The following is a 57,671-nucleotide window of genomic DNA, read 5'->3' on the forward strand; positions in this document are numbered from 1 at the left end:
GGTGATTCATTATCTGAGGTGATTATTAAGGCACTGCTTTTCGGCGGTGCCTTCTCTTTTTGTCGCATCATTTTATTCCTTAAGCTTCATCGCTCTCCCCTCTCCTTTTGGCATCCCCCGATCGCAGTATTTGCCAGACGACAGATGAAAAAAAAGTGCGCCTCATAGGAGACGCACTTCAGGGCTAATGGAGATTACTGTTTTATTACTTACGCGTTCTTCGTACCCCGCTGGTTGATTGGGGTATTACTCTCAGACCATTCAGTTTCCTGATAAGTATGCTCAGAAGCCATAACATGTTCAGGCATCAGTGATTGCCAGTTAGCAGCACCGTCTGGCAGTTGCACATCCTTACGGACTGGCTGGCCTTCATAATCCGTCCCGTTATTCTTATTGCCGTCACGCGGTGGATCATTTGGCGTGATGTTATTACTGTTAGACCCCGGGCTCAGTACAACAGGATCTGGCGTGGTGACAGTCCATTTCTTACCATTATACTCGCTTGGATCGGCCTTTTTAACGTCTGGCGTACTTTCAGTTGCCGGCGTTTTGGTCGATGTATCACGTGCTTTAGTGGAGCCGCTTTTTGGCAGACCCTCGAACTGCGATCCGTTTTTACCCGGACCCGATTTCGGTGGTTCAATCCAGGTCGTGTTGCCGGTTGCAGACCCTGGCGTCAGGACAACACGCTCAGGCGTTTTAACTTCCCACTTCTTGCCATTGTATTCGCTTGGACGTGGTTTTGGCGTATCAGTGTCATCTGGTTTCACCGTATCATCTGGTTTCACCGTGTCATCTGGTTTCACCGTGTCGTCTGATTTCACCGTGTCGTCTGGTTTCACCGTGTCGTCTGGTTTCACCGTGTCGTCTGGTTTCACCGTGTCATCTGGTTTCACCGTGTCGTCTGGTTTCACCGTGTCGTCTGGTTTCACCGTATCGTCTGGTTTCACCGTGTCATCTGGTTTCACCGTGTCGTCTGGTTTCACCGTGTCATCTGGCGTTTTCACCGGAGTAAGATCTTCAACATCCGGTGTCGGTTCCGGTTTCGGCTGTGGCGTCGGCTCCGGTGTTGGTTCCGGTTTCGGCTGCGGTGTTGGTTCCGGCGTTGGTTCCGGTTTCGGCTGTGGTGTTGGTGTTGGTGTCACATCATCCGGTTTCGGCGTCGGACGTGGAGTAACGCCATCAGTGGTATCAGCTGGCTTCGGCTTCACCGTAGTAGGCGTATCCACATCATAGCTACCCGTCTTACTCGGACTCCAGCTGATGGTGGCAGCAATATCACTGCCCCATTCTTTCTCGTCTTTGACAACGTCAGAGATTTTCGTACCGTCAGTGTTGAGGTTGCCATTAATCTGGCCAGCCTTCGTATCACCCACATCGATCGTTGAATGCTGATTTTCCTGATAGTGGATCTCATCCGTGGTTTGCGCGTATATATTAGCACTGGTCCCCGTCTTCGTTACACCGCCGCCGCCGCCGCCATACGCACCATCCTGTTCAGTGGTATCAACAAGGTCCTGCGCATTGATATTGCCTGCAACATGAACGGTACCAGTATGGTCATCAGAGATCAGCTGACCGCCAGTCATATTCATATCACCACCGGTTTCCACGTTCAGCGGACCTGAAGTATGGATACCTGACTGTTTATTCGTCGTCGCGCTGTCAAGGAAATCAGATCCTCCGCCAGCATTCACAGATGCTGTAGGAATAGGGATGGTTCCCGTCTGTGTTGTGAACGCAGCCCCGATAGAAGCACCTGCATGCCAGCTTGAAGCATCATTGTCGACGGTGTCCTGAACGGAAACAATGTTCATATTCCCTGCGGCTTTCACATCTGCAGTTTTTGCCGTGATATCCGCTCCGATCAAATTAACGTCTTTGCCACTGATAATGGAAATATTGTCTGCCGCAATCGTTGTGTTGGTGTAACTCTTAGAACTGTTGTTCGTATGATTATTACCGCCGCTGGCATCCAGTGAGACCCCGGCACCTGCAGAATCGCGGTCAACCCCTGCACCGGCAGTGATGCCAATGCTGAAGTTCATGCCATCCTCTTTATAAGAGGTGGTTTGTTCAGCAGCGCGCATGTTGACATCGCCACCCGCATCAATCGCCACATCTTTGGCTTTCATATCAACCCCATTGAGCGTGGTATCGCCTTTGGTTTTGATATTGACTTTACCGGCATCAATGTGGGTAATATTTTCACTGGTCGAACTTGCTGAACCAGATGATTTATTGTAATCAATGCCGTATGTGGTATTGAGTGAAGCATAATCATTGAAGATTAAGTTGGTTACATCACCCGCCACCTGAGCACTTGTGGTTAAGGCATCAAAACCCACGTCCGGGTCGTTGACTGCATTGGCGATCATATTGGCATTTTTATCCGCGACATCCAGGAAGACACTGGACGTCGTTGATGTTATCCCCACAGAAAGCGCTTCATGACTGAACGTTTCCTCATGAGTATCAACATATTTGGTGGTCTTAAGTTCATCCGCCGTAATGTTTAACTCATCAGCGACTTTAAAATCGCCCCCCCCAATATCAACAGTTTTCGCCTCTAGGTTCAGGTCGTCGGCAAAATTGAAAGAAGCATTCTGGTTTGTTTTGGTATCAGATGTCGCCTCATCTGTAGATGAACGGAAGCCCACGAAGACTTCTGTTGCCGGAGCGACCGCAGATTTACCTGGGTTTTTCGCCCCACCATTATCTGAACCATAATCAAATTCATACTCGCCCTGTGACGTACTGCCACTGCCGCCATCACGCGCGCTATATTCACCTGATGCGGAATAACCCACTGCATTAGCATTCCCGGTGAGCGTAAACTCACGAGCTTCAACCACAGATTCTGTATGTTCATAATCCTGTGTGGCCTGTATATCGACATCGCCCGCCGCAGTGATGTTGCCGGATGTACCGGAATATTCACCGCCTTTCATCACAACATCTTTAGCAGAGTCGATATTTAATTTACCGCCGGCAGCCACTTTGCTTTCAATAGCGGTGGCGGTGGTGGTTTCAGTTTCAGTATGGGTAAAGTTAAGTGCGTTCTTTTTATCTAAATCATTCGTGTATTCGGCCGATATTTCGTGCATCTCATTGAAGGTAATATCGCCTTCAGTGGACGTCATATTAATATCGTTACCGGCTTCAAAGGTAGCTGCATTAGATGTAATATCTTTGGCTTTCATATCAATGTCGCCGCCCGCAGAGATGGCGTCATCATAAGTATGAACCTGCTGCTTACCTTCTTCATCACGACCCACGCTGGCGGTAATTTCAATGCTGCCATTTTCAGCAGACATATTAATATCATCGCCCGCTTTAATATAAGCGCCATCGTTGTTAATAGACCCGTCAGTTGTGGTCAGATCAACATTATTACCGGCAGAAATACCACCATTAGCCCCGTTACTCGTATTATTAATGTCCCCTTCTGAAGTAATGTTGACATCATTCCCTGCAGAAATAACGGCATTATTATTATTCACCTGGGTTGCATCAATATTGACGTCACCTTCAGCATGAATAACTGCAGAACCGGAGGATTCTTTTGCACCGGTAGACATTGCGTCAAGGGTCGCGTTGGACAGATAGACAAAGGGTACTAATACTTGTTCACCATCAATGGTTTGGTTTACAAACCAAACAATATCTTTATCCAGCTTACCGCGCTGTTCTTCAGTCAGTGGTTCACCCACGACCAGACCGAGATCTTCCGTATGTGTATTGGATGGTGGAGTTTCTGCAACATCCTGATTAAGGGTTTGCCCAGGAAGGTTATCAGACGCCTCATATCCTACCGGGATATCGGTGCTCCTCATAGAGTATGAGTTTTCCGGAGTGACTTCTGTATCAACCACATCCTGATTAAGCGTTTGACCTGACAGAATATCAGACGCCTCATTTTCTACCTGGACACCGTTGTTGACCACATAGTTGGCGTTATCCATTAACATCTGAACCATGTCAACACCATCGACACCATCACGCACCGCGAAATAGGAGCCAACAGAATCATTAACCTGGCGACGGATCAGTTCCGAGATGTAATAGTTATCACCAATAACATATACCGGCTCATCAGGTACATAACCGACCTGTTCAAAGAAATAGTCCGAACCATAGTATTGGCTCTGGTCAATCATTTCAAAGCGCGTTTCGAAGACAGGCGTAACAGTATTTGATGGACCATCCTTGAGTGAAGGTTCACTGGTATTACGCTGGTTCCATTCAGGCGAATAAGGGAACATCGCAGGCATTTTACTCATCGCATCAATGGTGCTCATTGGCGAAATACCGGCGCGATATTCTTCAATATCTTTAAGGTTAATCAGAACCTCGGTGCTGCCACCAATCGGGGCAATCTCCTGATCCCCCACTTTTTCAACATTTACAGAATCCGACGTACCCGTTTCAATCGCAAAATCACCAATACCGTTATTCAGTTCACCACCGTTATGGGTGAAAGTCCCCAGCGTGACAATGCTGCCCGTGTCATTAGGCAGGAAGTAAAAACCTTTTGCCTTCAGTGCTTCATCATCAGATTGACTGATATTTTCCCAGTCACTTCTTAACGTATTCAGATCTTTGGTAATCCAGCTCTCACCAAACATCATGATCATCAAGGAATTCAGTTGCGGAGATGCAGTTGATTTTTCACCGCCACCAGCAGCCTTACGCACTGATTTCAAGAAATCATCTTTCTCGAGTTCTGCAGTACGGATGAACATCTTGGACATCACGTCATCAGTGAGAGTATACCCATTAATGGATGTCGGATTACCATCGCCAAACAACCAGTCCATGAAGGAATAAACAGTATCGAATGTTGCTTTATCCCCACCACTGGCAACAGTTTTCCAGTAATACTCAATCTCAATCGGTTTTTCTAAAGGCGTGGTAACATATTCATACAATGATGCTTGTGTATATCGAGGTTTGTTGGTCAGATTACCCGTAATGGTCATATCACCGACCGACTGGATCATACCTCCTTCATTGAGCACTTCTAAAGGATTCTCAGCCGTATTTTCAAAAATACCGCGCTGATTGATGTCGATCTTACCGCCCGATGAAATCTCCGCTTTGGTTGTTACCGTAAGATCGGAAGATAATACCGGCAGATAAGTTTCTACTCTCCAGGAAACATAGGTCGCAACTTTAGAGTAATCCTCAATAAAGCCTTCCCCCTCCTGCAGGGCACCTGTTTGCCAGCCACCACCGCTGTATTCGCTGAGGTTGCTCAGGCTTTGGGCATCCAGCGCCATATCACCTTCTGAGCGAATGATACCCGCATCATTGATGATATCGTGGGCGATAATACTCATATTGCCCACGCTCAGGACATTACCGTATTTTTGATTGTGGAACGTGCCTTCCCGTGCATCAATATTGACATCACCGAACGCCCAGATAAGGCTGCTCATGCCAGCAACAGGGTTGCCTTCACTATCCGTACCCGGCTCATTATAAGCATTGGTAATATTCTTACCTTTCAGCGTAATATCCTGATTACTGACAATCGCAAAATAGTTAGTAATATCTTTTCCGGCGTCCAGAATAATATCACCCATACTTTCGAGCGAACCACGAACCACAATGTTCCCGTCAGAATGAATAGATAATTCCTGCGTGGTCAGAAGATCCCCCGCCGCCTCATCGAACACATAATCCTTCGCCATATCAAGAGATAATCTATCATTACCTCTGACAGTACCATCCTGATTCACAAAATCATTTTTAATTCTAAGATCAGCGGTGCTGAAGCCTTCAATGTTACCAGAGGTATTATTCAGATCATTAACGTCTACAAGAACATTTGTCGCATTAATTTCGCTGTTATTCACCAAAGTATTTGCATGAATATCAATATTTCCGTCAGAAACCAGATTGGCATTAAATACAGTCGGGTTATCGTATTCATCAATGCCAGAGGACGATAAGTTTTCAAGTATATTCGTGATATTGAGAACAATATCACCATAACTTTGAATATTACCGGCCAGGTTCGTGAGATTAGCGGCATTGATAGTCAACGCATCTTCTGACTGGATGAGCGCCGCGTTATTGATCAGCGTACCAATGGAATTGAGCACTAATTCCAGACCCGCAGATAGGGTTGCGCTCTCGGTATTGGATAAGCTGGTGATATTCGCCATCGTCAGATTATCAAGCGCAGCAATCAGGGAAGATTCACCTGAGTTCAGCAACGTAAGCACATTCTCAATGGACAGATTGCTATTGGACTGGATAGTCCCCGCATTCTCCAGACTTTCTGCATTCGAGATATTCAGCGCAGTTTCACTGATTATCTGACCCGAAGCATCATTATGAATATTTTTTACAGTATCAATATTCATCACATCTTGTGAAATGAGAGAAGAACCCTCTGTATTTTCCAAAGAAGTGACAGAATTGATCAACAATGCCGCAGAGGCCTGAATGGTTGACACCGCAGTATTGAGTAAATTTTCAACATGGTTGATGTCCAGAATGCCACCGGAACTTATCAGACCATTCACGTTACTCACATCAGAGACGTTGCTTATGGTGATATCGCCATCAGACTGAAGAGACGATTTATTGTTATTCAGGGTATTAACATCCGTGATCTGAAGGTTACTGCTACCTTCAATAACGGAGTCCTGGGTGTTGTTGATATTTTGAACATGGCTTAATAATACAGAGTCAGCCTTAATCAGAGAATCATCATTAAAGATATTATTGATATTGGAAAGCTCAATGGCATTATTGGCAATGAACGTCCCGTTTGCTGTGTTACTGATAGTATCAATATCACTTACGCGAATATTACCGCCCTGTACCCAACCCGCCTCATTGAATACAGAAAGTTCATGATCAGCCAGGTTACTGTGAATTAACAGGTCCTGCTCGGCAATGATTTCTGCCGCTTCACCACTATTTTTCAATTCTTTCGTTAACGTAAGATCAGCCACTGTACCTGCAGTGACTTGGCCGCTGTTATGCATTGAATCAGAATTGATATGCAGGGAACCACTGGTATCTATACTGCCATCATTGACAAAAATGGCACTTTTATCGGCCTGATTTTTTTGATTGATGGTGATATTTTTCGCAGCCATGCTGCCGCTGTTATTGGCTGTCGTACCATTAACATTAAGCTGCATATCGCCGTCAGTTGAACTCATCTTACCGCTGTTGATGAATGAGTCAGTTGTCGCATCAATGGTATTCTGCGCATACAACCCACCGGTATTTTCTAATGAGCCGGTATTAATCAACTGACTGTCAGTAAAGATAATCCCTTTGTTTTTAAATGCGCGGGTATTGATGGTCAGTTTACCCGATGCGTTGATCATACCGTTGTTTTCGACCAGCTCATCAATGTTTAATACCAATGCGCCTTTCTGAGCAACGATGCCCCCGTTATTATTTTTGGCAGATTTGGCATTGATGACAACATCACCACTATTACTCACAACCTGGGCATTGGAGGCAACGCTGGCCTCGATGACCTGGCCATCGCGGCGCACCACATAGTCGCCATTTTCCAGAGAAACCACCGCCCCTGGTATAGTCTGGCCGGACTGATCAACCGCATACAGCGAGCCGACGATCTGGTATTCATTCGCAACGTTGATCTGGATTGATGGCACATTGACAGAGGCAGTCTGACCATTTTTTGCCATTAATGTGGCGGCATTTTGCAGCATTGAACTGGCATCAATAATGATCCGGCCCTGCTGCGAGATAGCATCAGCACCGATATCCACATGGCCCAGCGCATTGATCATCAGATCCCATTGGCTGTCGATGCCACCTTGCCCCGCTGAGTTTTTCTGAATGCTGACATTATTACCGGCAAGCGCGACGCTACCCTGATCGCTTTTCAACCCCGATAACCGCAGATCACCGTTCGCCGAAATTTCGATGCTTTGATTGCCAATGATACTGCCCTCGTGACGCACACCTGCGCCACTTTCGGTACTGATCAGTTGGATACGGCCACCATACATTGAGCCTAATGCACTACCATCAATAGAGACTTCGGGGCGGTCGCTGGCATTGGCATCACGAACGGTATGCGTACGGGACTGAATGTCATAGTCATTCAGACCTGTTACCATTTTAATATCAGCCTGACCGGCAATTTCACCTTCCAGTACGGCTGAACGGCTGATGATATCAAAGTAACCCAACCCTTCGGTTGAAATCCCTTGCCCCTCAATATTGATCGTCCCTTTCTCGACGCTCAGTTGGATGCGGCCATCAGCCTGCGGATTAATTTTACCCGTCGTTAAGGTCAGGTTATTGGCATTAACCGTTGATACACCATTAACGGAAATACCATTTTGGTTAGCAATAATGACATCAGCTTTTTTACCAAAAACCTCCATCGCACCATTAATCTGCGTTCCCTTCGTCCCGGTAACTTCAGAAATAATGGCATTTGCCTCATTATTCAACTGATCATTCTTAATAACAAAGCCGCCAATCTTACTGGTGCCATCGGTTGTACTATTGTTAAAAATGACCCCTTCCTGATTAACGTTAAATTCAGTAAATTTATTATGAGAAATACCGCTTGCATTGGGATCAACAATGTTAATAACGGGTGTGCCATTGGCACTTTGGTTCATCGTGGGTGCACTATGGTCACGACTATCAGGAATAATTGCCCCTGCATCGGCAAAGCTTGAAAAAATGCCAGCCATTGCCAGGTATAATGGCTTCAATTTTATCACTCTTTTTGAGTGACCTTTTTTACTATGATTATTCATAACATCCTCTGTTTTCATAGGTAATTACTGGTGTTGTTCATTAAAACGAAACTGACGCATTATAATAAATTGCTTCTTCTGACATGCCGGTATGTCTTAATGAGGTTGGTTCTGTTAACGGGCGGCTATAAGTCAATGCACTATTGAAATGAGTGGCATTAAATTTCAAACCTATTGCCGCGCCGGTCATGTATTCTGCATGGCACAAAGAGACATCTTGGGAACAATTATCTTTTACCACGGCCAAATCATAACCAATGAACGGTGAAACCTGATTGATGCCGTATTTAAATACACTGATTGGGAATTTGAAAGTATTGGAAATGTAGGCAGCGCTGTTTACAGACATATAACTATCTTTATAGCCCCGAACGGTATATTCATCGCCTACGCTCATATTTTCATCGCTGACCAGAATATCATCTGTATACTGGAAACCAGAACCCAGTTCATACTCAACGCCAACACGCCCGGCCTGATACAGATTCTTTGACCAACTGAGCAAACCGTTGTATTTCACGGCATCGATGTCGAACCCCGTTAAATCAGGGTCGTTTTTCCAGGCAGCACCAAACCATGGCACACCAAAGGTCGTACTCAGATCAGCGTAAAGTGATCCATCAAACATCGTGCCGACCCGGGTTAACCCCAGTGTCACATTCGAGAAACGCTTACTGCTCACATCAATTTGTGAGCCTTCGATGCGGTTGTTACTGTCATTAGTTTCTACTTTGGCATAAGCACTGGTTTTACCCTGTGCATTACGGAAAAGCATCCGGCTGACTTTCAGCGACAAACGATCGGATGAACCGTCGGAACCGTAACCACCGAAATCTCCCCCAATGGTTTTGTCATAACTTGAATGATAATACTGTGTATCAAATGCCCAATATCCCAACGGGATACTGTAGTTCAGAGACCAGGACTTCTGATTATCATTATTATTATTCAGATCATTGAATGAGGTATAATAGTTAAGTACATCATTAAAACCGACCAGATTATTCGCACTGAGGCTGGCAAAATATTGACTCCAGCCATCTCTTTCTGTGCCTGAGTTATTGGTCCCCAGGCTACCTGAAAACATCTGAACATCGCTGTTCTGTAAATCCAGGGTGGAATAGCCATTTTTATCTGACGGGACAATAATGAGTTTGCTGCCCCCGGAGACGCGCAGGAGGTTATCCAGCCCCTGGTCTACGTCAGACATATTCAGCACGTCATTTTTGGCAAATGGGATTGCACTGAACAGACGGGTCGATTGGCGAAAATTTGGGTTTTTCCCCTCAACGCTAAAACCATCAATTTTGCCCCACAACACTTTAAGTGTCAGAACGCCGCTTTTCAGGCTACTTTCCTGAATAGTCACGGTGGTGGTTGTGTAGCCTTTACCCACATAAAAATTAGTCAGATCTTTAACGAGCGAAATAATCTCATATTGGCCCATTTTCTTATGATTATAGGCATCAATAATTTTCTGACGCTGTGGGGAGTCAGCAAACTCCTCATCACCCGACACCGTAATTTCATTAATATCAAATTTATACCCTGGCCCGGCTTTCGCAAAGCTATCAGGCAACTGTTCGCTATTCTTCTCAGCATTGATAATTTCTGCTTCGCGGCTTTTTTCCTGCTCAATATTCATTTGCGTCTGGCGACGTTCTAACTGGTCAAGATCACGATTTGAGTTCATTGGCGTCAATACAGCGGCCTGCCCAGAAAGTGAAACCACAAGTAAGCCAGCGCCCAACGCGCTGTATTTCCTATACATTAGATTCTCCCTAAATAGTATTTATATGTGTAATTCATTAATTCATTAAAATATCAAAAACCACGAAAGTATCTATTTTACCGGCGGTCATTTTAGTTTCATCAAGCGGATATATTTGTGCTTTATATCCAAATGTTTTATCACCCGATATAATGGTTGATGCACCTTTCTTTCCTGTCGCATCGACAGAAGCACCTGCGGTATCAATAGCGGATCCTGAATTATTCAGCAATCTCACACCGACCTGCTGAGCACAGCTTTCGTCATCGCAATTAGCAATATATCCGTTCGGTGCACCCACGGGTCTTTCACCCCGAAATTGAAATTGCACTGAGGTTTGATCAGGGCAACTTAATATCAGCGTAAAGGGGACTTCTGCGCCCCGCCTGACCTTCCGGCTCTGAAAATCAGCCAGGGAATAGGTGCCTAAATCAACGTTTTGAGTGGTTGTTAAAATGGCACATGAGCGTGGCACCACATCAATAGGTGCCCCTAAATTAATAGTGACAATATCAACCGGTGTACCCGGGCTGGTATCAGCAACTAAACTCACATGCCCGATAAGGCCAGCAGGGATCGTCCCGCTTTTGATGACACCAGTCTGAACAAACTCCAAAACGATTTTATCAGCAGGTTCAGTACATATGCCTATGCACTCAAAGGCATCGGGGAAATAGGCATTTCTGGAAGCCGGCCAACTTAACCGGATCCCAAGACCGACAATGTTCGTATTATAAACATTGTCCGATGCCTGCAGCGTTGACTCTGGCCGGGTAAAAGCTGAACGCCAGGTATTGCGAATCAACGCTCCGCAGGTATAGGTGATGGCTGAAGTATTCACTTCGGCCCTTCCTAATACGGTTCCCACTGTGCCTTTACTGGCGGGCCTGAGCGTCGGTATTATAACGGAAACATTAAGGGCTTTACCCTGTGTGATGGTACAGTCATTAGCGGCAAATGCCACAGACACAGGCATCAGCCAGGATATTAAACCCAGCATAACGACTGATATTATCAACCTCATCATGCCCCTCCTTAATTTATCAATAAATATGAGTTATCGTTATTCACACACTTTATTGAGTGTGGCGATACCAACTGTTTTTTCTGCAGATTCCTTTTCGTCTGGAATATATTTCATACGACAAGAATGAGCGTTTTTCTTTTCAGACCAGGAAACGGTTAACCATTGTTCAGCATTATTTTCAGGCTGAGCCACCATCGCCCTTCCGCCCTGGCCAACAATCCCGAGGACGATTTCATCACTGTCTTTAATCATCGCTCCATAAGGGACAACAACACCTTTATTATCTTTAATAAGTAAGAATTTATTGATGTTATTTTTTGTTTTAAAGCTCAGTTTTACTGAGGCGCCGGCAGTCGGAACTAAACTTGCCTTAGTATCGTCAACTTCGACTTCCATATCCGCACCCTTAGTATCAAGATAAATATCGTTATATTGATAAGGATTGAGTGAGGAAATAATGGCATACCCATTCTCTGAAACCTGAGAGATCATATCAGGGTAAACATGTGAGCCTGTTGCTCCTTTCGCTTCGACAATACCGAAGGTATCGCTCAATGCAGAACTGTAATTAACGCCTCCTTCATGCAATACGATCCCGCCACTGGCATTCATCGTGGTCATGAATGAAGTTTCGGTTTGGCTATACCCGATATTCCCCTGCATGGCACTGCCGCTGTAACCTAAATTTATCCCTGCATTTGTCTGGTGATCCTGTACATAGTTTATCCAGCCACCATACGACATCTGGTTATATTCCCCGGCAGTACCGTTCAGCGCGGTTCTGATGCTGGAGTCTTGGTCGTTGTAGCTGACAGACGCATTAAGTTTCGGCACCTTCGAGTGCAGCGTACCAAATGGCACTGACATACTGAGATATATCGCATCATCGGTATCGCCATCTTCATCAATAGTTTTGCTGAAGTTAATGTTATAACTCATTGCATGCCATGAATTGGAATAACCAAACTGATAGCTGCTGGTGTTATTTTTTTCTGTTTGTGAATCCCAGGCACGGCCATAGTATCCGGAAAGATAAACATTCCCCCAGCCATCGATAAGGTTCTGGCTAATATTTATTTCAACCTTATCCCGGTAGTTAATAGGTAAATATTTACCATCATCGTCCTCTAATGCCTGAGCGGTCAGCAGAGCATCACTGAGAGAATAATAATCCTTACTTGAATAACGGTAACCCGCAAGGCTGAGGTTCGTTCCGGTGTCATTGAAAAATTTAGCCAGACTCAGTTTCAAACTCATATTGCAGAAACGATCACAGGAATCCTCATCTTCCACCTCGAACGAGGTGAAGGACCGGGTAATATCGGCCCCCAAAGCCCCTATGGGTGTATTGACAGCAGCACCGGCCATCAGCGCGGAATATTCGTTATCCTCTGTGGTCTGAAAACCTGTGTAAGCGGTGACCTGGTTAGTCAACCCATACTGGTAAGTTCCCTCCAGAACCAGGGGTTTATCGCGTAATGAGTCATTACGTATTTCACCGACAGTGGTTGAAAATCTCGATTGCCCCGGACGTAATAACATCGGTACGCTGGAGTAAGGCGTAATAAAGGTACGTACCTGACCTGTTGCCTCGGTGATTGTAACTTCCAGATCACCGCCATAGCCCGTAGCATAAAGATCCGTGATTTCGAATTCACCGGGTGGAACTGTCAGTTCCTTAAGGACATTACCATTTTGTCTGATGGTTATTTTTGCATTGGTATCCGCAACACCACGGATCACCGGCGCATAGCCGCGCAGTGAATCAGGCAGCATGCGTTCATCAGTGGCTAAACTGACACCACGCAGCGAAACGGTATTAAACAGTTCGCCGGTCGTGTTGATATCACCGGCTTTCATTTCGGCTTTAAGCGGTGCGATTGCACGCTGTGTATACGCTGAAATATGATCCCACTGGGTGGAAGTGCTGTCTTTAGTGACGCTGTCGAACGTATAGAAACGCCATGCTCCCAACTTTAATGAAGAGAGGGCATTTCCGTAATAGTAATCATCGGAGGTATGATCCTGATTACGCACATTCGTTGCGCTGAGAGAATAGTTTACCGCTAAAGAAGGTACACCATTATCCCAAAGCGCAGGGTTAACATACCCTTCAGGATTATTGAGTAAGCTTACCTGGGGTATAGAAAACTCTAATGTTTCTTCATCAGAGTCATACTTAAATGTTGCGGAAGGAATGAGCTTACTTAATAGTATACACTTATCCACATCCCATCCGGCATGAAGCTTAGAAGTATCAATATCGAACTGATAAATAAACTCTTTTGTTAAACAAGGTTGAATTTCGCTACCTACAGAGACATATTTAATTTTTTTTACGCCAATAGATTTGCCATTGACTTTAACATCTACGTGATAGTCGCCTGGTTTCGTTAATTCTTCATTATCAAACGCCGAGAGATCCATGCCTGCAAGATTACCGACCATAAACCCATTGTTAAACCGTACGGTTTTTTTCTCTTTTACAGTACTCTTAGATTCAATATTGCTTCCAAGCGTCATTCCAGTAACAGGCACTGTTTCGCAAAATGCATTACTTACCATGAAACTGGAAAATCCCACTATAAAAGCGGAAAAATTTCTTGATGCTTGATTTAAGCGAATCACAAAAATATCCCTTAATTTATTGCAATAACGTTACGTCATTACAATTTCAATTCCTTATTGACAAACGCACCCAGGTCTGTGATGAAAGTATATTTAAGGACCGGTGCCGTAGAATTTTTAATATTTTTAAATTCAAACAGTTTACTACTGAAAGGTTCGATAACATCGCCCTGAAGAATAGTATCTTCCTGACCCGCAATCTTTAGCGAGGCAAAAGAAATATAATATGGCGAGTTATTGCTTCCCGTAACTTTATAACCTGTTGCTGTTTTCTGTGTGGTCCAGGCAACATTCTCTGAAGCAGTTAAAAGTTCGCCTTTTAAGCCCGCCGGGCGGTAAAAGAATTTAAGGCGTGTTCTTACCGCAATATTCATCAGATTCTTATCAGCTGCATTCTCACTTTCAGGGGGTATATCGAGAATGTTTATCCAAAGCATCGTCTCGCGATCCTGAGGGTATTTACTGGCTGTTTCGTCTGTCGGAAAGATACGTAAGACCTTCCCTTTGCCTTTATTAACTCTGGCAATCGGTGGGTTGATGATAAAAGGTAAATTCTCTTTATCTTCAACGCTTGATTCCCGGCGACTATCAATCCAGACCTGAATAAGCGCAGGAGCATCCCCGACATTATTAATACGGACTGATTGCTCTTTTTCTTTGGCGTTAAAAATAACCCGCGTTCCCATGACCTGAATAGAGGCAAAGGCTGGCGTCAGGAATGAGAAAAACAGAGGCAACAGAATTGCCAATTTTAGCTTCATCTTTAATACTCCGATAATTAACCAGGGTACAAGTACCCTGGTTATTATTCTTAGTTATAAATAATGGAGTAAACAACGTCAGTATTCACTGTACCTGCAGTAGTTGCACCACCGGTAGCAATATATTGTGCCCAATAATCAAAACGGGCAGCATTATTTGAAATTGCTTTACCGGTAGTCGGATCAGTCACTGGTACACGTAAATCGATGGCTTGTTTGTTTTCGTCAGACAAGACAACCTGTACTTTCGTTGCCGAACCTGAAGCAGTAGAGTTCATCAGGTTACCGGTCGCACTGTCAATTTTGGTACTTGCCGCACGTTCCCAGGAAACGTTAGCAAATTTACCATTCGGACAGTCAGTACCACTTAAGCTGATATAAAATGGCGTGTCACCGGCTTTCTTACCGGTAGCATCCAATGCTGTCGTGCTGACAGGTTTAAGGTTGACTGTAAAAGTACCAGATGGCGTCAGGCCTTCATCAGTCCCACCATTGACAATACAGGTTGCACTACTAATGGTACCGGTAAAAGTAATGGTACCGTCTTCAGCACTGGCCGCCATGCTGCTGGCAAATAAGCAAACAGGCAATAATAAAAGTTTGGATTTCTTTAACATAAATAACTTTTCCTTGTTATTGAGACAAATATAATCAACCGCTCTAGAAGATGCATATTGTACATAAATGAACGATAGTTGAAATATATACTAATTTTTAACAAATCACTTCCATATGCGATTAATTATATTTTATTATGTTTTTTTGATTTATTATTTACAACCCAAATGAATTTATGCCGCTATTGTATATTCACTTTTAAATTCAGCATGAAAAACACCGGGTTATACTTTTAGAACTCCACTTCGTGTTAAGCATTTCGTTTAATTGCCCTGTCTTTTTTTTAAATTAAGATATGGATGATTATAAATTAAAATAACTTAAGATCTAAATTGTAAAAAACACCTAGAATAATTTACATTTGGAGGAAAGATAAAATCTAATAGAATCAAAGGAGAATAAACATTTAGTAAAAACTATCCTAAGGTAAATGTTAATAAATCGCGTTTCAAAAAGTTCCCTCAATTTTGAACTTTTTTCCCCTTATTTCATCTTTCACATCACTGCAACCAGAACTTCACCCAACTGTCACTTAACTTCTCCAACATGATGCCAACACCGAACTGAGGTTTGCATCATGTCTCCTTTATTTCGTTTCCGAAAAATTCTCCGGCGAATGCACATTACCGCAGCGCTCTCCTTTGCCTGTTTCTCCCGTGCGAGGTATTCATTGTGATGAACTTATCTAGACATCCGACCAGTCACACGACTGTCTATCAACAAATTGCCGCTGAGCTGGAACAGGAACTGCGTAACGGTTACCGCTGTGGCGATTATTTGCCACCGGAACAACAGCTTGCCGAACGTTTTCAGGTAAATCGTCATACGCTGCGCCGTGCGGTGGATGAGCTGGTGGATCGCGGCTGGCTGCAACGCCGCCAGGGAATTGGCACGCTGGTCCTGATGCGCCCTTATGATTATCCGCTGCATTCACAGGCACGGTTCAGTCAGAACCTGTTGGATCAAGGCAATCACCCGACCAGCGAACGACTGCTGGCGGTGCTGCGTCCGGCGACCGACCACGTTGCGGCGGCACTGTCCCGTCAGGAAGGCGATACGGTGATCCATCTGCGTACGTTACGCCGCGTTAACGGCGTGCCGGTCTGCGTGATTGACCACTATTTACCGGACCTGGACTGGTGGCCTGCGCTGCAAAATTTCCACAGCGGCTCGCTGCATGATTTTATTCGCCAGGAAATTAAGCAAAAACTCACCCGCCGTACCACCCGCATTAATGCCCGCCGCGCACTGGCTAAAGAGAGCAAATTACTTGAAATCGTACCCCAGGCACCGCTGCTGTGTGTCCGCACCCTGAATATCTGTGAAAGCAACGCGTCCGTGGCGGAATACTCCGTCAGCCTGACACGTGCCGACATGATTGAACTGACAATGGAGCACTGAATGGATCACTTGCAAACCCGCCAGCGCTGGATGTCAGTGCTGGCTCACAGCCGGCCTGATGAGTTGCTCGCACACTGGCAACCGCTGAATTTATCGCCGCAATTTGAGCGACTCCGTGCAGCTGAAACCGGCCTGACTCAGCTTCAGGGCCGGATGGGGGGTACCGGTAAACGTTTCGTGACGGGCGACATGACCATTACCCGCGCGGTTATCCGCACCGATAACGGCATCTATGGCTACAGCTATGTTGCCGGTCGCAATAAAGCCCACGCCGAACTGTGCGCCATCATTGATGCATTACTGCAAATACAGGGCATGGACGAACTGCTGCATAAACGCGTGATAGCACCGCTGGCCGCACTGCAACAGGAACGCCGCCAGCAACGTGCCCGCGAAGTGGCTTCCAGCCGCGTCGATTTCTTTACTCTGGTTCGTGGAGAATAACTCATGTCACTTGTTGCCAGTTTTCAGCATCCGGTCGCCGATGCGCAGTACAGTTTTCGCCGTATTCTCAAAGGATTAAGCGAGCCAGGCATCAGCGTACAACTGCCTGCCATGCCCGGTTTCGGCGCACTGGGATCCGCCAGTGCCTGTGTGCTGCTGACGCTTATCGATCAGGACACACCGCTATGGCTGAGTGCATCGCTTAACGATGAAATCCTGCGTAAAAACCTGCGTTTTCATACCGGCGCCGTACTGACCAATGACCCATCCGCTGTCAGTTTTGCGCTGGCTGATCCTGCGCTGGACAGCGCAACCCTGCTGGCTTTCCCGTGCGGCGATGAAATGTCGCCGGAGCTGGCGACCAGCGTGATTGTTCAGCTCGAAAGCCTGACCGGTGGCACGCCGCTGCGCCTGCGCGGGCCGGGCATTGAAAACAGCCGGATTATTTCTCCACAGTTGCCTGATTGCGTGCGCGATTATCTGCTGAACCGTCCTCACCGTTTCCCGCTGGGTCTGGACTTTATGTTCACCTGCGGCGAAGAACTGATTGCCATACCGCGCACCACGCGCGTGGAGGTCTGCTGATGTATGTAGCCGTTAAAGGGGGTGAGAAGGCGATTGCCGCCGCCCATCAGTTGCTGGCGCACGAGCGCCGTGGCAACACGAATGTGAATGAAATCGGCTGTGATCAGATCGAACAACAATTAGGTCTGGCAGTCGACCGCGTCATGAGCGAAGGCGGGATTTATGACCGCGAACTGGCAGCACTGGCCATTAAACAGTCCGGCGGGGATCTGGTTGAAGCCATTTTCCTGCTACGCGCTTACCGCACGACATTACCCCGTCTGGCCACCAGCGAGCCGCTGAATACCCAATCGATGCGTATTGAACGGCGTATTTCCGCCATCTATAAAGACTTACCCGGCGGTCAGGTGCTCGGTCCCACTTACGATTACACCCACCGTCTGCTCGACTTTGCGCTGCTGGCCGAAGGCGAAGCGCCGTTCACGCCAGTGGCAGATGAACCGCAGCCGGAAAACTGCGGCCATGTGTTTGATTTACTCACGCAACAACAGCTGGCGATTCAGGAAGAAGATGACGGCAGCGAACCGGAAGATATCACCCGCACGCCGCCTGTCTATCCGGCATCCCGCGCCGCGCGCCTGCAGCAACTTGTCCGCGGCGATGAAGGATTTTTGCTGTCGCTGAGCTATTCCACGCAGCGCGGTTACGGGCGAACGCATCCTTTCGCCGGTGAAATCCGCACCGGCTGGCTGACGGTCGAAATCGTGCCGGAAGAGCTGGGCTTTGCGATTGATATCGGCGAAATCCTGCTGACCGAATGCGAGATGGTGAACGGTTTTGTCGCACCGGAAGACAAGCCCCCGCACTTTACCCGCGGTTACGGACTGGTGTTTGGTCGCGCTGAACGCAAGGCGATGTCGATGTCGCTGGTCGATCGCGCACTGCAAACCCGTGAATACAACGAACAGATCAGCAGTCCGGCGCAGGATGAAGAATTCGTGTTATCCCATGCCGATAACGTCGAAGCCGCCGGTTTTGTCTCGCACCTCAAGCTGCCGCATTACGTCGATTTCCAGGCCGAACTGGAGTTGTTAAAACGCCTGCGCGCCGCAAAACAACAGGACTCCGCCCATGAACAATAATGCCGCCCAAACGATCACCGGCTACAACCACGGTTATCTCGACGAGCAGACCAAACGTATGATCCGCCGTGGCATCCTGAAAGCGGTGGCGATCCCCGGTTATCAGGTGCCGTTCGCCGGTCGCGAAATGCCGATGCCTTACGGATGGGGCACCGGCGGGATCCAGCTGACTGCCAGCGTGATTGGCGAAAACGACGTGCTGAAGGTTATCGATCAGGGCGCTGACGACACCACCAATGCCGTGTCGATCCGTAAATTCTTCCAGCGCGTCGCAGGGGTGAAAACCACCGGGAAAACCGTGGAAGCCAGCCTGATCCAGACCCGTCACCGCATTCCGGAAACACCGTTGCAGGAAGATCAGATCCTGATCTTTCAGGTGCCGATCCCGGAGCCGCTGCGTTTTATCGAACCGCGTGAAACCGAAACCCGCAAAATGCACGCGCTGGAAGAATACGGCGTGATGCAGGTGAAGCTGTATGAAGACATCGCACGCTTCGGCCATATCGCCACCACCTACGCCTATCCGGTGAAAGTGAATGATCGTTACGTGATGGATCCGTCGCCGATCCCGAAATTTGATAACCCGAAAATGAACATGATGCCTGCATTGCAGCTGTTCGGCGCCGGACGTGAAAAACGCATTTACGCCCTGCCACCGTTCACCAAAGTAGAAAGTCTGGACTTTGACGATCATCCGTTTACCGCTCAGCGATGGGATGAGCCCTGCGCCCTCTGCGGCTCGCACCACAGTTATCTCGATGAAGTGGTGCTCGACGATCAGGGCAACCGCATGTTCGTGTGCTCCGACACCGATTTTTGCGCTCAGCAGGTTGAGCAACAGGCTTCAAACGAGGGTAACCACTGATGAACACTCCCTTAAATCTTACCGCCGGGCCGCTGTTGTCGGTGAATAACCTGACTCATCTTTATGCGCCGGGCAAAGGCTTTTGCGATGTGTCGTTCAATCTGTATCCCGGCGAAGTGCTGGGCATTGTCGGCGAATCCGGTTCCGGCAAAACCACACTGTTGCAGTCGATTTCTGCCCGTCTTGCGCCGCAGCAAGGCAACGTGATTTACAACAACGGGCAGGTTCCTGCGCAATCGTTGTATGACATGCCCGAAAGTGACCGCCGCCGTCTGCTGCGCACCGACTGGGGCGTGGTGCATCAACATCCGATGGACGGCCTGCGTCGCCAGGTTTCAGCCGGGGGAAATATCGGCGAGCGTCTGATGGCTGTCGGTGAGCGCCATTACGGCAATATCCGCAAGAAGGCCGGTCAGTGGCTGGAAGATGTCGAAATCCCGGTTTCACGTATTGATGACCTGCCGACCACGTTTTCCGGCGGAATGCAGCAACGTCTGCAAATCGCCCGCAATCTGGTGACGCATCCCCGTCTGGTGTTTATGGATGAACCAACCGGTGGCCTGGATGTGTCCGTTCAGGCACGTCTGCTGGATTTACTGCGCACGCTGGTGGTGGAAATGCAGCTGGCAGTAGTGATTGTCACCCACGATCTTGGCGTTGCCCGCCTGCTTGCGCACCGTTTGCTGGTGATGAAACAAGGTCAGGTGGTGGAAAGTGGTTTAACCGACCGCGTGCTCGACGATCCGCATCATCCCTATACACAGCTGCTTGTTTCTTCCGTGCTGTCCTGAATCTACTTCCAGAGAAAGAGTGACCAAAATGACGACGAAGCTCAGGGTCGAAAATCTCAGTAAAACTTTCGTGCTGCATAACCAGAACAGTGCCCGATTACCGGTGTTCAGTCACGCCAGTCTGACGGTCAATGCCGGGGAATGTGTGGTGCTGCATGGCCAGTCCGGTAGCGGAAAATCCACCCTTTTGCGCTCCTTATACGGCAACTATTTGCCGGACAGCGGCACCATCTGGGTGGAGCATCAGGGTCAGCAAATCGACATCGTCAGCGCCGAAGCGCGCGAGATTCTGGCGGTTCGCCGTCATACCGTCGGCTGGGTCAGCCAGTTTTTGCGGGTTATTCCGCGTATCAGCGCGCTGAATCTGGTGATGCAGCCGCTGCTCGAACTGGGTGTGGATAAAGCGCAGAGTGAATCACGCGCCAGCGTATTGCTGCACCATCTGAACGTACCGGAACGCCTGTGGCATCTTGCGCCTTCAACGTTTTCCGGTGGCGAACAACAGCGCGTGAATATCGCCCGTGGTTTTGTGGTCGATTATCCGGTGCTGTTGCTCGATGAACCTACCGCCTCACTGGATGCGGTTAACCGCGCCGCCGTGGTTACGCTGATTGAGCAGGCCAAAGCACGCGGTGCGGCGGTCGTCGGGATTTTCCATGACGAGGATGTGCGCCAACGTGTTGCCGACCGTTTGTATGAAATGAGCCCCGAAACCGCGCCGGAGATGTCCGTATGATCATCAATAACGTCAGACTGGTACTCGACGATCAGGTTGTTGAAGGATCGCTTGAGATGAAAAACGGCGTGATCAGCGCCTTCGCAGACAGCTGCAGTCAGTTGCCACAGGCGCTGGATGCGCAGGGCGGCTGGTTGCTGCCGGGTTTAATCGAGCTGCACACCGACAATCTGGATAAATTTTTCACGCCGCGCCCGAAAGTTGACTGGCCGGCGCATTCGGCTATGAGCAGTCATGATGCCCTGATGGTCGCCAGCGGCATCACCACGGTGCTGGACGCCGTCGCTGTCGGTGATGTGCGCGACGGCGGACATCGTCTGGATAATCTGCAAAAGATGATCGACGCTATCATCAACAGTCAGAATGCCGGACTAAACCGCGCCGAACACCGGTTGCATCTGCGCTGCGAACTGCCGCATGAAACCACCTTGCCGTTGTTCGAAAAGCTGATGGATACGTCAATACTGTCACTGGTTTCGCTGATGGATCATTCACCGGGCCAGCGCCAGTTCGCCACGCCGCAGAAATACCGTGAGTATTATCAGGGCAAGTACCACCTTAACGACCAGCAGATGGACGACTATCAGGAAGAGCAAATCGCCCTCTCGCGCCGCTGGGCACAGCCAAACCGTGAAGCCATTGCCGCGCACTGCCGGGCACGCAATATTTCACTGGCCAGCCACGACGACGCGACGGCCGCGCATGTTGAAGAATCGCTGGCACTCGGCAGCGTGATTGCCGAATTCCCGACCACTGAAGAGGCCGCACGCGCCTCGCACGCCAACGGTTTGCAGGTGCTGATGGGTGCGCCAAATATTGTGCGCGGGGGGTCCCATTCCGGCAATGTCCCGGCGCATCATCTGGCCTCGCTCGGTCTGCTGGATATTCTCTCTTCTGATTACTATCCCGCCAGCCTGCTCGATGCTGTTTTCCGCATTGCCGGTGATGAAAATAACGCTTTCAGCCTGCCGCAGGCGGTGAAACTGGTAACACGTAATCCGGCCAATGCCCTGGGCCTGAAAGATCGCGGTGAAATAGCCGAAGGCAAGCGCGCGGATCTGGTGCTGGCACGCGCGCATGGCGATCATCATTACGTGCAAAACGTCTGGCGTCAGGGCATTCAGGTGTTCTGAGGGGATGAGAGTCTAAGGAGATGAAATGAGTCGTTTACTCTATCTGATGGGCGCTTCTGGCTCGGGAAAAGACAGTTTGCTGGATGCCCTGCGTCAACATTTACCGGACAATGTCACGGTGGCGCATCGTTATATTACGCGCCCCGCAGACGCCGGTTCGGAAAATCATATTGCATTGAGCGAAGCTGAATTTATGCAACGCCGTCAGCAGGGATTGTTCGCGCTGGAATGGGTCGCACACCAGTGCCGGTATGGTGTGGGCATTGAGATCGACCATTGGATGCAGTTGGGCTGTCATGTGGTGATGAACGGCTCGCGTGCTCATCTGGAACAAGCCCGTCAGCGTTACGGCCAGCGCCTGCTCCCGGTGTGTTTGCAGGTATCGGATCCTGTGCTGGCCTCACGACTTTCGCAGCGCGGACGTGAGGATGTGGCGCAAATTGCCCGCCGTCTGCAACGTGCCAGAGAATATGCCAGCACGCTGCCCGCAGAGTGCCATCTGCTGAACAACGACGGTGCATTGCAGGAAACCTTACAGCATCTGCTGGCGATCCTGTCTCTGCCGGTCAGTACGCCTGTTTATCCCGTAACTTCACAATGAAGGATCCTATGACAGACATCATTTCTCCCTTTTCGCTGGCTGATGAACAGGATTATGCCCGACCTAAAATTGGTCAGCAGGTCGAGCTGGACGGATCGCAGCTCGGACAATATGTACATATTGCCGATAATGCGATTATTGAAGAAACGCAGATCGGCGATTACTCCTATACCGCCGGGAATAATCAGATCTTCTATGCAACGATCGGCAAATTTGTATCGATCGCCACCTATGTACGGATCAATCCTGGTAACCATCCGACTTATCAGCGCGTGGCTCAGCACCATTTTACCTACCGCAGTTCGGCATACGGGCTGGGTGAGGACGATCAGGCATTTTTCGACTGGCGACGTGAACATCACGTCACCGTGGGTAATGATGTATGGATTGGTCATAACGCGGTGCTGATGCCCGGCGTGAAAGTCGGTAATGGCGCGGTCATTGGTACGTCAGCCGTAGTGACCAAAGACGTCGAGCCATACTCTATCGTCGCAGGCGTGGCGGCTAAAAAGATCGGCATGCGGTTTGACGACAGTATGATCGAACGGATCGAGAAAAGTCAGTGGTGGAACTGGGATCATGAAACACTGAAAGAAAGGATGCCGGACTTCAGAGATCTGGCTGTGTTTGCGGAAAAATATCTGTAGAGAAGGTGGGGAGCGGGCTCAGGGTTTGACAGGCAGAAAATTCGCATTTTTTGCCTGTCAGCTTATCACAGGGATCCGCTGAAGCGGATCCCTGTGCATTAAAGTTCTTCAACGCTGGCAGCAATCTGATCGGAATCCAGCACGGTGATTCCCCCCAACCCGGCGTTAAACGCCTGTTCCAGCAAAGCTTTTGCCACGATGTCAGACTCCACGGCTTTCCATTTCCCTGGCAGCATTTTGAATAATGGCGCGCTCAGTTGCTCGAGCAGGCGCGGCGGATGACGCCGGCCTACCAGCAGCGACGGTCTGACCAGCGTGAGCAGTGGCCAGCCCTGTTGCATCAGCGCCAGTTCCATTTCACCTTTGGTGCGGTTGTAGAGGAAACACGAATGCGCATCCGCGCCGTGTGCGCTGACAGCCAGACAATGGCGGGCACCCAGTTCCCGTGCCGCTTTGGCGCAATCGACCACCAGATCGTAATCCACGGCCCGAAATGCCTGTGCACTTCCCGCCTGTTTACGTGTGGTACCCAGACAGCAGAACAGCAAATCAATCGGTTCATCAAGTGCAACAACCAGTGAGGTCAGATTCGTGCCCAGCGGATTGATCAGTTTATTGCCCGGTGGCAACGGACGGCGACTCGGCGCAACAATACGGCTGACACGCGGATCCAACTGCAGCAGGCGTAAAAGCTCCCTCCCGATCAGACCACTCCCACCCAGCAGAAGAACTTTTGCCATATCACTTCCTTTTAAATCACGGCATACAGACACAGAGGATCGAAGTGTTACCTGAATGTGAATATCACGCTATAAGACAGTTCCTGTTACCTGACCAGACTCGGAGGAATCCAGTTTGATCAGTCCGTCCCTGGCTTCTAGGATTATGGGGGTAAGTCAAAAAACACATTCTCAGCAGGAGGAACCATGAGCAAGAAGATAGCGGTACTCATCACTGATGAATTTGAGGATTCTGAATTCACTTCACCCGCCGGGGCTTATCGCGAGGCTGGACATCAGGTCATCACCATTGAGAACAAAGCGGGTAACGTCATTAAAGGCAAGCAGGGGAAAGCTTCCGTTACCATTGATAAATCAATTGATGATGTGAACGTCGCTGAGTTTGACGCCCTGCTGCTGCCCGGCGGACATTCGCCGGATACCCTGCGCGGAGATGACCGGTTTGTCGAATTTACCCGGGAGTTCGCCAATAGCGGCAAACCGATTTTCGCCATCTGTCACGGGCCGCAATTGCTGATTAATGCCGATGTCGTTCGGGGACGCAAACTCACCACGGTGAAACCGGTGGTCGTGGACGTGAAAAATGCGGGTGCCGAGTTTTATGACAAAGAAGTGGTGGTCGACAACAACACGCTGGTTACCAGCCGGACGCCGGATGATCTGCCCGCTTTTAACCGTGAATCACTGAAGATTCTGGCAGAATAAACCCGCCGCCCCTCTGCACAGAGGGGCAAATCACCGTGTCTCTTCTCTGTCCCATACAAGTTTCTTACCAAATCCCAACGCATTATCTGTCATTTTAATGTGGCTGAGCCTCAGTGCCCAGACCGGCGCTTTCATCGCGATGGCGACAGGGAAACGTTTACAATACTGACTGCGCGCACGGCTTTCTTCTTCACCATCGAGAACGGTAGCTTCCCCACGATACTGAATGCCTTTAATTAGCGCGATGGATTTCGGAGGTGGCGCAATCGTTCCCACAATGTGTGGCGATCGGGACATCAGCGAGCCATGAAGAGTTTTGAGTTCTGTCATGAAATAGAGCGTCATGCTGCCCTCATCGGTAACATAAAAGCAATTAGCGCTCCACATTTCGCCGTCAACAGTAGCGCACAGCGCCAATACATGGTTCTTTTTCAAAAATTTCAGGATATGTTGCAGATCATCAGGGTTATTCATCGCCAATCCTCATCTTCATTTTTCACAGTTTAACGCTGTATGACGATGTTTTGCCTCACTCTGTTGTGCCTTTCGGGTAAACTGACACGACCTTTTCCTTTCCCATACCTAAGCTTATGCCCGTCACCGCCAACTGGTTTTTATATATGTTGAGAACGCCAACCGGGATGCTCTATACCGGCATCACGACAGACGTGACGCGGCGTCTCGCCCAGCATCAGTGTGGTAAAGGAGCGAAATCATTGCGTGGGAAAGGAGAATTAGCGTTGGCATTTCAGTGCCAGGCAGGTGACCGCTCGCGGGCATCAAAGCTGGAAATAAAAGTCAAAAAACTGAGTAAGGCACAGAAAGAGCTGCTGGTGACAAACGCGCCGGAATGCCTGGAAAATTATCTGGGATTCGCGGAAAGCGGAAAATAAAAAAGGCCGGGAAACCGGCCTCTGTGCCCTCTGACTGTCATCAGAAGCGATTAAACGCTGACGGGAAGACCACTTCACCGCTGGCGTCGGACAGCGCATCGTCTGCCAAAGTAAACAGCTGGAACATGGTTTCAGTATCTGTCCAGCGGCAATGCAGGCCGTGAGCAGCCGCAGGTTGAAAACCGAAACGCTTGTAATACGCAGGGTCACCTAATACCACGACGGCGGCATAACCAAATTCATTCAGGGAATCTAACCCTTCGTACACCAGTTTTTCGCCCAGTCCCTGACCACGCAGAGAGTGCTCTACCGCCAGCGGTGCCAGCGCCACCCAGTTACGGTCTTCGCCCTGAATATCCACCGGACAGAATGCCACATACCCCACGACACCCCCTTCATCGTCGGTCGCGACCACGCCAAGCGTCAGGAGACCATCTTCACGCAACTCCTGCACCAGATCAGCTTCTGCGCCAGTCGGAAATGAGGCGCGCAGCAGACGGTCTATGCCCGCAGCATCGACCGGAATTTCAGTACGGATTAACATGGCTCAGCTACCGGAGTTTTTGACCCGCGGTCCTCTTGCAGTCCCGCTTCGACAAAACCGGCCAGACGCAGCAGGCCGTTTTTCAGCAACAGCGGCATGGTATCAAGATCGATAGAATCCATCAGATTTTTCACATACAGACCGAGCTCCGTATCGCCTTCAATGCGCAGACGGCGCTGGAAGAACAGCGTATCAGGATCTTCTTTACGGGCGGCAATCAGGATCAGGTCGTTAGCGTTTGCGCTGAAGCTGACATCCGCCTCGCCGTGTTCAGCGATCATCAGCTTACCTTCGCCCACCGACATCAGCCAGCTCAGGTTCAGATCGCTGACATCAATTTTCAGCCATCGGTTTTCGAGGAAATCCAGTTCGCCATCAGCCAGTGCCTGACGAAGCTGCCAGCTCAGCACCTGTTGCAGAACCTGACGTTGTAATGCAAATGGCGTGAATTTCAAAGGCACACTCAACAGGGTGGGTCCCTGACGAACCAAACGTGCACGTAGTTTTTGCAACACTGGCACTACTCCTCTCGGTAACTTTTCGACAAGTTTTAAGGCGGTTATGCGGCCTATTTTGACACATTGCCGGTAACGTTCAGCGGTCTATATCAATAAATACTGCAACAGAAAAACGCCACGTACAACCTCCCCGGGGGCGGTAAGCCCTTCAAAGCCGCAGAAACTGCCTCAAATCAAAATATTGCATCCCTGCATTCTCTAAAATAGTTCGCCAATCAAAGCCCTGACTGATGAATGAATGACGTCGGCAACTGGCTTTTCATCACCCCCAACTGTTCAGCTCTGGCTGACCGGTTGCAGTAAGGAACGAGAATGGAGCTACTTTGCCCGGCAGGAAATTTACCTGCGCTGAAAGCGGCGATCGACAATGGCGCGGATGCGGTTTATATCGGTCTGAAAGATGACACGAATGCGCGCCATTTCGCCGGCCTGAATTTTACGGAAAAAAAGCTGCAGGAAGCCGCCAGTTACGTTCACCGCCACCGTCGTAAACTGCATATTGCTATCAATACATTTGCCCATCCTGACGGTTATCAGCGCTGGGAACGCGCGGTAGATATGGCGGCACAACTCGGCGCAGATGCGCTGATCCTGGCTGATCTGGCGATGCTGGATTACGCGGCGAATAAATATCCTCATGTTGAACGCCATGTATCGGTGCAGGCTTCCGCCACCAACGACGAAGCCATTCGTTTCTATAAACGCAACTTTGATGTTGCCCGCGTGGTATTGCCGCGTGTGCTTTCCATGCATCAGGTGCGTCAGCTTTCCCGTACTACCGTTGTGCCGCTGGAAGTGTTCGCGTTCGGCAGCCTGTGCATTATGGCCGAAGGCCGCTGCTATCTTTCGTCCTATCTGACCGGCGAATCGCCCAATACCGTGGGTGCCTGTTCTCCGGCGCGGTTCGTACGCTGGCAACAGACCACGCAGGGCATGGAATCACGTCTGAATGATGTGCTGATCGACCGTTATGACGAAGGCGAAAACGCCGGTTATCCGACTCTGTGTAAAGGCCGTTATCTGGTGGATGGCACGAAATACCATGCGCTGGAAGAACCGACCAGTTTAAACACGTTGGAATTATTACCGGAACTGTTCGCCGCCAATATTGCGTCAGTGAAAATTGAGGGGCGTCAGCGCAGCCCGGCGTATGTCAGCCAGGTCGCACGCGTATGGCGTGCGGCCATCGACCGCTGCATGGCTGATCCGCAAAACTTTAAAACCGAGGAAGCCTGGATGAACACGCTGGGCTCCATGTCTGAGGGCACACAAACGACGCTGGGTGCCTATCACCGCAAGTGGCAGTAACTGAAGAGACGATGATGAAATATTCTTTAGGCCCCCTCCTTTATTACTGGCCGAAAGCACAGGTGGAAGACTTTTATCAGGCTGCGGCGACCAGCAGCGCGGATGTGATTTACCTCGGCGAAAATGTGTGTGCCAAACGCCGGGAAATGAAAGTGAACGACTGGCTGGAGATCGCGCGTCAGCTGGCTGCAACGGGTAAACAGGTGGTGATTTCCACGCTGGCGTTGTTGCAGGCACCGTCAGAGCTCAATGAACTGAAACGCTATGTGGAGAACGGTGAATTTTTGCTCGAAGCCAATGATTTCGGCGCGGTGAATATGGCGGCGGAACGCAATCTGCCATTTGTCGCCGGCCATGCGCTGAATTGCTACAACGCGGTCACGCTGAAATTGCTGCATAAACAGGGCATGGTGCGCTGGTGTATGCCCGTCGAGCTTTCCCGTGACTGGCTGGTGAATCTGCTCAACCAATGCCAGGCTTTGGGCATTCGCGATAAATTTGACGTAGAAGTGCTGTCCTACGGGCATCTGCCACTGGCGTATTCGGCGCGCTGTTTTACTGCACGTTCAGAAAACCGGGCGAAGGATGAATGTGAAACCTGCTGCATCAGTTATCCGCAGGGCCGTAAAATGCTGTCTCAGGAAAATCAGCAGGTGTTCGTGCTCAACGGCATTCAGACGCAAAGCGGCTATTGCTATAACCTGGGTAACGAACTTATGTCAATGCAGGGGCTGGTAGACATTGTGCGTCTGTCGCCGGAAACCATGGACACACTCGCCACGCTTGAAGCGTTTCGCACCAACGAACGCGGACTGTATCCGCTGACACTTACCGATAAAGCCGACTGTAATGGCTACTGGCAGCGTGTCGCCGGGCTGGAACTGCGCCAGTAACCAAAGACAAACAACACTAAGAAGGGATATGACCACTGCGCCATATCCCTTTTTTATGAGTGCGGAGGCTTCGGCCGGAACATCGCGCGCAGCCGGACGCCATCACGCAACATGCCCACGGCAATGCCAATGAAAGTGTAAAACACGCACAGGATCAGCAGCATCATAATGTCGCCACCCACGTCTTTAAACGGCAATCCCATCTGATTCACACCGGCAATGGCTTTGGTCGCCCACGTTGAAGGGAGCATGGAAGAAATCGCCCGAACCCATGCGGGCATCGCCTGCAACGGCCAGATGGTACCTGATATATAGAAGACCGGCGTAGTCAGAAACGCCAGCGTCAGGTAAATCAGCTCCACGCTGCGCAGACATTCCGTCACCAGTTTCCCTAAACCTAATACCGCCATCAGGAACGGAAACGTCAGCAGCAAAATCTCAGGAATGGTTGCCGTTTGCCGGTAACCCAATACCCAGGGCCACAATACGAACAATACAATCGACAGAAAAAGCCAGACCGGAATCAAGGCTGAAATTCCCCCCAGAAACGCCGGGATCGATGATTTCCCGGAAGGCCCGCTGTTGAGCACAATACTGACGCGCACACTGGCTATCAGTAATGAGTGCTGCAAAAGCATCACCAGTAAACCTGGAAAAATAATGGCGGCAAAACTGATGCCGGGGTTAAACAGATCAGATGACTGGCCCAGGATCGGCGAAAGCACCACGCTGGCCTGACGCTCACTGAAACCGTTGCTGAGCAGCAAATCTGTGTTGTACTGCGTCAGGATCGACTGATACGCCGACAGCACATCCTGTTGAATCTGCCCGTTTGCCAGCCGGTTGGTGGCATCACCATACACCGGGATCACAATATTTTGTCCGGCGAGGATCTTCTTCTCCAGATCGACCGGCATGATGATCACTGCGAACAGTTTTCGCAGCGCCAGATCGTGTTCCGCGTCAGCCAGATTGTCATACGCGACGGTGGCAATTTTCGACCCCGCATCAAGCTGGCGGGACAGCATGCGGCTGGCCGTACTGTGATCCTGGTCGATCACCGCGACGGGCAAGTCCCACACTGTTCTGTTGGCATAAACCAGACTCATCACACACAGTGAAAGCAGTAACATCATCCACATCGGTTTATCGAGCAAACCGGTCAGCACTTTACTGAAGGTTTTCCACCAGGTTTTACCCCATTCGCGACCCGTCATTGCCCTGGTTCCTGTTGTTTCATTCGCATATACAGGCGTTTACGCACCAGCAAACTGGTCAGCAGCGGATAGATCAGCAGAATGCAACACACCATCAGAATGCCGCGCACTGACACTTCCCGCAGGAAAACATCAAACATGGCGGCCAGCGCATAACTCAGCGGCTCAATACCGGAAATGATACGGGCTGGCAACGGCATCGACAGCACCGGCACCGCCATGCCCGAGAAAGTCAGCGCAATACTGACGAAAATCCCCATCATGGTGTAAGCCGTGATGGTGGTTTTAGTGAAAGTGAAAAGGAGTAATCCGAGGCTTTGTGCGGCGATCACATAGAAAAAACCGATCAGCAGCATATACAAAGGATTACCACTGACACGGGCGTCAAAAAACCCGACCAGCATGGCGATTTCCACCATCAGCAACGTGGTAAAACACAATGTGTATGGCGCGAGTTTGCCAAGCAATGCCAGTGTGAACGAAGGTGCGCCGAGTAATGCCTGGCTGCGCGCCATCACGTAAATCATGCAGGTGACAGTAAACAGTTGCAGCAGATGGATGGTCGCGGCAAATTGCTGATAATAAATGTAGCTGCCACTGGCGTTAAACAGGCTGCCGTACGAGAGATCTACACTTGCCAGCGAAGGCAGCGTTTTCCCCATTTCTGTCGCAATGATTGAACGGTAGCGGGTATTAAGGTCGGTGATCAGTCCGCTGAAATCTTGCGTGGAATATAATCCGGCACCGTAGAATAATGCGTTGTAATAGAGGACGGTGCCGGGCTGTTTTCCGGCCAGCACATCGGCTTCAAAATCGTTGGGAATATACAAAAGCGCATAATCCTGCGCGGTACGCAGACGGTATTCAGCTTCCGGCAAACCGCCTTCAAAAGCCTGCACGTGCGCGTGAGAACCGGCGTCCAGTTTGCGGACCAGCATTTTGGATAGCGGACTATGATCATTGTCGACCACAGATACCGGTAAATCCAGCAATGTACCTTCCGAGAAGTTACTGCTGATAAGCCCGAAAAGCAGCAGAGGAAAAATCCAGCACAACCAGTGGATCACCGGCTTGCGGAAAGCATGCCGGACCTCGCGGGTAAAAGCCCGACTGAAACAGCGCCATGCGGCTTTTACCCTTTCACTGCGCGGCGCTTTGACCGGCCTCATTGAGCTTGCCATTGCCACAATGCGCTCATGCCCTGACGTAATCCGGGCACAGGTTTCGCGGGATACAGACGCACTTCAAAAGTTTTTAAATCAAAGTCGCCGGTCGCTCGCGTGGCGCGTTTGGTCGCATAATCGCCAAGCGGAGCAAGGTAACGCACTTCCGCTTCGATCATCTGGTTATTCAGCGCGGGAACGCGTATCCGGACTTTATCGCCTTTACGCACGCCCGCCAGGATATCCTCCCGCAGGTTAAACACGAAATACGCATCAGGCAGACGAACCAACGTCAGTAACGGGCTCGAGGCGTTTTGCAACTCGCCGACCTCCACAGGAATCGGTCCGACCTCACCATCAACCGGGGCTTTGACTAATAAATCATCGGTTTGCGCTTTCACTTCCAGAAGGTCTTCTTCCGCCTGGCGCAACTGAGCGGCATAGCTTTCACGTTGCTCGACGCGGTCACCGTTGACGCCTTCATCCAGGTTGGCTTTGGCCACCAGCACCTGCTGATAAGCACTGTCGCGGGCGCGGCGGGAATCTTCCAAATCAGCCGCAGAAATGAAACCTTTGGATGCCATTTTGGCATTACGGTTATAAAGGTCCCGTGCATTAATGTATTCCGCCTGCGACTGCGCCAGCGTGGCTTTCAGATTGCGAATACTTTCTTCACGCGTGCCGTTAACGGAAAGATCAAGCTGCGCTTTTGCCTGATCGCGCGCCGCTTCAGCCGCACGTAACTGCGCCATTAATTCGGGGCTGTCGAGGGTAATCAATAGCTGTCCGGCTTTGACATCGTCACCGCGTTCTACATGACGTTCTGTCACCCGGCCTTTGGCTTTCGAGGCCACAATGACTTCCGGTGCATCCACTTCACCCTGCAATAACAGATCCTGATTGTGCGCCCGGAACAGCACAGCCAGAGAAACCGCTACTGCAATCAGCAGCAGGGTCAATAAAATTCGTTTACTCATCGGTACGACATCCTTTTTGTTTGCCTGTTTTTATCAGCGGCTTTGGGTATCCTTTCCATATTGTTGTCCTTTGTTGCATCAATCTCTTCAGGCGGAACATACAGATATCAGTGAAATCATAGCGGGATAAACAGAGCATTTTTAACTCAAAACAACATATTGGCTGAAATGATAGTTTAGGTTAATTCAATCATATTTTTGGATGTTTAAATGGCATTTAAGGGCACAAATGCCGTATTCAATCTATTACTATTGGGTGATACTCGTTCTAATTATGAGCGGAGTGAATACTTTCTCCACTCACCTCAATCAAGAGTGAGCTGCGATTATGTCTGATAAAAACACCGTCCCCCTTTCCGTTCTCGATCTGGCACCGGTTCCGCAGGGCGCCGATCCTGCCCGCGCATTTCAGTGTTCACTGGAACTGGCACAACATGCCGAGAAATGGGGCTACCAGCGTTACTGGATGGCGGAACACCACAATATGACCGGCATCGCCAGTGCGGCAACCTCTGTGCTGCTGGGTTATATTGCAGGTGGGACGAAAACAATCCGCGTGGGTTCCGGCGGCGTGATGCTGCCGAACCACTCACCGCTGGTGATTGCCGAGCAGTTCGGTACGCTCGCTACACTCTACCCGAACCGTGTGGATCTGGGATTAGGTCGTGCGCCGGGCACCGATCAGCGCACCATGATTGCCCTGCGCCGCCATCTCTCCGGTGAAATCGACAACTTCCCGCAGGATGTGCAGGAGTTGCAGATGTACTTCGGTGACGTTCAGCCGCAGCAACCTGTCCAGGCCGTGCCCGGCCAGGGTTTGCATGTGCCGATCTGGTTACTGGGCTCAAGCCTTTACAGCGCCCAGCTGGCGGCGGCGCTCGGACTGCCCTTCGCCTTCGCTTCACATTTCGCACCGGACATGCTGTATCAGGCATTAGCAATTTACCGCAGCAAGTTCCAGCCTTCTGCACAACTTGAGAAACCCCACGCCATGGTATGTATCAATGCCATTGCTGCCGACACGGATGAAGAAGCGCGCCGGATGTTCACCTCTAATCAGCAACAGTTCATCAATTTGCGCCGTGGAATGCCGGGTAAACTCCCTGCGCCGGTTGATAACATCGAAAGCTTATGGTCCGCTCAGGAACGCTTTGGCGTTGATAATGCGCTGCGTATGTCAGTGGTCGGCAATAAAGAAAGTGTGCGTCAGGGGCTGCAAAATATTCTGCGGGAAACTGAAGCCGATGAACTGATGATCAACGGCCAGATTTTTGATCATCAGGCACGCCTGCATTCATTCGAGATTGTTTCACAACTTCAGGGTGAACTGGTCAAAGAGCAACGCATCAGCTGACAGGTCAGGTAAATCGCAGGCATAAAAAAACCAGCCCGGAGGCTGGTTTTTTATTATCTGAAAATCAGCGAACTGAAAGCAGATTATGCGTCAGAAGTACGACGTGGTGCGCGGCTTGGCGGACGACGATCACCTGCGGCTGCAGAACCTTCACGACGGTCACCGCTGAAAGAACGTGGAGCACCGTTACCACGGCCACCTTCACGACGTTCACCGTTGAACGGACGCGGAGCACCATTACCACGACGCTCACCGCCAGCACCGGCCGGACGATCACGACGTGGAGCCTGTGGCACCGCATCACCGATCAGTTGCATGTTCATCGGTTTATTCAGGATACGTGTACGGGTGAAGTGAGACAGGATCTCGCCCGGCATACCTTTCGGCAATTCGATAGTAGAGTGCGTACCGAACAGTTTGATGTTACCGATGTAACGGCTGCTGATGTCGCCTTCGTTAGCGATAGCACCAACGATGTGACGAACTTCAACGCCATCGTCACGACCCACTTCGATACGATACAGCTCCATTTCGCCAGCGTCACGACGCTCACGACGCGGGCTATCGCCATCACGTGCAGGGCGGTCATTGCTGCGGGCCGGACGGTCACGACGATCACCACGGTCGCCACGTTCTTCGAATTCACGGCGTGGTGGGCGGCTTTTGAAGACCGGATCCGCTGCAACGATCAGAGGGCGTTCACCCTGTGCCATTTTCAGCAGTGCCGCAGCCAGTGTCTCAACGTCCAGCTCTTCTGCAGGTTGCAGTTTTGCCAGCAGCGCACGGTATTGATCCAGATCGCTACTTTCCAGTTGTTGCTGAACTTTCGCTGCAAACTTAGCCAGACGACGCTCGCCCAGAACTTCTGCAGTTGGGATTTCAACTTCCGGAATGGTCAGCTTCATGGTGCGTTCAATGTTACGCAGCAGACGACGCTCACGGTTCTCAACGAACAACAGTGCGCGACCTGCACGGCCTGCACGGCCGGTACGACCGATACGGTGAACGTAAGATTCTGAGTCCATCGGGATGTCGTAGTTAACCACCAGGCTGATACGTTCTACGTCGAGACCACGTGCTGCCACGTCGGTTGCGATCAGAATGTCCAGACGGCCATCTTTCAGACGTTCCAGAGTCTGCTCGCGCAGGGCCTGGTTCATGTCACCGTTCAGCGCAGCGCTGCTGTAGCCGCTACGTTCAAGTGCTTCAGCCACTTCCAGCGTCGCGTTTTTGGTACGTACGAAGATAATCGCCGCATCAAAATCTTCTGCTTCCAGGAAACGTACCAATGCTTCGTTTTTACGCAGACCGTAAACAGACCAGTAGCTCTGGCTGATATCAGGGCGCGTGGTCAAGCTTGACTGGATACGCACTTCCTGAGGATCTTTCATGAAGCGACGGGTAATACGACGGATAGCTTCTGGCATGGTTGCAGAGAACAACGCGGTCTGATGTTCAGCCGGGATCTGCGCCATGATGGTTTCGACGTCTTCGATGAAGCCCATACGCAGCATTTCATCAGCTTCGTCCAGCACCAGGCCGCTCAGGTTAGAGAGGTTCAGCGTGCCACGTTTCAGATGGTCCAGCAGACGACCCGGAGTACCCACAACAACTTGTGGTCCCTGACGCAGAGCGCGCAACTGGACGTCATAGCGCTGGCCGCCATAAAGGGCAACCACATTCACGCCATGCATGTGTTTAGAAAAATCGGTCATTGCTTCAGCAACCTGAACCGCCAGTTCGCGGGTCGGGGCCAGAACAAGAATTTGTGGTGCTTTCAGTGAAGCATCAATGTTATGCAGCAGCGGTAAAGAGAATGCGGCTGTTTTACCGGAACCTGTCTGAGCCATGCCCAGAACGTCGCGGCCATTTAACAGGTGAGGAATACACTCAGCCTGGATTGGTGAAGGTTTTTCGTAGCCCAAATCAGTCAGGGCAGAAATGATCGGAGCAGACAGCCCCAGGTCAGCAAAAGAGGTTTCAAGCTCAGTAGTCATGTACACGTGCCTCATTAATAATGGCAGCCAGTCTACATAACTCGTCGAGAAAATTTTCAGTCATTTTCATTGAAAAGTGTGAACCGGCTCAAATTAGATTATAAAACGAACAAAGCAACCCTCGCCCGTAAAGGCGCTAAAAAATGGTAAATACCATGATTTAAAAGGCTGATTGGTGTCGTCAGCTATTGCTGGTCCGATTCTGATAGGTCGTCTTGCTCATGGCCCAAAAGCGCCAATTCCAACAATGCATAGCGGTGCTCAACAAAGTTATGAACGTTGTTAGCTACCGTCAGTTTGAACAGTGCCGCAGCGCTGTTCTTGTCCCCCAGACTTAGGTAATGTTTACCTAAATAGAAGTCAGTTTCACTGAGATGCTCAGCGAGCGAAGTGTTATCCGTTGCTTCTGCCTTGAGGCGTTCCATCAGCGTAGATTCGCTGATTTTGCCCAGGTAGAATTCGACGATATTCCATCCCCATTGCCCTCTGTCCGCTTTGTCATAACGCTGTTGAAGCGCTACCTCGGCATCCTTCGGATTGATTTCTCGCTCCGCAAGATAAAGCCATAACGAACGGAAGGGATCATTTGGATCGTCTCGATAAAACGCCTGCAGATCATCCTGCGCTAACGAGAATCGGCCACCGTAATACAGTGCGATACCTCGGTTCAAACGCGCGTAGTTGTAAGTTGGATCAAGCTCTAGTACAGAATCAAACGCTTCATAGGCAGCATCGAAATTGCCTGCCTGCGTTAAGTAAATCCCCAGGTAGTTAAAAACTTCTGGCATATCAGGACGAATAGACAGCGCTTGTGAAAAATCATTTCGCGCCAGTGCTCTTAGCCCGAGACTATCATACAGCACACCGCGCTCATATAATAGCTGTGCTCTCTCATCATCGGTTAATGACCGACTGGCAAGTATTTGTTCCATGCGTGCCAGGATGACTTCCTGCTGCAACGTCGGTTGCAACGGAATCGCCAGAACTTCATTTTTACGCCAATCATGGTTGCTGCATCCTGCCAACATAAGTGCTGTCGCAACATAACACCAGCGCAAGAAAGGCTTCATTTCTACTCCCGGAGACAAACATTGGATGAACATCCTGTCATCCGCTTGCTTAACACAAACGCGTCCTGCGTCCGTGAGACGAACAGCTCCTTTCCAGATGGAAAGGAGCTGTAAAACTTCTGTTACAGATTATTCTGCTGCAGGTTGCTCAGTTGTTTCGTCCTGAGTAGGTGCGGTAGCTTCTTTGATGCTCAGACGCACACGACCCTGACGGTCAACTTCGAGAACTTTAACCGGAACTTCCTGGCCCATCTGCAGGTAATCAGTCACTTTCTCTACACGCTTGTCAGCGATTTGAGAAATATGCACCAGACCTTCTTTACCGCCGCCGATGGCAACAAATGCGCCAAAGTCTACGATACGGGTCACTTTACCCTGATAGATACGACCCACTTCGATTTCAGCAGTGATCTCTTCGATACGACGAATAGCGTATTTCGCTTTCTCGCCGTCGGTTGCTGCGATTTTCACAGTACCGTCATCTTCGATTTCGATCGTGGTGCCGGTTTCTTCGGTCAGCGCACGGATCACAGAACCACCTTTACCGATCACGTCCTTAATTTTGTCCGGGCTGATCTTGATGGTGTGAATACGCGGAGCAAACTGAGAGATATCGCCACGTGGAGTGCTGATAGCCTGTTCCATCACGCCCAGGATATGCAGACGCGCACCCTTAGCCTGGTTCAGAGCCACCTGCATGATTTCGCGGGTGATACCTTCGATTTTAATGTCCATCTGCAGCGCGGTGATACCGTCGCGGCTACCGGCCACTTTAAAGTCCATGTCGCCCAGATGATCTTCGTCACCCAGAATGTCGGACAGAACGATAAAGCTTTCGCCTTCTTTAACCAGACCCATTGCGATACCGGCAACAGCGGCCTTAATCGGAACACCTGCATCCATCAGGGCCAGAGATGCGCCGCAAACAGAAGCCATTGAGGATGAACCGTTGGATTCAGTGATTTCAGAAACCACACGCACGGTGTACGGGAAGTCTTCTGGTTTTGGCATCATCGCCAGCACGCCACGTTTAGCAAGACGGCCATGGCCAATCTCACGGCGTTTTGGCGAGCCCACCATCCCGGTCTCACCGACTGAGTACGGAGGGAAGTTGTAATGGAACAGGAAGCTGTCAGTTTTTTCGCCCATCAGCTCATCCAGGTTCTGTGCATCACGGGCAGTACCCAGCGTTGCAGTCACCAGCGCCTGAGTTTCACCACGGGTGAACAGAGCAGAACCATGGGTACGTGGCAGAACGCCAGTACGCACATCCAGACCACGGATCATGTCTTTTTCGCGACCATCGATACGCGGCTCGCCACGCAGCACACGGCTACGAACCACATTCTTCTCGATGCTGCCCAGGATGTCAGAAATTTCGCCAGCATCCAGGGATTCGTCTTCAGCTTGCAGAGCCTGAACAACGTCAGCTTTGATGACATTGATCTGGTTGTAACGTTCTTGCTTCTCGGTGATCAGGTACGCATCACCCAGACGGGATTCAGACAGTGCAGCGACACGAGCATGCAGCTCAGCGTTAACGGCTTCTGGCTGCCAGTCCCATTTTGGCTTACCGGCTTCAGCAACCAATGAGTTGATGTTGTCGATAACAATTTGTTGTTGTTCGTGGCCAAATACGACCGCGCCCAGCATCTGATCTTCACTCAGTACTTCAGCTTCAGATTCAACCATCAGAACCGCGCCCTGAGTACCTGCCACAACCAGATCCAGACGGCTTGTTTTCAGCTCATCAGCGGTTGGGTTCAGAACATACTGGTCGTTGATATAACCAACGCGTGCCGCACCGATCGGGCCATTGAATGGAATACCAGACAGGCTCAGGGCAGCAGATGCACCGATCATCGCAACGATGTCAGGGTTAACTTGTGGGTTCAGGGAAACCACAGTCGCGATAACCTGAACTTCATTCAGGAAGGAGTCCGGGAACAGCGGGCGAATCGGGCGGTCAATCAGACGTGAGGTCAGTGTTTCGCCTTCGCTTGGACGGCCTTCGCGACGGAAGAAGCTGCCCGGGATACGACCAGCAGCGTAAGTACGCTCCTGATAGTTAACCGTCAGCGGGAAGAAACTCTGACCTGGTTTAGCTTTTTTCTGGCCAACAACGGTCACGAATACCGCAGTATCGTCCATGCTAACCATAACAGCGGCAGTAGCCTGACGAGCCATCATGCCGGTTTCCAGCGTAACGGTGTGCTGGCCGTATTGGAATTTACGAATAGTCGGATTAAGCAATGTAATATCCTTTTGTATGACGCGCAGCTGTTATGACAGCAGTTCACGCCGATAAATATCCGAGCTTCTCACTACATTCTCGCGACTAATGACAATCCTTATATACCTGGCAATGTGGTAATAAAGTCTCTCATTAGCCGCGCGAAAACATCTGTAACGGAAGTTCATGTTCTTAGAATAACAGTAGAAACCGCAGCCATACAGTACCCTGATTTGGCTGCGCTTCCTAGAATAAAGGGGCCTATTGGCCCCTTTACACTGAAACTCGCTTGATTAGCGACGCAGACCCAGACGTTCGATCAGGCTGGTGTAACGTGCTACATCTTTACGCTTCAGGTAGTCCAGCAGTTTACGACGCTGAGAAACCATACGCAGCAGACCACGACGGCTGTGGTGATCTTTTTTGTGTTCTGCAAAGTGACCTTGCAGATGGTTAATTTGAGCAGTCAGCAGAGCAACCTGAACTTCGGTAGAACCACTGTCGTTAGTGCCGCGACCGAAGTCGGAAACGATCTGAGCCTTAGCTTCAACGCTTAGAGACATAATCTTACTCCAAAATATTATAGATAATTAAACGGGTGCCGATCTCTAATTCAGCAACCCAATGCATAAGCTGCGCTATTCTACCCTTTGCTATATATGATCGCAAGGTAAGCAGAAAGCGCTTAATCGGTGTATTCAACAACCAGACGACGAGGTGCAATACGACCCTCATCATCAATTTCTCCTACACCGATAAACTTACGTTCTTCGCCTTCAGTGATGCGAACCATACCGCTGACGGGCGCACCTGATGCCTGAACAGGTTGGCCCTGTTTGACATATCCGGCCACCATAGGTAACAGGTTAACTTCCGGGAAGTCTTCACATGCGCTATCCATCGGCAACAACAAAGGATCCAGCAGCAAGCGCGGCTCAATACCCTGCTCTTCTGCCTGAGCGATCAGCTCATGGAGTTTTTCCAGGGTGACCATTCGCTCTGAAGGATAAGTTGCCACCTGCAGACGACGCAGATAAGTCACATGCGCACCACAACCCAACTTCTCACCAAGATCATCGACGATAGTGCGGATGTAAGTGCCTTTTGAGCAATGAATCTCCAGCTCAACGTCAAAGCCTTCCCAGCGTATAAATTGCAATTCATACACCGTAATGCTGCGTGATTCTCGCGGAACTTCGATGCCCTGACGGGCATATTCGTACAGCTTTTTCCCTTCATATTTCAATGCGGAATACATGGAAGGAATTTGCTGAGTTTCCCCGCGGAAACTGTCGAGTGCGTCGTCAAGTTGTTGCCGGGTGAACGTCATTTCACGTTCACAAATGATGGCACCTTCAGCATCTGACGTATCGGTGCGTTGCCCCATACGGGCAATCACGCGATAGCGTTTGTCCGAATCAAGCAGGAACCGGGAGAATTTAGTCGCTTCGCCTAAACACAGTGGCAGCATACCGGTAGCCAAAGGATCAAGCGCGCCGGTATGGCCTGCGCGGTTAGCGTTATAAAGGCGTTTAACCTTTTGCAGGGCATCGTTAGAAGACAAGCCTAAAGATTTGTCCAGTAGCAGAACACCGTGTATATCACGGCCGCGGCGACGTGGGCGACTCATTATGCTTCCTCGTCATCGCCTGCAGCGGAACGGCGTTCAGCATCGTTCTTCACGACATTAGTCACTAGATTGGACATACGCATACCTTCAACCAAAGAGTTGTCGTAAGCGAAAGTCAGCTCCGGTACTACACGTAAACGCATCGCTTTACCGATCAGCGTACGAATAAAACCTGACGCGTCCTGCAAGGCTTTGATGCCATTTTTGACACGATCAGGGTCGTGATTATCAGTGGTCAGCACATCCAGGAAGGTGACGAACACTTTGGCATATGCCAGGTCGCGTGAGACTTCTACGCCTGAAACTGTCGCCATGCCTACGCGTGGGTCTTTGACTTCACGCTGTAAGATGATGGCGATTTCTTTTTGCATCTCCTGAGAGACGCGCTGAGTACGGCTAAATTCTTTTGCCATGAGGCTTTCTCCTTACTTGCTCCAGACAAATAAGGGGGCGCAAGGCCCCCATCTGGATATCAGCGACTTCGCAAACGTTAAGCGATAGTACGTTTGATCTCGATGATTTCGAAGACTTCGATCACATCACCAGTACGCACATCGTTGTAATTCTTAACGCCGATACCACATTCCATGCCGTTACGGACTTCAGCAACGTCATCTTTGAAGCGACGCAGGGATTCCAGTTCGCCTTCATAGATCACCACGTTTTCACGCAGCACACGGATTGGGTTGTTACGCTTGATCATACCTTCAGTCACCATACAACCTGCAATAGCGCCGAATTTAGGTGACTTGAATACGTCACGAACTTCAGCCAGGCCAATGATTTGCTGTTTGTATTCTGGCGCCAACATACCGCTCATTGCCTGTTTGACTTCATCAATCAGGTTATAGATAACGGAATAGTAACGCAGATCCAGGCTTTCACTTTCAACAACGCGGCGGGCAGACGCATCTGCACGGACGTTGAAGCCGAGGATGATCGCGTTAGAAGCAGCAGCCAGTGTCGCATCAGTTTCGGTGATACCACCGACACCCATACCAACGATCTTAACTTTAACTTCGTCGGTGGACAGGCTCTGCAATGCATCAGAGATTGCTTCACAAGAACCCTGGACATCTGACTTCAGAACGATGTTCAGTTCAGAAACTTCACCTTCGGTCATGTTCGCGAACATGTTTTCCAGTTTAGATTTCTGCTGACGAGCCAGTTTAACTTCGCGGAATTTACCCTGACGATACAGCGCAACTTCACGTGCTTTTTTCTCATCACGTACAACGGTAACTTCATCACCCGCAGCCGGCACACTGGACAGACCCAGCACTTCGACAGGGATAGAAGGACCCGCAGACGTAATGTCACGGCCCATTTCGTCACGCATCGCACGGACACGGCCGTATTCGAAGCCACACAGAATGATGTCGCCTTTGTTCAGCGTACCTTCCTGAACCAGCACGGTAGCAACCGGACCACGACCTTTGTCCAGGAAGGACTCGATCACAACACCACTTGCCATACCGCTACGCACCGCTTTCAGTTCCAGAACCTCGGCCTGCAGCAAGATAGCTTGCAGCAGATCGTCGATACCAGTACCGACTTTCGCAGAAACGTGGATGAACTGAGATTCGCCGCCCCACTCTTCCGGCATAACGCCGTACTGAGACAATTCGGTACGAACACGGTCCGGATCAGCATCTGGTTTATCAATTTTGTTTACCGCAACAACGATTGGCACGCCAGCCGCTTTCGCATGCTGAACAGCTTCGATGGTTTGCGGCATCACGCCGTCATCAGCGGAAACAACCAGAACCACGATATCTGTTGCCTGAGCACCACGAGCACGCATAGAAGTAAACGCGGCGTGTCCCGGGGTATCCAGGAAGGTAATCATGCCGTTTTCAGTTTCTACGTGATAAGCACCGATGTGCTGAGTAATACCACCGGCCTCACCTGCGGCGACTTTCGTGGAACGAATATAGTCGAGCAATGAAGTTTTACCGTGGTCAACGTGGCCCATGATGGTCACAACCGGAGCGCGAGGCTCAGCAGCTGCGGAAGCACCTGTGTCACGATCGCTCATCAGCGCTTCTTCCAGCTCGTTCTCACGACGCAGGATGACTTTATGACCCATTTCTTCTGCAACCAGCTGAGCAGTTTCCTGATCAATAACCTGGTTGATGGTCGCCATAGCGCCCAGTTTCATCATAGTTTTGATGACCTGAGAACCTTTGACGGCCATTTTGTTTGCCAGTTCGGCAACAGTAATGGTTTCGCCCACCACGACATCACGGTTTACGGCAACCACAGGCTTGTTGAAGCTCTGCTGCAGCGTGCTTGGTTTGCGTTTGCCTTTACCATTACGGCCAACAGCACGGGCTTCTTCGCGATCCGCTTTAGATTCGGACAGCTTGTTGCCTTTTTTCTGTTTAGTCGCTTTGCCACCGCGGGTACGGCTACGACGATCGCCTTCAACTTTGGCATCATTCTCGTCTTCGGCCGCACGTGCATGCGTAGAAGTGGTGACATGGTAGTCAGCAGATTCTGATTCGCTCGGCGCAACAGTTTCAGTCCAGACGCCAGAATCAGCCATTTTACGGGCTTCTTCTGCAACGCGTTTGGCGTTCTCTTCAATCTTACGCTGGGCTTCTTCTTCCGTTTTGCGTTTCAGCTCTGCGGCTTCAGCTTCACGGCGTGCTTTATCTGCCTGAGCTGGTTTGGTTACTTCATCGGTATTTTGATTGGTCACTTTATCTTTTTCCGCTGCGTCACGCTTAGCTTTATCAGCGGCCTCACGTTTAGCTTGCTCTTCGGCGGCGCGTTTGGCTTTTTCCTGAGCTTCGCGCTGGGCTTGCTCTGCTGCTGCACGCTGTGCCTGTTCTTCCGCGTCACGCTTCGCCTGCTCTTCCGCTTCGGCCTGGGCTAGTTCTGCCTCGGTCATATCACGTTTAACATAAGTGCGTTTCTTGCGGACCTCGATTTGCACCGATTTACTCTTCCCGCCGGTGCTCGGAATATTCAGTGTACTACGCGTTTTGCGTTGTAACGTCAGTTTGTTTGTCGCACCTGGGTTTCCACCATTGAGATGCGCCAATAAAGTTTCTTTTTCTTGCTGGGTCACAGAGTCAGCTTCGGACTTCGAGATCCCTGCATCAGCAAATTGCTGTACCAGGCGATCAACCGGAGTCTGAATTTCTGCCGCCAGCGATTTTACAGTTACATCTGTCATGCTGTTCCTTCCTGCTACAGTTTATTACGCGTTGTCGCCAAACCAGCAGATATTGCGCGCGGCCATGATAAGTTCACCAGCCTGCTCGTCAGTAAGACCTTCAATATCAGCCAGATCGTCGACACCTTGCTCGGCAAGATCTTCCAGCGTACAAACCCCTTGTGCAGCCAGTTTAAATGCCATACTACGTTCCAGACCCGCCAGGTTAAGCAGATCGTCAGCAGGCTTTTTGTCACCGAGACTTTCTTCCTGAGCTAAAGCCAGCGTGGTCAGCGCTTCTTTTGCGCGTTCGCGCAGCGCATCCACGGTGTCTTCATCCAGGCCGTCGATTTCAAGCAATTCATTAACTGGCACATAAGCCAGTTCTTCAAGCGTAGAGAAACCTTCTTCAACCAGCACCGTGGCGAAATCTTCATCAATGGCCAGGTATTTGGTAAAGGTATCAATCGCAGCGTGTGCCTCAGCCTGATGTTTGGCTTGCAGGTCGTCTGCTGTCATCACGTTCAGTTCCCACTTGTCATCACCACGATGCTGTTTCAACAATTGGGAAGCCAAACGCACGTTCTGGCCATTACGGCCAATCGCCTGTGCCAGGTTGCTGGCTTCAACGGCGATATCCATGGTGCATTTATCTTCATCAACTACGATGGAAGCGACGTCTGCCGGTGCCATTGCGTTGATAACGAACTGCGCAGGATTGTCATCCCAAAGGATAATATCAATGCGTTCACCGCCCAGTTCGCTGGAAACGGCCTGAACGCGTGCACCACGCATGCCGACACAAGCACCGACAGGGTCGATACGTTTGTCGTTAGTTTTTACGGCAATTTTCGCACGGGACCCAGGATCACGGGCAGCAGCTTTAATTTCAATCAGCTCCTCGCCAATTTCCGGCACTTCGATGCGGAACAGTTCAATCAGCATCTCGTTTCGTGAACGGCTGACAAACAGCTGGGCACCACGTGCTTCAGGGCGGACATCATACAACACGCCACGAATACGGTCACCAGAGCGGAAATTTTCACGAGGAAGCATGTCTTCACGCAGGATAACAGCTTCAGCGTTGCTGCCTAAATCCAGTGCAATACTGTCGCGGTTAACTTTCTTAACGACGCCAGTAACGATTTCACCTTGCTGCTCACGGAACTGATCAACCACCATCGCGCGTTCTGCTTCACGTACTTTCTGTACGATGACTTGTTTAGCAGTCTGTGTGGTGATGCGGTCAAAAGTGACCGATTCAATTTGATCTTCAATATATCCGCCGAGGTCGATTGACGGATCTTCGTATTGTGCAGCTTCAAGGGTGATTTCGCGGGTCGGCTGGGTCACTTCGTTCACTGCCACCCAGCGACGGAAAGTATCAAAGTCGCCGGTTTTACGGTCAATGCTGACGCGGACTTCGATTTCCTGCTCGTATTTTTTCTTGGTCGCCGTTGATAATGCAATTTCCAGCGCTTCAAAAATCTTCTCGCGCGGGAGGGATTTTTCATTAGAAACTGCTTCTACAACAGCCAGAATCTCTTTGTTCATCCTAGTTGCCTCTTCCAAACTCTTTAAAAGTGGGGTACCAGGTTCGCTTTCTGGATGTTGCTCAGTGCGAACACTTCATCTTTCCCTTCCACTGTCACCGTGATCATTTCGCCTTCGACAGCTTTAATGATGCCCTGCCATTTGCGGCGGTTTTGCACTGCCATACGCAAAACAACACTGACTTCATCGCCAAGAAAACGTTGATAATGTTCAGCGGTGAACATAGGACGATCAAGGCCTGGAGAGGAAACTTCCAGGTTGTAGGCGACAGTAACTGGATCTTCAACGTCCAGCACAGCGCTCACCTGGTGGCTGACATCAGCACAATCATCAACATTGATCCCGGCGTCACTATCAATATAGATGCGCAACGTCGATTGGCGAGCCCGAACGAACTCGATGCCCACCAGCTCAAAGCCAAGTGCCTCGACTGGTGCTGTAATCAGCTCTGTTAATTTTTGTTCTAATGTGGACAAGCCCACCCCCAAGACATAAAAAAAGGGCTAAATAGCCCAGTGATTCTGTTGCCAAATAACAAAAAACCCCGATAAATCGGGGCTTTATGCAACTGGACCCTATTCGCCGCATAGCGGCTTCGGTACAACTTTCGCAAAGTGTTGTTTTCAAATTGAAGCTGCAGAACATCACAGGAAGATACTGAAAGTCTATTTGAAATAAACACTTAGGGAAAGTGGTTGCGGGGGCCGGATTTGAACCGACGACCTTCGGGTTATGAGCCCGACGAGCTACCAGGCTGCTCCACCCCGCGTCCGAAAACGTGGCAAATACTACGCCGATAACCGCTAAAAAGCAAGTTATCATAAAGATTGGTACCGAGGACGGGACTTGAACCCGTAAGCCCATTCGGGCACTACCACCTCAAGGTAGCGTGTCTACCAATTCCACCACCTCGGCACTCTTTTTTTTCACAATCGCTTATACTGTCCAAGCACAAGCCACTGTTTCAAAACCTGTCTTCTATCTTAAAGATAGTTTACTGCTTAATGAGGAACGTCACTGTTAGGCGCTGCTGGAGCTGCCGGCGTAGTGGTCTGCTCAGTTTTAGCTGGCTGACTCAGGTTCTCCCACTCACTGCCTTTTTGGCCTTTATTGGTGCTCATGTTCCCGAGAATCAAACTAATGATAAAGAACAGTGCTGCCAAAATGCCTGTCATACGGGTCATGAAGTTACCGGAACCACTCGAACCGAACAATGTGCCAGAAGCACCTGCTCCGAAAGAGGCTCCCATATCAGCGCCTTTACCTTGTTGCAGCATAACCAGAGCGACAAGCCCGATTGCTACGATAAGGAAAATCACCAGAAGAGCGTCGTACATAGTAGTACCTGTATCCTCGCGGGTTCACCGCATGCCAATTGCTTCTCACCATTTAGCAGGTCATCAAAGGACCCACTGAAGCGGGTGTGAATACTAACCAAAGCCGTATTGCCGTGCAAGGGCAATTTTCATCAAATTGTTCGTTTGCGGAAAAAAACGGCAAATCGGCATGAAACCTGCTGCCCGAACGTCCGGCAGCAAGAAATCCACCGAAAATTTACCGTTTTTTATCGGCTTACGCTTTGACCGCTTTTACGGCATCAGCAATGCGGTTGGCCAGTTTTTCCACCAGTTGTGCGTCTTCCCCTTCCACCATTACGCGCAGCAGAGGTTCGGTACCTGATTTACGTAACAGCACCCGACCGCGGCCGGCCAGCTGTTTCTCAACGTCTGCCGTCACTTGCTTGACGTCATCAGATTCCAGCGGATCATGTTCACCGGCAAAACGGACGTTGATCAGGATCTGCGGAAGCAATTTCATGCCGCTGCAGAGGTCATGCAAGCTCATGTGGTTGCGCACCATGGCGGTAAGCACTTGTAACCCTGCCACAATGCCATCACCCGTCGTGGTTTTATCCAGCAGAATGATATGGCCAGAGTTTTCAGCACCAATGCGCCAGCCTTTTTCTTGCATTTTTTCCAGCACGTATCGGTCGCCCACTTTCGCCCGCGTAAAGGGAATACCGAGCTGTTTGAGCGCCAGCTCGAGACCCATATTGCTCATCAGCGTGCCGACCGCACCGCCTTTCAACTGCCCCTGACGAAGCCCTTCACGCGCAATGATGTAAAGGATTTGGTCACCATCAACTTTGTTGCCTTCATGGTCAACCATAATCAGACGGTCACCATCGCCGTCAAATGCCAGTCCGACATCTGCTTTTTCAGCCAGAACGCGCTGCTGCAACTGACGGACATCCGTTGCGCCGCACTCTTCGTTGATGTTCATGCCATCCGGCTCACAGCCGATAGCGATAACTTTTGCCCCAAGTTCACGCAACACACTGGGTGCAATATGGTAAGTGGCCCCGTTAGCGCAATCGACCACAATTTTCAGGCCGTTCAGGCTCAACTCTGTCGGGAATGTTCCTTTACAGAATTCGATGTACCGACCAGCTGCATCCACGATTCTGCTGGCTTTACCCAGTTCGGCGGACTCAACACAGGTCAATGGTTTTTCAAGCTCTGCTTCAATCGCCTCTTCAACCTCGTCAGGCAATTTGGTCCCGTCGATAGTGAAAAACTTGATGCCGTTGTCGTAGTAAGGGTTATGCGAGGCTGAAATGACAATGCCAGCTTCTGCACGGAAAGTACGCGTCAGATAGGCAACGGCAGGCGTTGGCATCGGGCCGGTGAAAGACGCCGATAAACCTGCCGCCGCGAGACCGGCCTCTAACGCGGATTCCAGCATGTAACCCGAAATGCGGGTATCTTTACCGATGATCACTTTCCGCGAACCGTGGCGTGCTAATACTTTGCCCGCAGCCCAGCCCAGTTTCAGAACAAAATCAGGGGTAATCGGGGTATCGCCCACTTTTCCGCGGATGCCATCTGTCCCAAAGTATTTACGGTTACTCATAATTAATTTTTATCCCTTGCAGAAAGTGTCGCTTCAACGATACGCATCGCTTCAACGGTTTCTTTCACATCATGTACGCGCACGATCCTGGCACCTTGCATGGCGGCAATCACAGCACAAGCCACACTTCCTGTAACCCGTTTTTCCGGGGAGACATGCAGAAGTTGCCCCACCATGGATTTCCTCGACATCCCTACTAACAACGGTATGCCAAAGTGATGGAAATCAGCCAGCCGTGCGAGCAACTGATAGTTATGCTCTAAATTTTTACCGAAACCGAAGCCCGGGTCGAGCAGCAATTTCTCTTTTGCAATGCCAGCGTTCACACAACGTGAAATTTGTTCAACAAAATACTGTTCCACCTGTGCAACAACATTATCGTAATGCGGGGCATGCTGCATCGTTTTGGGTTCCCCCTGCATGTGCATCAGACAAACAGGCAAACCGGTTTCGGCTGCAGCCTGTAGCGCACCGGGTTCCTGAAGCGAACGAATATCATTGATCAGATGCATACCCGCATGTGCCGCTTCCCGGATCACGCAGGCTTTTGAGGTATCAACAGAGATCCAAACATCAAAACGCCGTGCAATGGCTTCAACGACCGGCACCACACGGGCCAGTTCTTCATCCTCACTGACTTCTGCTGCACCAGGACGAGTCGATTCGCCCCCAATGTCGAGAATGGATGCGCCTGCATCAACCATTGCCTGAGCATGTCTGAGGGCAAGATCAAGTGTGTTATGTCGCCCGCCATCGGAAAATGAATCCGGGGTAACATTCAGGATCCCCATGACCTGGGGGAAAGTGAGGTCCAACCTGGACTCTCTGGCTGTGAGGTGCATAAATCACGTCCCTTCTGATCAATCAATAAAGGCCTTTTCAAATTTCGTGGTAAAGAATGCACGCATAAAAAACCCCGGGCAAGCCCGGGGTTGAGTGTTATCAGCGTTATTTTCCAATCAACAGCTTATTTGCCGCTGAATTGCTCAAACATCGTGTTACCAGGATTCGGTGTACGAGGTTCGTCAACAGGCGTTGGCGCTTTCGGGGCACCGCCGTCGCTGGAATTGCTGTTACCGTTTTTGCCGTTAGCGTCGTCCCAGCCAGCTGGCGGGCGAACTTCAGTACGGTTCATCAGGTCATCAATTTGTGGTGCATCGATGGTTTCATATTTCATCAGGGCATCTTTCATTGAATGAAGGATATCCATGTTTTCCATCAGCAAAGTACGCGCACGAATGTAGTTACGTTCAACCAGAGACTTAACTTCCTGATCAATGATGCGGGCGGTTTCATCAGACATATGTTTAGCTTTCGCGACTGAACGGCCGAGGAAGACTTCACCTTCTTCTTCTGCATACAGCAACGGACCTAATTTCTCTGAGAAGCCCCACTGTGTCACCATGTTACGGGCAATCGACGTCGCTACTTTGATGTCGTTTGACGCACCGGTAGACACTTTCTCTACACCATAGATGATCTCTTCAGCAAGACGGCCACCGTATAAGGTAGAAATCTGGCTTTCCAGTTTCTGACGACTGGCGCTGATCGCATCACCTTCAGGCAGGAAGAAAGTCACACCCAATGCACGGCCACGAGGAATAATGGTCACTTTGTGCACAGGATCATGTTCCGGAACCAGGCGACCAATAATAGCGTGACCCGCTTCGTGATAGGCGGTGGATTCTTTCTGCGATTCGGTCATCACCATGGAACGGCGCTCAGCACCCATCATGATTTTGTCTTTGGCTTTTTCGAACTCGACCATTGACACCACACGTTTGTTACCCCGTGCAGAGAACAACGCGGCTTCGTTAACCAGGTTCGCGAGATCTGCACCGGAGAAACCCGGTGTACCGCGGGCGATCACCGAAGCATCAACGTCAGTTGCCAATGGCACACGACGCATATGAACTTTAAGGATTTGTTCACGGCCACGAACATCTGGCAAGCCAACAACAACCTGACGGTCGAAACGACCCGGACGCAGTAACGCAGGATCCAGGACATCCGGACGGTTGGTTGCAGCAATAACGATGATACCTTCGTTACCTTCGAAGCCATCCATCTCAACCAGCATCTGGTTCAGTGTCTGTTCACGTTCATCGTGACCTCCACCTAAACCTGCACCACGCTGACGGCCTACGGCATCAATTTCATCGATGAAGATGATACATGGAGCTGCTTTCTTCGCTTGTTCGAACATGTCACGCACACGTGATGCACCCACACCCACGAACATTTCAACGAAGTCAGAACCGGAAATGGTAAAGAACGGGACTTTGGCTTCGCCGGCAATCGCTTTAGCCAGCAAGGTCTTACCCGTACCCGGAGGACCTACCATCAGAACGCCTTTAGGAATTTTACCGCCCAGTTTCTGGAAACGGCTTGGTTCGCGCAGGTAATCTACCAGCTCGCTTACCTCTTCCTTCGCTTCGTCACAGCCTGCAACGTCGGCAAAAGTCGTTTTGATTTGGTCTTCCGTCAGCATGCGGGCTTTGCTTTTACCAAAGGACATAGCCCCTTTGCCACCGCCGCCCTGCATTTGCCGCATAAAGAATATCCAGACGCCAATCAGAAGCAGCATCGGGAACCATGAAATAAAGATAGTCGCCAGGAAACTCTGCTGTTCAGGCGGTTCTCCAACAACTTTCACGTTTTTGCTCAGCAGCGTATCCAGCAATTTAGGATCATTAACCGGAATATAGGTTGTGTATTTGCTGCTGTCTTTTTTGATAACGTCAATCGCACGTCCATTGATACGTACTTCACGGACCTGGTCTTGGGCCACTTCGGTTGTAAAGGTAGTGTAATCTACCTTGTTACCATTTGATTCGCTGGGACCAAAACTCTGAAATACAGACATCAATACAACTGCGATGACTAACCAGAGGATCAGGTTCTTCGCCATGTCACTCAAGGGATTAACCTCATATTACAACTGTGTTAACAAACAGCGTTAGGGAACTACAGTTTCCGCCCTGTCGCTACGATGTACACTTCTCGCGAACGTGCTCGGGAAGCGTCTGGCTTACGAATCTTCACCTTCGTAAACAGGGAGCGAATTTCCCGCAGGTATTCATCAAAGCCATCTCCCTGAAACACCTTCACCAGGAAACTTCCGCCTGGTGCTAATACATCCCGACACATATCCAATGCTAATTCAACCAGATACATCGATTTTGGAATATCGACTGCCGGAGTACCGCTCATATTAGGGGCCATATCGGACATGACCACCTGAACCTTGTTTTCTCCCACGCGTTCAAGCAACGCTTTGAGAACTAATTCATCACGAAAATCCCCCTGAAGGAAATCGACTCCAACAATAGGATCCATAGGTAAAATATCACAGGCGATGATACGCCCTTTGTTACCGATTTGTGTCACAACATACTGTGACCAACCGCCGGGAGCTGCCCCTAAATCCACGACTGTCATACCCGGTTTAAACAGCTTATCGCCTTGCTGTATTTCATCAAGTTTAAACCAGGCACGGGAACGCAGCCCTTTTTTCTGTGCCTGCAGCACATATTTATCGCTAAAGTGTTCCTGCAACCAGCGACTGGAACTTGCAGAACGCTTTTTATTAGACATTATTTATTAACCATATAGTTTTCCAACCACCCTGAGTTAGAGCTTTTGGAACAAGCTGTTAGCATCATGACGTCTATGGCTAAGTCAGTATTATTGCCTCCCCGAAGCAGTCCGGGTTGGTGATATACATGAGATGGCGGTAGAATGACCCGTTTTCAATCCCAACTTAAGCAAAAAAGACGATGAATCTTAACAATAAACAAAAACAGTACCTGAAAGGCCTCGCGCATCCACTCAAACCGGTTGTTATGCTGGGCAACAACGGGCTGACTGAAGGTGTGCTCGCCGAAATTGAACAGGCGCTGCAACATCACGAACTGATCAAGGTTAAAGTCGCGGCAGAAGAACGCGAAACGAAGTCCCTGATCGTAGACGCGATTGTGCGTGAAACCAAGGCGTGTAATGTGCAAGTCATCGGCAATATGCTGGTACTTTATCGCCCTTCCACCGAAGACCGCAAAATTATCTTACCGCGTTAATCTATTAAGGTTTAACGAAAAGCGCTGTAGATTTTCGGAAAGGTGCCACGAAATCACGTTCAGGGGAAGGTCTGAGCAGGCCTTTTTACTTTAGTTTTCAATTTACTGTGAAGCAATTCACTGCATGAATGTGAGAATAACAGGGCGAAACGTCTCGTTTCGCCCTTTTTAATGCAGATTTTAAAGGTATTCGACCTTCAATACTTCAAACTCGACATCACCACCCGGCGTTTTGATCACAACAACATCATCCTGTTCTTTGCCGATCAAACCGCGTGCAATCGGGGAATTCACAGAAATCAGATTTTGCTTAAAATCAGCTTCATCATCTCCCACGATACGGTATTTCTGCTCTTCTTCAGTGTCCAGGTTCATGACACTCACGGTAGCACCAAAAATTACCCGGCCAGTGGCAGGCATCTTGGTCACATCAATGACCTGAGCATTCGAAAGCTTAGCTTCGATTTCCTGGATACGGCCTTCACAAAAACCCTGCTGTTCGCGGGCGGCATGGTATTCAGCATTCTCTTTCAAATCGCCGTGTTCACGTGCAGTCGCGATATCAGAAATGATTTTCGGGCGGCGGACGCTCTTCAGATGGTCCAGTTCTTCACGTAATCTCTCTGCGCCACGCAATGTCATCGGAATCGGTTTCATATATTCATTACCTCTAACTTGGTCCTTTCGGTAAACACCGTCCTGATTGAATCAGGTAAGAAATTAAGTCAGTTCTTTTGACCGACTCTCTCTGGCGAAAAACAAAAAAAACCTCACCCGGAGTTGCCACCAGGCCAGGAATCATTTTGCATTTTGATTCGTATTTTAACGTAGAGTTCCTTGAGGATCATCGTTTACTTTCAGCCACGTTGCGCCTGGGTTCGTAGCATCGTAGTATGGCACCACATTTATCCTGCCGTTACTCAGAGCCTTTACCAAAATAATGCGTTTTTTACGAATTGTCAGTGGATTAGCATGCGCGTTTGTTCTGAATACAAATGCGGCTCAGATCGAAAACTACACAGAATATCTGCCTGATGGCACGAATCTGGCGGTCCTGGTACAAAAAATTGGTGCCCCTGCACCTGCGATCGATTATCACGGTACTCAGATGGCGCTGCCTGCCAGCACCATGAAGATCCTGACGGCGCTGGCTGCGCTGTTGCAGCTAGGGCCTGATTTCCGCTTCACTACCACACTCGAAACGCCAGGTTCAGTTTCTGACGGTGTGCTCAAGGGAGATCTGGTCGCGCGTTTTTCGGGCGACCCGACCCTGAAGCGTCAGAATATTCGGAATATGGTCGCTGTTTTGAAAAAACAGGGCGTCAAAGAAATCAGCGGCGATGTGATCATTAACACTTCCGTGTTCGCAAGCCATGATAAAGCTCCGGGATGGCCATGGAACGACATCACCCAATGCTTCAGCGCCCCCCCGGCAGCCGCGATTGTCGACAGAAACTGTTTCTCGGTATCACTGTATAGCGCACCTAAACCTGACGAAAACGCGTTTATCCGCGTGGCCTCATATTATCCCGTACACATGTTCAGTGAAGTCCGCACGCTGGCAAAAGGCTCACCGGATGCGCAATATTGTGAACTGGATGTCGTACCGGGTGAATTCAACCGATACACTCTTACAGGTTGTCTGACACAACGCAGCGAGCCTTTACCGCTGGCTTTCGCTATTCAGGACGGAGCCAGCTATGCCGGTGCGATTCTCAAAGACGAGCTGCTGCAGGCGGATATCCAGATTGATGGTACGCTGAAACGTCAGACCCAGCCGACGCCAGCGGGTACTGTGCTGGCGCAAACCCAATCGGCACCGCTGCATGACCTGTTGCATCAGATGCTTAAGAAATCAGACAACATGATCGCCGATACGGTATTCCGTACCATTGGCCATCAGCGTTTTGGCGTACCGGGAACATGGCGGGCGGGTTCAGATGCTGTTCGTCAGGTTTTGCGCCAAAAAGCAGGCGTGGATTTAGGCAACTCTATCCAGGTGGATGGTTCTGGCCTTTCACGTCATGATTTATTGTCACCGGCCACAATGATGCAGGTGCTGCAATACATCGCCCAACACGATAAAGAATTAGATTTTATATCGATGCTGCCTTTAGCGGGTCATGACGGAACCTTGCAGTATCGCGGCGGCCTGCACGAAGCAGGTGTGGACGGCAAAGTGTCGGCAAAAACCGGCTCGCTGTCAGGTGTATATAACCTTGCCGGTTTTATCACCACAGCCAGCGGCCAGCGTATGGCCTTTGTGCAGTTCCTCTCAGGCTATGCGGTTCCCCCTGAAGATCAACGTACACGTCGTGCACCGCTGGTGCGCTTTGAGAGTCGTCTCTACAGGGATATTTACCAAAATAATTAACCACGGAGAAGTGCCAGACAATGAAACTGCTGATAGTGGAAGATGATGAACTTTTACGGCAGGGATTAATGCTGGCACTTACCAGTGAAAATTACGCCTGTGACTGCGCTTCTACTGCGGCGCAGGCACAAAGCCTGATCCAAACCAGCCAGTACAGTCTGGTGATCCTGGACTTAGGATTGCCAGATAAAGATGGCGCAACGCTGTTACGCCAGTGGCGTCGTCAGAACATCTCCCTGCCCGTTCTTATTCTTACCGCCCGGGATGCACTCGAAGACCGGGTCGATGGCCTGGATGCAGGCGCCGATGATTATCTGATTAAACCTTTTGCTTTAGTCGAACTGCAGGCGCGTGTTCGTGCTCTGATCCGCCGATATCAGGGGCAAAGCGACAACCAGATTTCCGTGGGTAACCTGAAAATTAATCTTTCCTCACAGCAGGCTTATCTCGGCGATACGCCGGTAGAAGTGACCCCCAAAGAATTCGCTATTTTATCACGGTTGATGATGCGTGCCGGACAGACGGTAAACCGTGAATTGCTCCAGCAGGATCTCTATACCTGGCAGGATGATTTAGGCTCCAACACCCTCGAAGTGCATGTTCATAATCTGCGCCGTAAACTCGGTAAAGAAGCCATAAGAACCGTGCGCGGTATCGGTTACAGGTTGGAAATGAGCGTATGACCAGTATGCGCCGCCGTCTGCTGGTTATGCTTGCACTGATCCTGTTCGTCACTCAGCTCACCAGTATTTTCTGGCTCTGGCATGAAAGCCAGGAGCAAATTAACCTGCTGGTTAATGACACACTTTCGGCCAAAGTCCGCAATGCTCACGTTGAGAAGGAGATTGCCGAAGCCATTGCCTCTCTGATTGCCCCTTCTTTGCTGATGATGAGCATTACCCTGTTGTTATCTTTCTGGGCCATCAGCTGGATTATACGTCCTCTTAACCAGTTACAAAAACGCCTGGAAACCCGCTCGGCCGATAACCTCTCTCCCCTGCCACTCAACAGCGAAATCAGGGAAGTTGTTGCCGTGACTAATGCACTGAATCAACTATTTTCACGACTTTCTACGACGATTCAGCAGGAGCGATTGTTCACTGCCGATGCCGCTCATGAGTTACGCACTCCGCTGGCTGGCGTCCGGCTACATCTTGAGATAATGCAAAAAAAGGGCGTGGAAGGCAGTGATACACTGATCAGCCGCATCGACCTGTTAATGCATACCATAGAGCAATTACTCATGCTTGCCCGCGCAGGTCAGAATTTTGCGAAAGGGGAATATCAGCAGGTTGATCTGATAAATCATGTCGTTGAACCACTGCGGGAAGAGTTGGGTGAAATGCTCAATGAACGTGGACAGACGCTGAAAATTCAGGTGCCACTGCATGCTGAAATACAGGGTGATGCCGTACTGCTGCGTTTGATGGTGCGTAATCTGGTCGAGAATGCTTACCGCTACGGGCCGGAAAAAAGCGATATCAACATTACCATTGTGACGCAGGATAACGGCTTTCTGATACAGATTGACGATGCGGGTCCGGGCATTGATGAGACGAAAGCCAGTGAACTGACGCAGGCTTTCAAGCGTGTCGATCAACGTTATGGGGGTAGCGGTCTGGGGCTGAATATCGTCGTCAGGATTGCACACCTGCATGGCGGTACGCTGACATTGCGAAATCGTATCGACAATGCAGGGCTCAGCGCGCAGTGCTGGTTACCGCATGTTGCACTTCAAAGCTCACTGGCACTCAACTGATGCCCGTTAATGCCTTGTAAAAAAAAGAAAAAGGCTGCCAGGGGCAGCCTTTGGTACTGAGATGAAAAGTTAATCCGCAGGATTAACGTTCGTAAATGATTTCGACACCTTCATCGTCATCTTCATCCCAGTCATCATCCCAGTCGTCGTCGGCTTCAGATTCCACTTCTGCCAGTTGTTCACGGTGATAATCATCCCACATGAACTCAACTTTTTCTGGCGCTGCCTCTTCAATTGCCATGTGCTTAGGGTTTTCGTTGATGAATTTCATCACGTCCCAGCACAATGCATTGACGCCTTCGCGGTTTGCGGCGGAGATGAGGTAATAATTACCCTCCCAGCCCAATGCGTCAGCAATTGCTTTTGCACGCGTTTCAGCTTCTTCTTTCTCAATCAGATCAACTTTATTGAACACTAACCAGCGCGGTTTTTCAGCCAGCTTAGCGTTGTATTGCTTCAGCTCGTTGATGATGACTTTAGCATTTTCGATCGGATCAGACTCATCGATCGGTGCAATGTCGATCAGGTGCAACAGAACGCGGCAACGCTCAAGATGCTTCAGGAAGCGGATACCCAGACCAGCGCCTTCCGAAGCCCCTTCGATCAAACCAGGTATGTCTGCAACCACGAAGCTTTGTTCGTGATCCATACGCACCACGCCAAGGCTTGGCACCAGTGTGGTAAACGGATAATCAGCCACTTTTGGCTTCGCAGCAGAGACGG

The 57,671-nt window shown here is 50.0% G+C and carries 50 protein-coding genes and 2 tRNA genes (2 of these 52 cut by a window edge); 20 read left to right on the top strand and 32 right to left on the bottom strand.

The annotated features are described in order from the left end of the window. Nucleotides 1-22 carry the 3' portion of an anaerobic ribonucleoside-triphosphate reductase-activating protein gene (gene nrdG / locus ACOZIO_RS16445; protein ID WP_129954627.1) on the top strand. The gene continues 443 nt to the left of window position 1, outside the view, so the window shows 22 of its 465 coding nt (coding positions 444-465); its start codon lies off the left edge, out of view; the stop codon is at nucleotides 20-22. 187 nt (nucleotides 23-209) lie between these two features. Here the strand turns inward: nrdG and ACOZIO_RS16450 are convergent, their stop codons facing one another. From ACOZIO_RS16450 to ACOZIO_RS16475, 6 genes are read right to left on the bottom strand one after another with little or no spacing between them, the layout of a single operon-like run. Continuing rightward, nucleotides 210-8,777, bottom strand: coding sequence for a hemagglutinin repeat-containing protein (locus ACOZIO_RS16450; protein ID WP_421595505.1), 8,568 nt, complete (start codon nucleotides 8,775-8,777; stop codon nucleotides 210-212). Between the two features lie 40 nt (nucleotides 8,778-8,817). Continuing rightward, nucleotides 8,818-10,548: a ShlB/FhaC/HecB family hemolysin secretion/activation protein gene (locus ACOZIO_RS16455; RefSeq protein ID WP_129954397.1), complete on the bottom strand. Its 1,731-nt coding sequence runs from the start codon at nucleotides 10,546-10,548 to the stop codon at nucleotides 8,818-8,820. A 37-nt stretch (nucleotides 10,549-10,585) separates the two neighbouring features. Next, a complete protein-coding gene (locus tag ACOZIO_RS16460; RefSeq protein WP_421595506.1) occupies nucleotides 10,586-11,575 on the bottom strand; it encodes a fimbrial protein in 990 nt (329 codons plus the stop codon). A 36-nt stretch (nucleotides 11,576-11,611) separates the two neighbouring features. Next, the gene (locus ACOZIO_RS16465; protein ID WP_421595507.1) at nucleotides 11,612-14,203 is read right to left on the bottom strand and encodes a fimbria/pilus outer membrane usher protein; all 2,592 of its coding nucleotides are present in this window, start codon (nucleotides 14,201-14,203) and stop codon (nucleotides 11,612-11,614) included. Nucleotides 14,204-14,241: 38 nt separating this feature from the next. After that, nucleotides 14,242-14,964, bottom strand: coding sequence for a molecular chaperone (locus tag ACOZIO_RS16470; RefSeq protein ID WP_421595508.1), 723 nt, complete (start codon nucleotides 14,962-14,964; stop codon nucleotides 14,242-14,244). A gap of 50 nt (nucleotides 14,965-15,014) precedes the next feature. Next, nucleotides 15,015-15,581, bottom strand: coding sequence for a fimbrial protein (locus tag ACOZIO_RS16475; RefSeq protein ID WP_129954389.1), 567 nt, complete (start codon nucleotides 15,579-15,581; stop codon nucleotides 15,015-15,017). 676 nt (nucleotides 15,582-16,257) lie between these two features. On the opposite strand from ACOZIO_RS16475, the gene phnF reads away from it, so the two are divergent. From phnF to ACOZIO_RS16525, 10 genes are read left to right on the top strand one after another with little or no spacing between them, the layout of a single operon-like run. Further along, complete coding sequence (phnF, locus tag ACOZIO_RS16480) at nucleotides 16,258-16,983, top strand: phosphonate metabolism transcriptional regulator PhnF (RefSeq protein ID WP_421595509.1); 726 nt, start codon at nucleotides 16,258-16,260, stop codon at nucleotides 16,981-16,983. Beyond that, a complete protein-coding gene (gene phnG, locus ACOZIO_RS16485) occupies nucleotides 16,984-17,427 on the top strand; it encodes a phosphonate C-P lyase system protein PhnG (RefSeq protein WP_421595510.1) in 444 nt (147 codons plus the stop codon). 3 nt (nucleotides 17,428-17,430) lie between these two features. Beyond that, the gene (phnH, locus tag ACOZIO_RS16490; RefSeq protein WP_129954383.1) at nucleotides 17,431-18,012 is read left to right on the top strand and encodes a phosphonate C-P lyase system protein PhnH; all 582 of its coding nucleotides are present in this window, start codon (nucleotides 17,431-17,433) and stop codon (nucleotides 18,010-18,012) included. Further along, nucleotides 18,012-19,094, top strand: a complete 1,083-nt coding sequence (locus ACOZIO_RS16495) for a carbon-phosphorus lyase complex subunit PhnI (protein ID WP_129991631.1) — start codon at nucleotides 18,012-18,014, stop codon at nucleotides 19,092-19,094. Before phnH ends, ACOZIO_RS16495 begins: the two co-directional genes overlap by 1 nt. After that, nucleotides 19,084-19,959: an alpha-D-ribose 1-methylphosphonate 5-phosphate C-P-lyase PhnJ gene (locus ACOZIO_RS16500; protein WP_129954379.1), complete on the top strand. Its 876-nt coding sequence runs from the start codon at nucleotides 19,084-19,086 to the stop codon at nucleotides 19,957-19,959. Before ACOZIO_RS16495 ends, ACOZIO_RS16500 begins: the two co-directional genes overlap by 11 nt. After that, the gene (gene phnK, locus ACOZIO_RS16505; RefSeq protein WP_129954377.1) at nucleotides 19,959-20,750 is read left to right on the top strand and encodes a phosphonate C-P lyase system protein PhnK; all 792 of its coding nucleotides are present in this window, start codon (nucleotides 19,959-19,961) and stop codon (nucleotides 20,748-20,750) included. The genes ACOZIO_RS16500 and phnK overlap by 1 nt, the downstream gene beginning before the upstream one ends. 28 nt (nucleotides 20,751-20,778) lie before the next feature. After that, nucleotides 20,779-21,486, top strand: coding sequence for a phosphonate C-P lyase system protein PhnL (phnL, locus tag ACOZIO_RS16510; protein WP_129954375.1), 708 nt, complete (start codon nucleotides 20,779-20,781; stop codon nucleotides 21,484-21,486). Further along, entirely contained in the window at nucleotides 21,483-22,619 is a 1,137-nt protein-coding gene (gene phnM, locus ACOZIO_RS16515) for an alpha-D-ribose 1-methylphosphonate 5-triphosphate diphosphatase (RefSeq protein ID WP_129954373.1), read from the top strand. The genes phnL and phnM overlap by 4 nt, the downstream gene beginning before the upstream one ends. A gap of 25 nt (nucleotides 22,620-22,644) precedes the next feature. Continuing rightward, nucleotides 22,645-23,220, top strand: a complete 576-nt coding sequence (gene phnN, locus ACOZIO_RS16520) for a ribose 1,5-bisphosphokinase (protein ID WP_421595511.1) — start codon at nucleotides 22,645-22,647, stop codon at nucleotides 23,218-23,220. 8 nt (nucleotides 23,221-23,228) lie between these two features. Beyond that, nucleotides 23,229-23,867, top strand: a complete 639-nt coding sequence (locus ACOZIO_RS16525) for an acetyltransferase (RefSeq protein WP_421595512.1) — start codon at nucleotides 23,229-23,231, stop codon at nucleotides 23,865-23,867. A 98-nt stretch (nucleotides 23,868-23,965) separates the two neighbouring features. Here the strand turns inward: ACOZIO_RS16525 and ACOZIO_RS16530 are convergent, their stop codons facing one another. Then, a complete protein-coding gene (locus tag ACOZIO_RS16530; protein ID WP_217138271.1) occupies nucleotides 23,966-24,607 on the bottom strand; it encodes a hypothetical protein in 642 nt (213 codons plus the stop codon). 186 nt (nucleotides 24,608-24,793) lie between these two features. On the opposite strand from ACOZIO_RS16530, the gene ACOZIO_RS16535 reads away from it, so the two are divergent. Continuing rightward, entirely contained in the window at nucleotides 24,794-25,312 is a 519-nt protein-coding gene (locus ACOZIO_RS16535) for a type 1 glutamine amidotransferase domain-containing protein (protein WP_129954365.1), read from the top strand. Between the two features lie 30 nt (nucleotides 25,313-25,342). Here the strand turns inward: ACOZIO_RS16535 and ACOZIO_RS16540 are convergent, their stop codons facing one another. Further along, nucleotides 25,343-25,786: a YhbP family protein gene (locus ACOZIO_RS16540; RefSeq protein WP_421595513.1), complete on the bottom strand. Its 444-nt coding sequence runs from the start codon at nucleotides 25,784-25,786 to the stop codon at nucleotides 25,343-25,345. A 116-nt stretch (nucleotides 25,787-25,902) separates the two neighbouring features. On the opposite strand from ACOZIO_RS16540, the gene ACOZIO_RS16545 reads away from it, so the two are divergent. After that, a complete protein-coding gene (locus tag ACOZIO_RS16545; RefSeq protein WP_129954361.1) occupies nucleotides 25,903-26,205 on the top strand; it encodes a GIY-YIG nuclease family protein in 303 nt (100 codons plus the stop codon). A 40-nt stretch (nucleotides 26,206-26,245) separates the two neighbouring features. Here the strand turns inward: ACOZIO_RS16545 and ACOZIO_RS16550 are convergent, their stop codons facing one another. After that, nucleotides 26,246-26,749: a GNAT family N-acetyltransferase gene (locus ACOZIO_RS16550; protein ID WP_129954359.1), complete on the bottom strand. Its 504-nt coding sequence runs from the start codon at nucleotides 26,747-26,749 to the stop codon at nucleotides 26,246-26,248. After that, a complete protein-coding gene (gene ubiT / locus ACOZIO_RS16555) occupies nucleotides 26,743-27,264 on the bottom strand; it encodes a ubiquinone anaerobic biosynthesis accessory factor UbiT (protein WP_129954357.1) in 522 nt (173 codons plus the stop codon). Before ubiT ends, ACOZIO_RS16550 begins: the two co-directional genes overlap by 7 nt. A 315-nt stretch (nucleotides 27,265-27,579) precedes the next feature. Between ubiT and ubiU the strand changes: the two genes are divergently transcribed. Then, nucleotides 27,580-28,575: a ubiquinone anaerobic biosynthesis protein UbiU gene (ubiU, locus tag ACOZIO_RS16560; protein WP_129991634.1), complete on the top strand. Its 996-nt coding sequence runs from the start codon at nucleotides 27,580-27,582 to the stop codon at nucleotides 28,573-28,575. 14 nt (nucleotides 28,576-28,589) lie between these two features. Then, the gene (locus ACOZIO_RS16565; RefSeq protein WP_129954625.1) at nucleotides 28,590-29,468 is read left to right on the top strand and encodes a U32 family peptidase; all 879 of its coding nucleotides are present in this window, start codon (nucleotides 28,590-28,592) and stop codon (nucleotides 29,466-29,468) included. A 53-nt stretch (nucleotides 29,469-29,521) separates the two neighbouring features. Here ACOZIO_RS16565 and ACOZIO_RS16570 read toward each other — a convergent pair whose 3' ends face one another. From ACOZIO_RS16570 to ACOZIO_RS16580, 3 genes are read right to left on the bottom strand one after another with little or no spacing between them, the layout of a single operon-like run. Further along, nucleotides 29,522-30,685: an ABC transporter permease gene (locus tag ACOZIO_RS16570; RefSeq protein ID WP_129954353.1), complete on the bottom strand. Its 1,164-nt coding sequence runs from the start codon at nucleotides 30,683-30,685 to the stop codon at nucleotides 29,522-29,524. Further along, nucleotides 30,682-31,854 carry an ABC transporter permease gene (locus ACOZIO_RS16575; protein WP_421595531.1) on the bottom strand — a complete coding sequence of 391 codons (1,173 nt, stop codon included), beginning with the start codon at nucleotides 31,852-31,854 and terminating at the stop codon, nucleotides 30,682-30,684. The genes ACOZIO_RS16570 and ACOZIO_RS16575 overlap by 4 nt, the downstream gene beginning before the upstream one ends. Further along, a complete protein-coding gene (locus ACOZIO_RS16580; protein WP_129954351.1) occupies nucleotides 31,851-32,825 on the bottom strand; it encodes an HlyD family secretion protein in 975 nt (324 codons plus the stop codon). The genes ACOZIO_RS16575 and ACOZIO_RS16580 overlap by 4 nt, the downstream gene beginning before the upstream one ends. Nucleotides 32,826-33,153: 328 nt before the next feature. Between ACOZIO_RS16580 and ACOZIO_RS16585 the strand changes: the two genes are divergently transcribed. After that, nucleotides 33,154-34,179, top strand: coding sequence for a luciferase-like monooxygenase (locus ACOZIO_RS16585; protein WP_129954349.1), 1,026 nt, complete (start codon nucleotides 33,154-33,156; stop codon nucleotides 34,177-34,179). A gap of 83 nt (nucleotides 34,180-34,262) precedes the next feature. On the opposite strand, the gene ACOZIO_RS16590 is transcribed toward ACOZIO_RS16585, so the two are convergent. The 17 genes from ACOZIO_RS16590 to rlmE all read right to left on the bottom strand — a co-directional run bounded on the left by ACOZIO_RS16590 (nucleotide 34,263) and on the right by rlmE (nucleotide 52,336). Further along, a complete protein-coding gene (locus ACOZIO_RS16590) occupies nucleotides 34,263-36,176 on the bottom strand; it encodes a DEAD/DEAH family ATP-dependent RNA helicase (RefSeq protein WP_129954347.1) in 1,914 nt (637 codons plus the stop codon). Next, nucleotides 36,166-36,246: a protein YrbN gene (yrbN, locus tag ACOZIO_RS16595; protein WP_096335046.1), complete on the bottom strand. Its 81-nt coding sequence runs from the start codon at nucleotides 36,244-36,246 to the stop codon at nucleotides 36,166-36,168. The genes ACOZIO_RS16590 and yrbN overlap by 11 nt, the downstream gene beginning before the upstream one ends. A gap of 115 nt (nucleotides 36,247-36,361) precedes the next feature. Beyond that, entirely contained in the window at nucleotides 36,362-37,246 is an 885-nt protein-coding gene (gene nlpI / locus ACOZIO_RS16600; RefSeq protein WP_129954345.1) for a lipoprotein NlpI, read from the bottom strand. Between the two features lie 129 nt (nucleotides 37,247-37,375). Next, on the bottom strand, nucleotides 37,376-39,499 hold the full coding sequence (gene pnp / locus ACOZIO_RS16605) for a polyribonucleotide nucleotidyltransferase (RefSeq protein WP_129954343.1): 2,124 nt from the start codon (nucleotides 39,497-39,499) through the stop codon (nucleotides 37,376-37,378). Between the two features lie 273 nt (nucleotides 39,500-39,772). Continuing rightward, nucleotides 39,773-40,042 (bottom strand): 30S ribosomal protein S15, encoded by a 270-nt coding sequence (gene rpsO / locus ACOZIO_RS16610; RefSeq protein ID WP_014333706.1) that lies wholly within the window; start codon nucleotides 40,040-40,042, stop codon nucleotides 39,773-39,775. Nucleotides 40,043-40,164: 122 nt separating this feature from the next. Beyond that, nucleotides 40,165-41,109, bottom strand: coding sequence for a tRNA pseudouridine(55) synthase TruB (truB, locus tag ACOZIO_RS16615; protein ID WP_129954341.1), 945 nt, complete (start codon nucleotides 41,107-41,109; stop codon nucleotides 40,165-40,167). Then, entirely contained in the window at nucleotides 41,109-41,522 is a 414-nt protein-coding gene (rbfA, locus tag ACOZIO_RS16620) for a 30S ribosome-binding factor RbfA (RefSeq protein WP_014333704.1), read from the bottom strand. Before rbfA ends, truB begins: the two co-directional genes overlap by 1 nt. A 77-nt stretch (nucleotides 41,523-41,599) precedes the next feature. Beyond that, a complete protein-coding gene (gene infB, locus ACOZIO_RS16625) occupies nucleotides 41,600-44,293 on the bottom strand; it encodes a translation initiation factor IF-2 (RefSeq protein WP_217138276.1) in 2,694 nt (897 codons plus the stop codon). A gap of 24 nt (nucleotides 44,294-44,317) precedes the next feature. Next, nucleotides 44,318-45,826: a transcription termination factor NusA gene (nusA, locus tag ACOZIO_RS16630; protein WP_013573819.1), complete on the bottom strand. Its 1,509-nt coding sequence runs from the start codon at nucleotides 45,824-45,826 to the stop codon at nucleotides 44,318-44,320. Between the two features lie 23 nt (nucleotides 45,827-45,849). After that, nucleotides 45,850-46,302: a ribosome maturation factor RimP gene (rimP, locus tag ACOZIO_RS16635; protein ID WP_014411570.1), complete on the bottom strand. Its 453-nt coding sequence runs from the start codon at nucleotides 46,300-46,302 to the stop codon at nucleotides 45,850-45,852. A gap of 216 nt (nucleotides 46,303-46,518) precedes the next feature. Next, nucleotides 46,519-46,595 (bottom strand) — tRNA-Met (locus ACOZIO_RS16640). Between the two features lie 59 nt (nucleotides 46,596-46,654). Then, a tRNA-Leu gene (locus ACOZIO_RS16645) sits at nucleotides 46,655-46,741 on the bottom strand. 86 nt (nucleotides 46,742-46,827) lie between these two features. Beyond that, on the bottom strand, nucleotides 46,828-47,163 hold the full coding sequence (gene secG, locus ACOZIO_RS16650) for a preprotein translocase subunit SecG (RefSeq protein WP_129954337.1): 336 nt from the start codon (nucleotides 47,161-47,163) through the stop codon (nucleotides 46,828-46,830). Nucleotides 47,164-47,398: 235 nt separating this feature from the next. Further along, nucleotides 47,399-48,739: a phosphoglucosamine mutase gene (glmM, locus tag ACOZIO_RS16655; protein WP_129954335.1), complete on the bottom strand. Its 1,341-nt coding sequence runs from the start codon at nucleotides 48,737-48,739 to the stop codon at nucleotides 47,399-47,401. A 2-nt stretch (nucleotides 48,740-48,741) separates the two neighbouring features. After that, nucleotides 48,742-49,581, bottom strand: coding sequence for a dihydropteroate synthase (gene folP, locus ACOZIO_RS16660; protein WP_129954333.1), 840 nt, complete (start codon nucleotides 49,579-49,581; stop codon nucleotides 48,742-48,744). A 125-nt stretch (nucleotides 49,582-49,706) separates the two neighbouring features. Continuing rightward, the gene (gene ftsH, locus ACOZIO_RS16665; RefSeq protein ID WP_129954331.1) at nucleotides 49,707-51,650 is read right to left on the bottom strand and encodes an ATP-dependent zinc metalloprotease FtsH; all 1,944 of its coding nucleotides are present in this window, start codon (nucleotides 51,648-51,650) and stop codon (nucleotides 49,707-49,709) included. 56 nt (nucleotides 51,651-51,706) lie between these two features. Beyond that, on the bottom strand, nucleotides 51,707-52,336 hold the full coding sequence (rlmE, locus tag ACOZIO_RS16670) for a 23S rRNA (uridine(2552)-2'-O)-methyltransferase RlmE (RefSeq protein WP_014333696.1): 630 nt from the start codon (nucleotides 52,334-52,336) through the stop codon (nucleotides 51,707-51,709). A 182-nt stretch (nucleotides 52,337-52,518) separates the two neighbouring features. On the opposite strand from rlmE, the gene yhbY reads away from it, so the two are divergent. Beyond that, complete coding sequence (yhbY, locus tag ACOZIO_RS16675; protein WP_013573813.1) at nucleotides 52,519-52,815, top strand: ribosome assembly RNA-binding protein YhbY; 297 nt, start codon at nucleotides 52,519-52,521, stop codon at nucleotides 52,813-52,815. A gap of 180 nt (nucleotides 52,816-52,995) precedes the next feature. Here the strand turns inward: yhbY and greA are convergent, their stop codons facing one another. After that, nucleotides 52,996-53,472, bottom strand: coding sequence for a transcription elongation factor GreA (gene greA / locus ACOZIO_RS16680; protein WP_129954329.1), 477 nt, complete (start codon nucleotides 53,470-53,472; stop codon nucleotides 52,996-52,998). A 283-nt stretch (nucleotides 53,473-53,755) separates the two neighbouring features. Here greA and dacB point away from each other — a divergent pair, with 283 nt between their 5' ends. From dacB to pmrB, 3 genes are read left to right on the top strand one after another with little or no spacing between them, the layout of a single operon-like run. Beyond that, nucleotides 53,756-55,189, top strand: coding sequence for a serine-type D-Ala-D-Ala carboxypeptidase (gene dacB, locus ACOZIO_RS16685; protein WP_129954327.1), 1,434 nt, complete (start codon nucleotides 53,756-53,758; stop codon nucleotides 55,187-55,189). Between the two features lie 20 nt (nucleotides 55,190-55,209). Then, the gene (gene pmrA, locus ACOZIO_RS16690) at nucleotides 55,210-55,872 is read left to right on the top strand and encodes a two-component system response regulator PmrA (protein ID WP_129991636.1); all 663 of its coding nucleotides are present in this window, start codon (nucleotides 55,210-55,212) and stop codon (nucleotides 55,870-55,872) included. Continuing rightward, complete coding sequence (gene pmrB, locus ACOZIO_RS16695; protein ID WP_129954323.1) at nucleotides 55,869-56,948, top strand: two-component system sensor histidine kinase PmrB; 1,080 nt, start codon at nucleotides 55,869-55,871, stop codon at nucleotides 56,946-56,948. The genes pmrA and pmrB overlap by 4 nt, the downstream gene beginning before the upstream one ends. A gap of 82 nt (nucleotides 56,949-57,030) precedes the next feature. Here pmrB and cgtA read toward each other — a convergent pair whose 3' ends face one another. Continuing rightward, nucleotides 57,031-57,671, bottom strand: the 3' portion of a protein-coding gene (gene cgtA, locus ACOZIO_RS16700; RefSeq protein WP_129954321.1) for an Obg family GTPase CgtA. It continues 532 nt past the right edge of the window; 641 of the gene's 1,173 nt are visible here — the last part of the coding sequence; its start codon lies beyond the right edge, outside the window; its stop codon occupies nucleotides 57,031-57,033.

The organism is Rahnella sp. PD4 (genome assembly GCF_049199325.1).
Classification (GTDB): Bacteria; Pseudomonadota; Gammaproteobacteria; order Enterobacterales; family Enterobacteriaceae; genus Rahnella; species Rahnella perminowiae.

Excerpts from the sequence above, each read along its gene's own strand:
- phnH (WP_129954383.1), top strand. The coding sequence starts at position 17,431 with ATGTCACTTGTTGCCAGTTTTCAGCATCCGGTCGCCGATGCGCAGTAC.
- pmrA (WP_129991636.1), top strand. The coding sequence starts at position 55,210 with ATGAAACTGCTGATAGTGGAAGATGATGAACTTTTACGGCAGGGATTA.
- ACOZIO_RS16495 (WP_129991631.1), top strand. The coding sequence starts at position 18,012 with ATGTATGTAGCCGTTAAAGGGGGTGAGAAGGCGATTGCCGCCGCCCAT.
- truB (WP_129954341.1), bottom strand. The coding sequence starts at position 41,109 with ATGAGTCGCCCACGTCGCCGCGGCCGTGATATACACGGTGTTCTGCTA.
- infB (WP_217138276.1), bottom strand. The coding sequence starts at position 44,293 with ATGACAGATGTAACTGTAAAATCGCTGGCGGCAGAAATTCAGACTCCG.
- ACOZIO_RS16545 (WP_129954361.1), top strand. The coding sequence starts at position 25,903 with ATGCCCGTCACCGCCAACTGGTTTTTATATATGTTGAGAACGCCAACC.
- ACOZIO_RS16585 (WP_129954349.1), top strand. The coding sequence starts at position 33,154 with ATGTCTGATAAAAACACCGTCCCCCTTTCCGTTCTCGATCTGGCACCG.
- ACOZIO_RS16470 (WP_421595508.1), bottom strand. The coding sequence starts at position 14,964 with ATGAAGCTAAAATTGGCAATTCTGTTGCCTCTGTTTTTCTCATTCCTG.
- rpsO (WP_014333706.1), bottom strand. The coding sequence starts at position 40,042 with ATGTCTCTAAGCGTTGAAGCTAAGGCTCAGATCGTTTCCGACTTCGGT.
- ACOZIO_RS16450 (WP_421595505.1), bottom strand. The coding sequence starts at position 8,777 with ATGAATAATCATAGTAAAAAAGGTCACTCAAAAAGAGTGATAAAATTG.
- ACOZIO_RS16535 (WP_129954365.1), top strand. The coding sequence starts at position 24,794 with ATGAGCAAGAAGATAGCGGTACTCATCACTGATGAATTTGAGGATTCT.
- ACOZIO_RS16500 (WP_129954379.1), top strand. The coding sequence starts at position 19,084 with ATGAACAATAATGCCGCCCAAACGATCACCGGCTACAACCACGGTTAT.
- rbfA (WP_014333704.1), bottom strand. The coding sequence starts at position 41,522 with ATGGCAAAAGAATTTAGCCGTACTCAGCGCGTCTCTCAGGAGATGCAA.
- nlpI (WP_129954345.1), bottom strand. The coding sequence starts at position 37,246 with ATGAAGCCTTTCTTGCGCTGGTGTTATGTTGCGACAGCACTTATGTTG.
- ACOZIO_RS16570 (WP_129954353.1), bottom strand. The coding sequence starts at position 30,685 with ATGACGGGTCGCGAATGGGGTAAAACCTGGTGGAAAACCTTCAGTAAA.
- nusA (WP_013573819.1), bottom strand. The coding sequence starts at position 45,826 with ATGAACAAAGAGATTCTGGCTGTTGTAGAAGCAGTTTCTAATGAAAAA.
- phnN (WP_421595511.1), top strand. The coding sequence starts at position 22,645 with ATGAGTCGTTTACTCTATCTGATGGGCGCTTCTGGCTCGGGAAAAGAC.
- folP (WP_129954333.1), bottom strand. The coding sequence starts at position 49,581 with ATGCACCTCACAGCCAGAGAGTCCAGGTTGGACCTCACTTTCCCCCAG.
- ACOZIO_RS16455 (WP_129954397.1), bottom strand. The coding sequence starts at position 10,548 with ATGTATAGGAAATACAGCGCGTTGGGCGCTGGCTTACTTGTGGTTTCA.
- phnK (WP_129954377.1), top strand. The coding sequence starts at position 19,959 with ATGAACACTCCCTTAAATCTTACCGCCGGGCCGCTGTTGTCGGTGAAT.
- ACOZIO_RS16525 (WP_421595512.1), top strand. The coding sequence starts at position 23,229 with ATGACAGACATCATTTCTCCCTTTTCGCTGGCTGATGAACAGGATTAT.
- ACOZIO_RS16530 (WP_217138271.1), bottom strand. The coding sequence starts at position 24,607 with ATGGCAAAAGTTCTTCTGCTGGGTGGGAGTGGTCTGATCGGGAGGGAG.
- ACOZIO_RS16565 (WP_129954625.1), top strand. The coding sequence starts at position 28,590 with ATGAAATATTCTTTAGGCCCCCTCCTTTATTACTGGCCGAAAGCACAG.
- secG (WP_129954337.1), bottom strand. The coding sequence starts at position 47,163 with ATGTACGACGCTCTTCTGGTGATTTTCCTTATCGTAGCAATCGGGCTT.
- ACOZIO_RS16590 (WP_129954347.1), bottom strand. The coding sequence starts at position 36,176 with ATGACTACTGAGCTTGAAACCTCTTTTGCTGACCTGGGGCTGTCTGCT.
- glmM (WP_129954335.1), bottom strand. The coding sequence starts at position 48,739 with ATGAGTAACCGTAAATACTTTGGGACAGATGGCATCCGCGGAAAAGTG.
- phnL (WP_129954375.1), top strand. The coding sequence starts at position 20,779 with ATGACGACGAAGCTCAGGGTCGAAAATCTCAGTAAAACTTTCGTGCTG.
- pmrB (WP_129954323.1), top strand. The coding sequence starts at position 55,869 with ATGACCAGTATGCGCCGCCGTCTGCTGGTTATGCTTGCACTGATCCTG.
- ACOZIO_RS16580 (WP_129954351.1), bottom strand. The coding sequence starts at position 32,825 with ATGAGTAAACGAATTTTATTGACCCTGCTGCTGATTGCAGTAGCGGTT.
- ftsH (WP_129954331.1), bottom strand. The coding sequence starts at position 51,650 with ATGGCGAAGAACCTGATCCTCTGGTTAGTCATCGCAGTTGTATTGATG.
- phnM (WP_129954373.1), top strand. The coding sequence starts at position 21,483 with ATGATCATCAATAACGTCAGACTGGTACTCGACGATCAGGTTGTTGAA.
- greA (WP_129954329.1), bottom strand. The coding sequence starts at position 53,472 with ATGAAACCGATTCCGATGACATTGCGTGGCGCAGAGAGATTACGTGAA.
- phnF (WP_421595509.1), top strand. The coding sequence starts at position 16,258 with ATGAACTTATCTAGACATCCGACCAGTCACACGACTGTCTATCAACAA.
- yhbY (WP_013573813.1), top strand. The coding sequence starts at position 52,519 with ATGAATCTTAACAATAAACAAAAACAGTACCTGAAAGGCCTCGCGCAT.
- ACOZIO_RS16475 (WP_129954389.1), bottom strand. The coding sequence starts at position 15,581 with ATGTTAAAGAAATCCAAACTTTTATTATTGCCTGTTTGCTTATTTGCC.
- ACOZIO_RS16460 (WP_421595506.1), bottom strand. The coding sequence starts at position 11,575 with ATGATGAGGTTGATAATATCAGTCGTTATGCTGGGTTTAATATCCTGG.
- rlmE (WP_014333696.1), bottom strand. The coding sequence starts at position 52,336 with ATGTCTAATAAAAAGCGTTCTGCAAGTTCCAGTCGCTGGTTGCAGGAA.
- dacB (WP_129954327.1), top strand. The coding sequence starts at position 53,756 with ATGCGTTTTTTACGAATTGTCAGTGGATTAGCATGCGCGTTTGTTCTG.
- yrbN (WP_096335046.1), bottom strand. The coding sequence starts at position 36,246 with ATGAAAATGACTGAAAATTTTCTCGACGAGTTATGTAGACTGGCTGCC.
- ubiU (WP_129991634.1), top strand. The coding sequence starts at position 27,580 with ATGGAGCTACTTTGCCCGGCAGGAAATTTACCTGCGCTGAAAGCGGCG.
- ACOZIO_RS16575 (WP_421595531.1), bottom strand. The coding sequence starts at position 31,854 with ATGAGGCCGGTCAAAGCGCCGCGCAGTGAAAGGGTAAAAGCCGCATGG.
- ACOZIO_RS16550 (WP_129954359.1), bottom strand. The coding sequence starts at position 26,749 with ATGTTAATCCGTACTGAAATTCCGGTCGATGCTGCGGGCATAGACCGT.
- phnG (WP_421595510.1), top strand. The coding sequence starts at position 16,984 with ATGGATCACTTGCAAACCCGCCAGCGCTGGATGTCAGTGCTGGCTCAC.
- ACOZIO_RS16540 (WP_421595513.1), bottom strand. The coding sequence starts at position 25,786 with ATGAATAACCCTGATGATCTGCAACATATCCTGAAATTTTTGAAAAAG.